The organism is Arenimonas soli (assembly GCF_014643775.1).
In the GTDB taxonomy this organism is placed as follows: Bacteria; Pseudomonadota; Gammaproteobacteria; order Xanthomonadales; family Xanthomonadaceae; genus Arenimonas; species Arenimonas soli.
In genome coordinates this window covers 226,039-281,337 of sequence record NZ_BMKC01000002.1, presented here as the reverse complement: position 1 = coordinate 281,337, position 55,299 = coordinate 226,039, and the positions used below count along the sequence as shown (strand labels likewise).

Sequence of the window (55,299 nt, the reverse complement as noted above, 5' to 3'; positions counted from 1 at the left end):
CGTCCGGGCCGGTGCCGCTCAAGCGCGCCGGGGTGCGGGTCGGCCTGCACGCCAAGTCCATCGTCGTGGACGACCGCATCGGCGTGGTCGGCAGCCACAATTTCGACCCGCGTTCGGACAATCTCAACACCGAGTCCATGGTGGTGGTGCACGACCGCCAGTTCGCCGCGGCGCTGCGCGCCAGCATCGAACGCGACATGGTCCCGGCGAACGCCTGGACCATCGCCCGCCAGGAAAAGCCGCCCGTCTTCTCGGGCCTGAACTACAGCCTGGGCAAACTTTCGGAAAAGCTGCCGATCTTCGACATCTGGCCCTTTCCCTACGCCAGCAGCTTCGAGCTGCGCGAGGGCTGCAACCCGCTGCCGCCGGGCGATCCCCGGTTTTACGCGTGTTACGAGGACGTCGGCGCCTTCCCGGAGGTCGACCTGCCCCTGAAAACGGTCTACACGCGCATCATGACGGCCTTTGGCGCCGGGCTGGTCCCCATCCTCTAGCCCGTCCGCCGGCCTGGCCGGATTCGCCGGGCACCGCGTTCGATTGACGCTGCCTGCAGCCCGGCCTAGGCTGCGCGTTCCTGTAAACGTCTGCCGGAATCGCCCGCATGCCCCTTTCGATCAGCTTCGAACTCTCCGACCGCGACCTCGCCCACTTCACGAAGGCCATGGAATCGGCGCGCGCTTCGGCCGGCAACAAGTCCGCCGACGAAATCATCAACGCCGCGGCCGGGCTGCTCAAGGGCGCCGACATCGGCGACCTGCCGGACTTCATCAACGAGCGCCTGGACCGCCTGGACGCGATGATCGCCATGCTGCGCGACGACGGCTGGCACCTGCCGGAAGAAGACAAGCAGCGCGTGCTGTCGGCCCTGGTCTATTTCGCCGACCCGGCCGACGTCATCCCGGACAACGTGCCGGTGCTGGGCTACTTCGACGACGCCATCGCCATCGAAATGTGCGTCAAGGACCTCAAGCACGAGCTCGCCGCCTACGACGAATTCTGCGAATTCCGCCAGGGCGAGGCCGAGCGCCGCGGCCTGGACCCGGCCAAGGCCGGCCGCGCCGACTGGCTCGAAGCCCGCCGCGACGAACTCGTGGACCGCATGCACCGCCGCCGCAACCGCGAGCTGGGCGGCGGTTACGGCGACAGCTCGGGTTACGCGCGCCGCGGCTACACCTCGGCCTACCGCCCGGGCATGCTGCGCGTCCGCTGATCCGCGCGTGCACGACCCGTTCCGCCAGCGGCCCGGCGTCGATGCCCTCAACGCCCTGTTGCCCGGCACCGCGCCGGGCAACCTGGGCATCGTGCTGACCGAGCACGGCCCCGACTTCCTGCGCGCCACCATGCCGGTGGACGAGCGCACCAAACAGCCCTTCGGCCTGCTGCACGGCGGCGCCTCGGTGCTGCTGGCCGAAACCCTGGCCAGCCTGGGCGGCTACCTGTGCCTGGCGCCCGACGCGGGCCAGCAGCTGGCGGGCCTGGAAATCAACGCCAACCACCTCAAGGCCGTCACCGAGGGCGAGGTGACCGGCACCGCGCGCCCGATCCACCTGGGCCGCGCCACCCAGGTCTGGGAAATCCGCATCGAAGACGCCAAGGGCCGGCTGGTCTGCATTTCCCGCATGACCGGCGCCGTCATCGGTCGCTGAACGCCGCGTACCCCGGCGTCGGGTGTGGCCGGGCCTGTGTTGCGGCACAATGCCGGCAATGTCCGCAATCACTGAAGCGACCCGCCCGTCGCGCGACTGGCGCCGGCCGCTGCGCTACCTCTGGCGAATCCCGTTCCTGCTGCTGCACCTGCTGGTGGGGCTGCCGATAACGCTGCTGCTGATCAATCCGGTCAGCGCGCGCATCGACGTGCGCGGCGAACGCCTCGACCACCTGGCCGTGCGCCTGTGGTCGGGCCTGCTGATGCGGGTCTTCGGCTTCCGCCTGCGCCGCTACGGCACGCCGCTGCCGGGCGCGGTGATGTTCGTGGCCAACCACGTCAGCTGGATGGACATCGAACTGATGCACAGCCAGCGCATGATGGGTTTCGTGGCCAAGGCCGAGATCGCGCGCTGGCCGCTGGTGGGCTGGCTGGCCAGCCGCGGCGGCACCATCTACCACCACCGCGGCAGCAACGATTCCCTGCACGGCGTGATGCACCAGATGGTGCAGCGGCTGGAACAGGGCCTGTCGGTGGGCGTGTTCCCCGAAGGCCGCACCACGCGCGGCGACGCCATCGCGACCTTCCACGCGCGCATCTTCCAGCCGGCGGTGCTGGCCGGCGTGCCGGCGCAGCCGGTGGCGCTCAAGTACGGCCTGCGCGGCAGCGCCCAGACCATCGTCGCCTTCGGCGAGCGCGAGAACTTCTTCCAGAACTTCGTGCGCCTGCTTGGCGAGCCGGGTCGGGTCGCGGAAGTGCACTTCCTCGAGCCGGTGGCCGCCAGCGAAGACGGCCGGCGGCGCATGGCCGACACCTGCCGCGAGCGCATCATCGCGGCCATGGCGGGCTGAGGCGCATGACCCGGTCGGTTGGCTACCGCCCGCCGCGCTGGCTGCGCAACCCGCACCTGCAGTCGCTGCTGGGCTCGACCACCCTGCGCCGCGCCGCCGGCGAACGCGCCATGCGCCGGCTGGGCGCGGTCACCACCGAACACCTGGTCGAAGTCGAAGACGGGGTTCGCCTGCAGGGGTTCCACAGCGCCCTGCCGGGCCGCGACCCGCGCGGCCTGGTGCTGCTGCTGCACGGCTGGGAAGGCAGCGCCGACTCGAGCTACATGCGCCACACCGCCGCGACCATGCTGGCGCGCGGTTTCGACGTGTTCCGGCTCAACTTCCGCGACCACGGCGACACCCACCACCTCAATCCCGACCTGTTCCATTCCTGCCGCCTGGCCGAAGTGGTGCAGGCGGCGGCCGAGGTGTCCCGGCGTTTCCCGTCCCGGCCGCTGCTGGCGGCGGGCTATTCGCTGGGCGGCAACTTCGCGCTGCGCCTGGCGCTGGCGGCCCCGGGCGCCGGCGTGCCGCTGGTGCACGCCGCGGCCGTGTGCCCGGCCATCGACCCGGCGGCGGTGCTGCGCACGCTCGAAGGCGGGCCGCGCTTCTACCACTGGTACTTCATGAAGAAGTGGCGGCGGTCGCTGCAGCGCAAGCGCCAGCTTTTCCCGGAACTGCACGACTTCGGCGACGACGTGCTGGCCATGGACATGCGCGCGCTGACCGGCTGGATGGTCAAGCGCCACACCACCTTGGCCGGCATCGACGACTATTTCGAAGGGTATTCAGTGTCCGGCGGGCGCCTGGCCGCCCTGCAGGTGCCGGTCAGCGTGCTGGCCGCGGCCGACGACCCGGTCATTCCCGTGGACGGTTTCCCCGGCCTGCAGCTGCCGGCCCATTCGCGGCTGGAAATCGCCGATTTCGGCGGCCACTGCGGCTTCCTCGAGGGCCTGCACCTGGGCGGCTATGGCGAACGCTGGGTGGCCGACCGGCTGGAAGCCGCGGCCCGGGAGGCCGGGGCGGCTACAATGGTCGTTTCCGCGCCTGCCTGAAGACTCCCACATGATCGTCGACATCATCGAAGCCATGCGCCGCGGCGACATCGCCGCCGCGCTGGCCGCCGCCCGCGACACCCTCGCCGCCGAGCCCGACAACGCCTCCGCCCACCACCTGCTGGGCGTGTGCCTGCAGCAGAAGGGCGACCCGGCCGGCGCCCGCCAGGCCTTCGAGCGTGCGCTGGAACTGGGCCCCGACATCGCCGCCCACCACTTCAGCCTGGCCACCCAGAAGCTGGCCGAAGGCGACGCCGCCGGCGCCATCCGCGGCCTCAAGGAAGCCCTGGTGCTGGACCCGAACCAGCTGGGCGCCTACGTGCTGCTGGCCCACCTGGCCCTGGGCCGGGGCGACCAGGCCGAGGCCGAGCGCAACCTGCGCCTGGCCCAGCGCGTGAACGCCGAACACCCGCAGGTGCGCGTCATCGAAGGGTATGTCGCCCAGGCCCAGGGTGACGGCGACAAGGCGCTGAAGTGTTTCACCGCCGCCGCCGAAGCCGACCCCAACCTCGCCGCCGCCCAGCTGGCCCTGGGCCAGGCCTACCTGTCGCGCGGCATGTGGCCCTTCGCCGAACAGGCGCTGGCCAACGCCCTGCGCCTGGACAACTCGCGTGCCCCGACCACGCTGCGCGCGCTGGTCGAAGCCCGCCGCCGCCAGGGCAAGGCCGAAGAAACCCTGGCCACCCTGGACGAGCTGATCGCCGTGGCGCCGGCCGACCCGATGGCCCGCGTTCTGCGCTCGGAGCTGCTGATCGAATACGGCCGCGAAGCCGATGCCGTGGCCGACCTGTGCGCCGTGCTCGACGCCCACCCGACCCAGGCCCCGGTGCTGGGCCAGGCCGTGGCGCTGCTGGTGCGCAGCGGCCGCCCGGACGAAGCCAAGGTCCGCGCCGAAGCCGCGCTGGAAAAGGCCCCCGACCAGGACGAGCTGTGGAAGGTGCGCCTGAACGTGGCCGGCATGCTGGGCGAAGAAGCCAAGCCGGTGCTCGACCGCTGGCACACGGCGATGCCGCAGTCGGCGGCCTGCCTGGAAATGCTGTGCGGTTACCACGACGCCCAGGGCCAGCACGAACAGGCCGGTCAGTACGCCGACCAGGCGCTGGCCATCAATCCCGATCTCTACGCCGCCAACCTGTACAAGCTGCGCGCCGAATTCCGCGACGACCCGGCGCTGTCGCTGACCCGGGCCGAGCGCCTGCTGCCGCAGGCCAAGGACGGCCCGGCCCGGCGAAGCCTGCTGGGCTGGCGCGGCCTGTCGCTTGATGCGTTGGGCCGCCATGCCGACGCCGCCGAAGTTTGGCGGGAAATGGTGCGCCACCCGTTGCCCGGCCAGGTCCTGCCGCCGCCGGCGGTGCCGGCCGATGAAGCGCCCGCGGGCAAGATCGACGGCCTGCTGCTGTGGTCGCCGCCGGGCGTGCGCGCCGAATTCGTGCTGCGCCAGGCCAAGGCCCAGCTGGGCCCGAAGCTGCGCCTGGACCGCATCGGCAGCGAAGCCGACGGCGACGGCTACGGCCTGCGCCGCCGCGCTCCGGGCCACCCGGAAGCGGGCACCGCCGCGCGCTGGGAAAGTTCGCTGCGCGCGGCGGGCCTGGACCCGGCCGAGTCCCGCGACTGGCTGCCGCACGTGGACGCATACACCTTCGCCACCCTCGGCGGGGCCAAGGTGCTGGTGCTGCTGACCGACCCGCGTGATGCGCTGCTGAACTGGATGCTGCACGGCAGCCTGCAGAACTATCACTTCCTGCCGGAAATCGGCCGCTCGGCGCAGTGGCTGGCGGCGGTGCTCGAGGCCGTGGCCGACGAGGCCGAAGTTTCCGGCCGCGTCGACCTGGTGCGCCTGGACGTGGATGCGGGCGAAGCCGCCCAGCGCATCGAACAGGCCCTGGGCCTGGAAAGCCCGCTGCCGGGCGTGTTCGGCCCCGGCCAGCGCCTGCCCGCGGGCCATTGGCGCCACTACCGCGAAAGCCTGGCCGAAGAGTTCGCCCTGCTCGCGCCGGTGGCCGCGCGCCTGGGCTACCCGGCGGAATAAACCCTTGCCGCGGGCGCTCAGCCGCCCGCCGGCAGGCCCAGCAGCAGCGCCCCGCCCAGGCCGATGCGATACCAGGCAAAGGGCGTGAAGCGGTGGTTGGCGATATAGGCCAGCAGCCAGCGCACGGCGGCGAAGCCGGTGATCGTTGCGGCGACGAAGGCCACGGCCAGGCTGGCCCAGTCCTCGTCGCCGGCCTCGCCTTCGAGCACCGTTTCCATCAGCGCATAGCCGCTGGCCGCGAACATGGTGGGAATGCCCACCAGGAATACGAATTCCGCCGCCGCCGGCTTGCGGTTCAGGCCCAGCAGCATGGCCATGAAGATCGCCGCCGCCGAGCGCGAGGTGCCGGGGAAGACGCCGGCCAGCACCTGGGCCAGGCCCACGGCCACAACGATCGCCCAGGTCACCTGGCTGCTGGGCGGGCCGCGTTCACCCAGGCGTTCGGCCACCAGCATCCAGACGCCGCCGATCACCAGCGCCCAGGCCACGGGCGTCACCGTTTCCGGCAGCTCCCAGCCCAGCAGCCGCACGGGCAGGCCGACCGCGGCCGTCACCGCAAACGCGGCCAGGATCTTGAGCAGGTAGTCGCGTTCCTCCGGCTGCCGCCAGCCGGTGGCCAGGGCCAGCAGGCGTTCGCGGTAGACCAGGGTGATCGCCAGGATCGCGCCGGCCTGGATGCTGATGTTGAACAGGTCCGAACGCGCGCCCAGCCAGTGCTGGGCGATGAGCAGGTGGCCGGTGCTGGAAATCGGCAGGAATTCGGTCAGGCCCTCGATGATGCCTAGCAGCAGGGCGGTCAGCAGGTCGGTCACGGCGGTCCGGATGGTCTTGGAAGCGCCCAAGCATACCCGGCACGCCGCGCCAGCCTGTAGGCGCGCCTGAAAGCGTTCCCGCAGGGACCGAATGCACGCATTCGGGGAAATGGCCCGTCATTCCGCACCATGAAGGTGCTCGACCCTCTTGCTGTTGCGACCCCCGGCCAACAGAATCAATGGCTTGGCGCGCACGCAGGCTTGGCACGCCGCTTGCAACTTCCTGGACGGACCCAAACCCGCCAGGAAACCTTTCCATGCCCTACAGCCACATCGAAAAGCTCATCAAGGACCACGACATCGAATTCGTGGACCTGCGTTTCACCGACGTGCGCGGCGTGCAGCACCACGTCACCTACCCGGTTTCGATCGTCGAGCCGGCGCTGTTCGAGGACGGCAAGATGTTCGACGGCAGCTCGATCTCGGGCTGGAAGGGCATCAACGAGTCGGACATGGTGCTGCTGCCGGATCCGGAAACCGCGCTGGTCGATCCCTTCACCGCCGACCCGACCATCATCCTGGTCTGCGACGTGCTCGACCCGGCCACCATGCAGGGTTATTCGCGCTGCCCGCGCGGCGTCGCCAAGCGCGCCGAGGCCTACCTCAAGGCCAGCGGCGTCGCCGACCAGGCCTTCTTCGGCCCCGAGCCCGAGTTCTTCATCTTCGATTCGGTGCGCTGGGCCAATGAAATGGGCAACACCTTCTTCGAGATCGAATCCGAGGAAGCCCACTGGAACAGCAAGAAGAAGTACGAAGGCGGCAACACCGGCTACCGTCCGGGCCTGAAGGGCGGCTACTTCCCGGTCGCGCCCACCGACACCCTGCACGACATCCGCGCCGAGATGTGCAAGGTGCTCACCGAAGCCGGCATCGAAGTCGAAGTGCACCACCACGAAGTGGCCAACGCCGGCCAGTGCGAGATCGGCACGAAGTTCAATTCGCTGGTGAAGAAGGCCGACGAACTGCTGACGATGAAGTACATCATCAAGAACGTCGCCCACCGCAACGGCAAGACCGCCACCTTCATGCCCAAGCCGCTGGTCGGCGACAACGGCAGCGGCATGCACGTGCACCAGTCGCTGGCCAAGGGCGGCAACAACCTGTTCACCGGCGACGGCTACGGCGGCCTTAGCCAGATGGCGCTGTGGTACATCGGCGGCGTGTTCAAGCACGCCCGCGCCATCAACGCCTTCACCAACTCGGGCACCAACAGCTACAAGCGCCTGGTGCCGGGTTTCGAAGCGCCGGTGATGCTGGCCTATTCGGCCCGCAACCGCTCGGCCTCGTGCCGGATCCCGTACGTGTCGAACCCGAAGGCGCGCCGCATCGAAATGCGCTTCCCGGACCCGATCCAGTCGGGCTACCTCACCTTCACCGCGCTGATGATGGCCGGCCTGGACGGCATCAAGAACAAGATCGACCCGGGCGCGCCCAGCGACAAGGACCTGTACGACCTGCCGCCGGAAGAAGAGAAGAACATCCCGACCGTCTGCCACAGCCTCGACCAGGCGCTGGAAGCCCTGGACAAGGACCGCGAGTTCCTCAAGGCCGGCGGCGTGATGACCGACGACTTCATCGACGGCTACATCGCCCTGAAAATGCAGGAAGTGACCAAGTTCCGCGCGGCCACGCACCCGCTGGAATACCAGATGTACTACGGCGTCTGAGTCTTCGGACAAGACGCGTTGCGAACGACGGCCCGGGGAAACCCGGGCCGTTTGTTTTGCAGCCAGCCTGGCGGCGACAGCGACAGCGACGGCGTCTGTGCCTGGGCGCCATGCCCGGCTACCATCGGGAAAACCCCCGGCGAAGATTCCCCATGATGAAGTGGCTCAAGAACTCCCTGCTCGTTGGCCTGGTCCTGGCCATCGGCTATCTGGTTGCCGTGCAGGTGCTGCGCTGGATCGCCTTCGGCGAGGAGGAGCGCGAAGCGCTGGCGCTGATGGAAGTCGAGGTCCCCGCGCCGGCGGGGACCAGTGGCTTCAAGTACCTGGCCTTCAGCGGCCGGGACATCCCCGCCGCGGAACTCGACCAGGCGCTGGCCCGCGACCTGGCGGCCTACCGCGACTGGCACGCCGGTTGGGGCGCGCGCCTGCTCGACGACGGCATCCAGGCCAGCGTGGCCGATCCCGAGTACTTCGATTCGCCGGTGGCCGCGACCTATCCCGAGCGCCCGAAGGTCGACGCGCCCGCCGTGGCCTGCGGCCTGCGCGAAACCGACTGCCTGGGCAAGCTGCGCGGGCACGAGGACGACATCCGCGCCTGGCTGCAGGCCGAGGCCGCGCGCCTGGCCCTGGCCGAGCAGGCCCTGCGGTCGGACCACCTCGACAATCCCTACCCGCCGGCCATGGATTCGCCGATCGCCGCGTTCCAGATGCTTCGTTTGCCGGTCAACGACATCGCGCTGCAGGCGCTGGACGGCGACGTGGCCGGGGCGACCGTGCGCGCCTGCGACCTGCTGGCCGCCGAGCGGCGCTTCCTGCGCCAGGACGGCCAGCTGATCGACAAGATGGTGCACGGCTCGCTGGTCGACGGCGCCGCCGGCTTGTTGCTGGGCCTGCGCCGCCTGGCACCGGAGGCACCCCTGCCCGAAAACTGCGCGGCAGCGACGGGCCCGGTGGCCGCGGAGGATTTCCTGGCCTGCGGTGCGTTCCGGAAGGAGTACGCCACGGTCGCCAGCCTCTCGACCGCCATGCACGAGGCCACCAGCGACAGCTGGAACCCCCTGCACTGGCTGTCGCGCTGGGCGCTCAGCGACGACCGCCTGATGCGCGCCTGGTCCGCCAGGCACTTCGCGCCGATGTGCCGGCCCGAAGGTATCGCGGGCATCCTCGAAGGCCGGGTGCCGGACGCGCCCGGGTTCGCCTACGACCCGTTGTCGGTCGATTTCTGGGCCGCCCCGATCAGCCACATCTTGTCGGCCATCGCCGCGCCGGCCTACGGCCAGTACCAGGACCGCCTGCTCGACCAGGCCGCCAGCCTGCGCCTGCACCTGGCCGCGATCGCCGCGGTGGGCGGGGAAATGCCGGCCGCGCAGGTGCCCATGGCCGCGGCGTCGCCCGGCTATGACATCACCGTCCAGGACGGTCACTGGGTGCTGCCGCTGCGCCGGGCAAATGCCCAGGCCGCGCCAGAGCTGAGGATCGCGATCCCCGCCGCGCAGGAATAGCGCGATGCGCATGCGAAACGGAATCCGGAAGTGAAGGAGAACGCCGTGGCCCGCTGGACCAAGTATCTGTTCGTGGCCGTGCTCCTGCTGGTCGTCGGCTACGTGCTGACGGTGCAGGTGTTGCGCTGGGTCGCCTACGGCGAAGATGAGCAGGACGCTGTCGCCCTGATGCGCCAGGTGCCATCGCCGCCTACTGGAGAGAGTGGCTTCAAGTACCTCGCCTACGCTGGCAAGGACGCGCCGGACGAGGCGCTCGGCGCAGCGCTGGACGCCGATGTGGCGGCCTTCGCGGAGTACCATGAGCGCTACGCCGAACGCCTTGTCGACGGCAGCGGTATAGCGATGGAGCCACCGGCCACGCCGGGCGCCGACAGTCTGCCCAGCCTCGCCCCCGTGCCGACGCCCGAATTCGCCTGCGACTTCAGCCAGGAAGACTGTGTCACTGCGCTGCGCGGTCACGAAAACGCCGCCCGCGCCTGGTTGGACGCGGCCGCGCCGCGCACCCGTCGTGTCGAACAGGCGCTGGCCTCGAATCACCTGGCAAACCCCTACGCCTTGAATGCCGCCATGCCGTTCCCGGGCTACCAGCAACTGAGCCTCCCGCTCAACGAAATCGCGTTGCAGGCGCTGGAAGGTGACGTGCCCAATGCCCGGCCTCGCGCTTGCTTCCTGCTGGCCAATGCGCGAAGGCACCTTCGGAACGACGGCTTCCTGATCGACAAACTGGTGTTCGCTTCGCTCGCCCAAGGCGCATCAGACTTGCTGCTTCGCGTGCACAGTCTCGATCCCTCGGCACCTCTACCCGATGAATGCGGCGCGGCTATTGCGCCGGTGGACATCAACGATTTCCAGGTCTGCAATGCCTTGCGCAGCGAGTTCGCAATGATGTCCGAATTCTCCCGGCAGATGGACGAGGCCAATGACGGTTGGCGCACGCCCACGCGATGGGTGTTCACCAGCCACAGGCTGCAGGACGGGTGGACGGCCACCCACCTGGCGCCTTTCTGCACTACGGAGGGCCAGGCCGCCATTGCCCGGGGTGAAGTCCCCGCTTTCCGGGCAGGTGACTACGACTCCATCGATTCCTGGGCTGCGCCGCTCAGCTACAGCATCGCGTCCATGGGCTACCCGGCCTACGGCGACTACCAGCAGCGACTGCTCGACCACTTCCATGCGCTGCGGGGCAATCTGGAGGCTATCGCCCGGATCGAAGCGCCTGCACCGGGGCCGAAAGCCGCCGACTAATCCCGCCCTCCGGGCCGCTTGCAGCGGGACAGTCGACTGTGCATACTGTGCATAACACAGCAGCACAGTTAGTCCCCGCCCATGGAACTTTTCCTGTCGGCCAGCGACCCCCGGCCGATGTACCAGCAGATCGTCGACCAGGTCACCGCCAAGGTGATGGCCGGCGACTGGGCGCCCGGCCAGGCCCTGCCGTCCATCCGTGAGCTGGCGGCGGCCAGCCACGTCAGCGTCATCACGGTGCGCCGCGCCTACGAAGAGCTCGAACGCGCCGGCGTCATCGCCACCCGGCAGGGCAAGGGCTCGGTGGTGGCCGAACGCGCCGACCTGCCGACCGTGCTGATGCACGACGAGCTGCAGCGCCAGCTCGAGGCGTTGCTGGCCATCGCTGCGCGGCTGGGTCTTTCCCGCGCCGACCTGCACCGCTTCCTCGACGTGGCCGCCGATGCGGCCGACGCCCGCCCAAACACCCCGAAAGGAACCACGCCATGACCGCGGCTTTCTCCGTGACCGGCATCGCCAAGCGCTATCCGGATTTCGCGCTGCAGGACATCACCCTGCAGCTGCCCGAAGGCCAGGTCATGGGCCTGGTCGGCGTCAACGGCGCCGGCAAGACGACCCTGCTGCGCCTGTTGACCGGCCTGGCCGCGCCAGACGCCGGCCAGGTGCAGGTGCTGGGCCATCAGCTGCCCGACGCGCAGGTCGCCGCCAAGCGCGACATCGGCTTCGCCTCCGAAGACATGCGCCTGTACCGCGGCCAGAGCCTGCGCTGGCACATGGACCTCATCCGCAACATCTACCCCGCCTGGGACGAGGCCTATGCCGGTGAACTGGTGAAGCGCTTCGACCTGCGTCCGGACCAGGCCGTGGGTGGCTACTCGCACGGCCAGCGGGTGAAAGCCCTGCTGCTGCTGTGCCTGGCCCGCCGCCCGCGCCTGCTGCTGCTCGACGAACCCACCACGGGGCTGGATCCGGTCGCGCGCATCGAAGTGCTGGAAGCCCTGGCCGACGTGCTGCGCGACGAACGTCGCAGCGTGCTGTTTTCTTCGCACAACACCCATGACGTCGAACAGCTGGCCGACACCATCACCTTCCTGCACCAGGGCCGGCTGGTTGCGTCGGCGGACAAACACAGCTTCCTGGAAAGCTGGCGCCGCATCGTCTGCCAGGGCGTGCTGCCGGCGGACATCGACGACTGGCCGGAAATCGCCAGTGCGCGCGCCAACGGCAGCCTGGTCGAGATCAAGGCGCGCGCCTGGCGCGACGACCTGCCGGCGCGCCTGGCCGGGCTGGGCCTGCAGGTGCAGCGCAACGATCCGATGAGCCTGGAAGACATCTTCGTAACCGCCGTGCGTTCGGGAGCCGTGGCATGAACCTCAATATCCCCGTCATCCGCCTGCTGGTGGCCAAGGACTGGCAGCTATTCCAGAAGCAGCTGGCGATCTACGTGCTGGCCGGCGTCGTCGCCCTGTGTTTCCTGGGGCTGGCCAAACCCTGGGCCTTCTACGTCGGCTCGCTGATGCTGATCATCGTGATGGTGTCGGTCGCGTGCTTTTCCATCTCGACCTCGCTGATGGTCGAGCGCAAGGAGAAGACCCTGGCCTTCGTGATGAGCCTGCCGGTGTCGCCGCTGGACTTCACCGCAGCCAAGCTGGCCGGGAACATCATCACCTTCGGCGTGCCGTTCGCGCTGATGGTGTTGGGCACCCTGGCGGTGGTGCTGTTCACCCAGCTGCCGGATGGCCTGTTCGTGTATTCGCTGCTGGTCTTCGCCTACATCCTGTTCGCCTTCAGCATTTCGCTGGCCGTGGCCATGTCGGTGGAGTCGGAAGGCTGGGGCACCTTCGCCATGATCGGCACGATGGTGCTGATCAATCCCTATCTGATGGCGCTGTCGATGGTGCCCGCGATCAAGGACCGGATCGGCGAGGACGCCCTGGTGTGGACGACGCCGGCCTTGGCGATCCTGGCGGCGCTGGTGCTGCTGTCGCTGGCCGTGGTCGCGGCCACGGCCTGGGTGCACGCCCGCAAGCCGGCGTTCTACTGACCCCATGCACGCCGGCGCGTCGCAGGACCGGTTGCACTACATGGACCACCTGCGGGCGCTGGCGATGCTGGCCGGCGTGTTCTTCCACGCGGCCCTGGCCTACAGCCCGCTGATGCACGGCTTCTGGCCCCTGGCCGACCGGCAGTCGTCGCCGTGGATGGATGGACTGGCCTGGGGCCTGCACCTGGTGCGCATGCCGCTGTTCTTCCTGGTGGCGGGCTTCTTCGCCGCCTGGGTGCTGCAGCGCCGTGGCGGCGCGGCGCTGCTGCGGCAGCGGCTTCGCCGCATCCTGTTGCCGTTCCTGGTCGCGTGGCCGCTGGTGATGTGGTCCCTGTCGGCCAGCACCGACTGGGCGCTGGCGAACGTGCAGCATCCCTCGCCCCTGCTGGAAATGGTGCGTGCCTGGATGCTGCAGCCCGACCGGCCCCGGCTGCCACCGGGCACGGCGCACCTGTGGTTCCTGGTCTACCTGCTGCTGTTCGCCGTGCTGCACTGGGTGGCGCGCACGCTGGAACTGGGTCGCGTGGGTCGATGGTTGCTGGACCGGCATCCCGCCTGGGCCTTGCTGGGCTTGCCGCTGGTGATCGTGCCGGCCCTGGCTTCGGTCAGCGCACCGCATCCGGCGCCGGAGGGCCTGCTGCCGCAATTCTGGGCGCTGGTGTTTTACGGGACGTTCTTCGCGCTGGGCACGCAGGTGCACGAACGCCCGGACTGGCTGGCACGCGTGCGGCCGTTCGCGCCCTGGCTGCTCGCGGGCTGCGTGCTGCTGTATTCGGTGTTCCTCTGGCAGCTGCGGGTTGAACTGCCGGGCGCCACGTCGCCGACCGCGTCGTGGCCGGTCGCCCTGGTCGAGGCGCTGCTCAGCGTCTGGCTGACCGTGCTTTGCCTGGTGGCCGGCCGGCGCCTGCTGGACCGGCCAAACGTGGCGATGCGCTACCTCGCCGGGGCCGCGTACTGGACCTACCTGCTGCACCTGCCGCTGCTGTTCGCCATCCAGTACCTGCTGATGGACCTACCGCTGGCCTGGCCGCTGAAGTTCGCCCTTGCCAGCGCCGGCACGCTGGCCGCCTGCCTGCTCAGCTACCAGCTGCTGGTGCGGCATACGCCGCTGCGCCGCTTCGTGGGCTGAGCCCGCACCCGAACCCAAGGAGAAGCCATCGTGAAGCGCCTGACCTGGATCGTATGGCCACTGTCCCTGGCCCTGGCCGTGATCGTGACCTGGTTCGCCAGCCTTTATGTCTTCGAGCGGCCACGCCTGGGCCCGCAGGTGCAGCAGCGCAGCCTGGCGTCGCAGGTGCTGGCCGAGTCGCGCGACTACCTGGTGCACCTGCCGGAGGGGTATGAAACGCAGCCGGGCAAACACTACCCGGTGGTCTACGTGCTCGACGGCTCGTCCCAGGACCTGCACACGGCCGCCTCGGCCGCCCTGATGGCGCGCATCGGTGTAGTGCCCGAACTGATCGTGGTCGGCATTCCCAACGTCGGCGGACCGGGCCGACAGCGGGACTACACGCCACCGGGCATGCGCCAGGACACCGACCCGGACGATCTTCGCGAGGGCGGCGGTGACGTGTTCCTGGACTTCATCGAACGCGAACTGGTCCCGGCCGTCGACGGCGAGTTCCGGACCACCGGCCACCGCACGCTGGCCGGCAATTCGCGCGGCGGCCTGCTGGTGGTGCACGCCCTGGTCTCGCGACCCCGGCTCTTCGGCGCCTTCCATGCCCACAGCCCGGCCCTGTGGCGCGACGACTCGGCGATGGTGGCGCGGCTGGAGGATTTCCTGAAGGCGAACCCGACGCTCGAGTCGACGCTGTTCCTGAGCCTGGGCGAGCACGAAAACAACAAGATGAAGGCCGCCTACCAGGCCGCGGTGCAGGCCCTTGAGCGCAGCGCTCCGGTCGGCCTGCGCTGGCGCGCCCACCAGACCGCGGGCGCCCACCACGGCAACAACGCCGAACGCGCGACCCCGCTGGCACTGCAGTTCTCGCACGCACCTTAGGGCCGCCCTGAACTATCCTGCGGCCATGGCCGACCCGAATCCCGCGCCTCCTTCCCTCGACGAGCTGGCCACGCCCCTGGCCTGGCTCGATGCCGACGGCCGTCTTGCCGGCTGCACGCCCGCGTTCGCCAGCTGGCTGGGCGTCAGCGCGCGCCGACTGCACGGCCTGTCCCTGGCCGAACTCGACGCCGAAGGCGGCCGCCTGGCCGAGCTGCTGCCGCGCCTGCCCGACACCGGCGGTGCCCTGCGGGTACGCCGCGCCCGCCTGGCCAGCCCGGGCGGCAGCGAACGTTTCGCCGACCTGTGGCTGGCGCGCGGCGAAGACGGCGGCCTGTGGCTCGAAGCCCACCCGGCCGACGAATTCCCCGGCGAAGACCCCGCCACCGCGCTGCCCGCCGCGCTGTCGGCGGCGCTCAAGGGCCTGGCCCACGAAATCCGCAACCCGCTGGCCGGCATGAAGGGCGCCGCCCAACTGCTGGCGCGCCGCGTCGAGGGCGACGAATCCACCGAACTCGTGCAGCTGATCAGCGCCGAGGTCGACCGCCTCGCCGCCCTGGTCGATCGCCTGATGAATCCGGCGCCACCGCGCGACTTCGAACCCACCAACATCCACGCCGTGCTCGAGCGCGTGCGCCAGCTGGCCGAAGTCGAAGCCGGCTGGGCCGTGAGACTGGTGCGCGACTTCGACCCGTCGCTGCCCGAATTCCCCGGCGACGCCGACCGCCTGGTGCAGGCGCTGTGGAACCTGGTGCGCAACGCGCTTGAATCCGGCGCCTCCAACGTGCACCTGCGTACCCGCGCCGAACACCACGTGCTTATCGGCGACACCGGCCACCGCCTGGCCCTGCGCGTGGAAATCGCCGACGACGGCCGCGGCGTGCCCGAGGACCTGGCCGAACGCATCTTCCTGCCGCTCGTCAGCGGCCGCGCCGAAGGCACGGGCCTGGGCCTGCCGCTGGCGCAGCAGGTCGCCCGTGAGCACGGCGGGTCGCTGGGCTATCGCTCGCGACCGGGGCATACGGTGTTCACCTTGTTGTTGCCGGCGCCGGCGCCGGCCGGAGATGAGACATGACCTGGTTCAAGGCGGCCTGTGTCCTGGTTCTCGGCGCGCTTGCGGCGTGCTCGTCACCCCTGCCAAGCCGCTCCGACTGCATTGTCCTGGCGACAGCCCGTCCCTCAATCCTTGACGAGGCCAGCTCACTGACCGGCGTCCTGGGGATCGCACAGGAAGCCGGACTACCCTTGGCGGGATACACGGTCAGGGAAGAAGGCCTCTACCTGCAGTTCTCCAGCAGGTGTGAAGCGAAGGCAGCGATGGCCCGCGAGCTTCTGGCCGAACTGCAAAGGCAGCGACCGCAGATCGAAATCCAGTTCAGCGTCAGCGAGCAGGAAGTGCTGCCTTCCGTCGATACGATCGACGTGAGGGGCGCGAGCTGGCGCGATCCGGGGAATCAACAGTGACGGCAGGCCTTCGCAAGAAGCGAAAATTCAAGTCGCCCCGGGCACTCGTGTTTCTGCTGCTGGTCTCGGGAGTGGTGGGCGGTTGCGGCGCGCTGCGAAGCTCGGCTGACGATGGCGCCAAGCCCGGCTACGAATGCATCGACGGTACTTCACCCCTGGCAGGTGCCAGGGTCGTGGTTGAAGGTACCTACTTCACGGACCGGCAAACCTACACGTTTATCGAGCAGGATTGCGGGGACGGTCGGAAGGTCGGAGTCGGATTCCCTGTCCTCGACAAGTTGAACGCGGATGTCTTCTCTGGGATGCGGGAGCGCGTCAGGGCACATTGCGAGGGCAAGGTGCTTTGTCCCGTACAGGCCAGGATCAGGATCGCCGGCGTGCTGGAGCCCGGTGGGGCCTACCCAGTGATGCTTCGACCGGAGCAGGTTCTGTCATTCGACATCATTGAGTAGGTTCATTCTTCCGAAGGTTCAATCTGGTACTGCTCCGAAGACAAGGAGCTGACCAAGGAACGGCTGAACCAGTTGGCCGAATCGATGGACGCAACGATCACGTCCCCGATGGGAGCGCCACGCGATACAGCGGAAACTTACTATTTCCACGACAAGCGTGACGGCGAAATGGCGTTGAACATGTTCATCCGCCAGGACAGCCTGGTCTATCACTACTACCGTCGTACGAACGAAGAACCGGAAGACGTGGAACGAAGAGTGGCGGAGCTCAAGAAACTGTTCGCAGGCCACGCAGATGGTTGCGAGATACGATGACGCCGGGACTCCCGCCGGTTCCGCTATGTCTACGACGGCCTGGGCGGCAAGATGATCTACACCCACGACCTCAAGACCAGCGCCCGCGCCGACCACATCTACCTGGCCGGCAGCCTGGTTGCCAACCACAAGGTGCCGTTCGGCAGCAGTCCCACCATCACGGTGACCTACGAGCACACCGGCGCGCTGGGCTCACCAGTGGCGTTCACCAACCAAAGCGGCACCGTGGTGCGCCGCGAACGCACGAACGCTGCGGGCATCGTGGAAAATTGAGGTGCGGTTGCACAGTGGAACCAAAAGGACTCTCCGACCATGAATAACTCGGTAAGAATTCCGCTTACTTTGGCGGGACTATTGTTGCTGGGAGCCTGGAGCGCGAGCCCAGTCCGAGGGGTCGTTCTTCCCGTTCTGAATCTACCGGCGGAAGCAAACCTCCAATACAAGAGTATGAAAGTACACGCGATCGGCCTTGCTACATCAGCAAACATGCTGAATCGGACCTTCACGACCGAAGACCTGATCGATTCCTCTGAGTTCGTCATCCATAGCGAGGATGACTACTACATTCGTAGCTTTGTAGCCAAGCTTGAGGCGTCGCCAATGGTGGAGCCCTGCGTGTTGGATGAAGCAAAGAAGTGGGTGGTTGAGCTTCGTACAAGGGAGCGCAAGCTGACATACATCAGCGATGGAAAGCATGTCTCCACTCCAAGCGGTGCGTGTCGCGAAGCGCCTGGAAAAGGCAGTCTTGACGTGCTTGATTACCTCTGAGATGAGTTGATTGGGGCTCCCAGCTTTTTGTGGACAGGTTGATGTCACGCGCGATGGATATGAACCGCCCTGGGTTTCTCAGACGGATCAAGCCCGTGGGCCCGACGACCGGCTTCTTGGACGGACTCCGCCCTGGCATGTAGACTCCGATTGCACCAACAAGGTGCAACTCGAGCCCCCAGCCCATGCCCGCCCACCTCTGGGTTATCGACGACGACCGCACGGTCCGCTTCGTGCTGGTGCAGGCGCTGCGCGACGCGGGGCACAAGGTCGCCGCCTTCGAGGACGCGCGTGAGGCCCTAGCGGCGCTGGCCGACGGCGAGCTGCCGGACCTGGTGTTCACCGACGTGCGCATGCCGGGGCTCGACGGGCTGTCCTTCCTGGACCAATTGAAGGCGCGGCATCCCGACCTGCCCGTGGTGGTGATGTCGGCTTACACGGATGTCGCCAGCACCGCGGGTGCCTTCCGCGGCGGCGCCCACGAGTTCCTCTCCAAGCCTTTCGATCTGGACGAAGCCGTCGCGCTGATCGAGCGCGCGTTGCCGCCGGTCAATGCCGCACCCGCGGCCGACGAACCTGCGTCCACCGGCGACGAACTGATTGGCGACACCCCGGCCATGCGCGAACTCTTCCGCGCCATCGGCCGGCTGGCGCAGGCGCCGCTGTCGGTGCTCATCACCGGCGAAACCGGCACCGGCAAGGAGCTGGTGGCGCGCGCGCTGCACCGCGAATCACCGCGGGCACGCGGCCCCTACCTGGCGCTCAACACCGCCGCCATTCCCGCAGAACTGCTGGAAAGCGAACTGTTCGGCCACGAGGCCGGCGCCTTCACCGGCGCCAACAAGCGCCATGTCGGCCGCTTTGAACAGGCGCATGGCGGCACGCTGTTCCTGGACGAAATCGGCGACATGCCGGCCAACCTGCAGACCCGCCTGCTGCGCGTGCTGGCCGAAGGCGAGTTCTACCGGGTCGGCGGGCGCGAGCTGATCAAGGTGGACGTGCGCGTCATCGCCGCCACCCACCAGGACCTGGAAGCGAAGGTGCGCGACGGCGGCTTCCGTGCCGACCTGCTGCACCGGCTCGACGTCGTTCGCCTGCGCCTGCCGCCGCTGCGCGAACGCAAGGCCGACGTGCCGGCGCTGGCCGGGCGTTTCCTCGCCCAGGCCGGCGACGAACTCGACGCGCCGGCCAAGCGCTTCGACGCCGCCGCGCTCGAGCGCCTGCTCAAGCACGACTGGCCCGGCAACGTGCGCGAGCTGGAAAACCTGTGCTGGCGCCTGGCCGTGCTCGCGCCCGGCGACACCATTACCCCACGCGACCTGGCCAAGGCACTGGCCCGCGACGAGGCGCCGGGCCCGCCGGCCTGGCAGCAGGCCCTGGCCTCGGAAGTGCGCACGCGCCTGGACCGCGGCGAAACCGGCCTGCACGCTCCGCTGCGCGACGCCTTCGACCAGGCCCTGCTGGAAACCGCGCTCGAGCACACCGGAGGCCACCGCCAGAACGCCGCCGAAGTGCTGGGCCTGGGCCGCAACACCGTCACCCGCAAGCTGGGCGCGCGCCCGCGCCGGGGCAAGTCCAAACGCTCGCCTTGACCAAACCTTAAGCCGCCACCCTTCACCCTGCGTGTTCAGTACGTACGACAAGGAGTTCCCATGAAGTCGATGACCACCGTGCTTGCCGCCGCCCTGGCCCTTGGCCTGGCGGGCTGCGCCGGCGAATCCGAACCCGACGTCCCGACGCCCGCGCCGGCCGCCGCGCCGGACGCGCTGGCACCCAACGACGATGCCTCGGCCGCGGCCGGCGGCATCGCCCTGGCCGCGCAGGCCCGCGTCGTGCTGGCGCCGGTGCAGGACAGCGGCGTCACCGGCGAACTCACCTTCGACCCCGACGGCGATGCCCTGCGCCTGCACGGCGAAGTGCGCGGCCTGGCCCCCGGCAGCGTGCACGGTTTCCACGTGCATGAAACCGGCGACTGCAGCGCACCCGACGCCACCAGCGCCGGCGGCCACTTCAACCCGGACCAGATGCAGCACGGCGACCGCCAGACGCCTGGCCCGCACCACGCCGGCGACATGCCGAACCTGACCGCCGGCGCCGACGGCGTTGGCCAGGTCGATGTGCGCCTGGCCGGCCTGCAGATCGACGGCGAGGCCAGCCACGACGTGGTCGGGCGCGCGGTCATCGTGCACGCCCAGGCCGACGACTACGCCACCCAGCCCACCGGCAACGCGGGCGCGCGCATCGCCTGCGGCGTGGTCGAACTGGTGCAGCCGGCGCCCGACTACCAGGGCCCGGCTTCGTGACCGACGGGGCCTGGAAGATCCGCGCGGCGGGCGACGGCGATGTCGCCCGCCTGCGCGACTGGGCCGTGGCCATGGCCCTGGAAACCGAACACAAGGCGCTCGATCCAGAAACCGTCGAAGCCGGCATCCGCGCCGTGCTCGCCGAATCGCGCCGCGGCGCCTACTTCGTCGCCGAACACGGCGGCGAACCGGCCGGCACCCTGATGCTCACCTACGAGTGGAGCGACTGGCGCAACGGCGACTGGTGGTGGATCCAGAGCGTTTACGTGGACCCCGCCTTCCGCCGTCGCGGCTGCTACGCCGCGCTATACAGGCATGTGCTGGAACGTGCGAAGGCCACGCCGGAAGTTTGCGGCCTGCGCCTGTACGTCGAGCGCGACAACGCCATTGCGCAGAAGACCTACGAAGGCCTGGGCATGGTGGATGCGGGCTACCGCATGTACGAGGCGCCGACGCGCTGAGCGTGCGCTAGAGCTTCTCGCGCCAGGCCTGGAACATCAGCACGCCCCACAGGTGGGTGTGCCACTTGCGCTCGCCGTCCAGGAAGGCCTTCCAGATGCGACGGATCGGCGCGGGGTCGAAGTGGCCTTCTTCGCGCAGACGGTTTTCGTCGAGCTGGGCCTCGGCCCACTCGCGCAGCGGCCCGCGCAGCCAGTCGCCCACCGGTGCGCCGAAGCCGGTCTTGGGGTGCTGCACCAGCGGATTGGGCAGGTAGCGCTGCAGCAGCTGCTTGGGCAGCCACTTGAGTTGGCCGTGCCGCGACTTCATCGACATCGGCAGCGTCCAGGCGAAGCTGGCGACCCGCCAATCCAGCAGCGGCGCGCGTGCTTCCAGTGAGGCCGCCATGCTGGCGCGGTCCACCTTGGCCAGGATGTCCTCGGGCAGGTAGCAGGCCATGTCCATCGCCATCAGCGCGTCGCCGGGCGTGCCGACGCCGGGCAGGGCGTCCGGTTCATCGTAGGCGGTCTTTAGCCGCCGCGCGCCGATGACCACGGCCTCGGGCAGACGCCAGCGCGAAATGCGATGCCGGGCCAGGCCCTGCAGGTCGCCGGCGCGCAGTTCGGCGCGCAGCGCGGCCAGGCCGCCAAGGCGCGCGCTTTCGCCGGGCTCGCTGACGCGGTTGGCCAGCATCGCCCGCGGCAGCTTGCCCAGCCAGCCGTTGTTGCGCAGCGTGCGGGCGTAGCGCGAGTAGCCGAAGAACAGCTCGTCGCCGCCGTCGCCCGACAGCGCCACCGTCACGTGCTTGCGCGTCAGCGCGCACAGCAGGGCGGTCGGCACCTGCGACGAATCGGCGAAGGGTTCGTCGAAGATGACCGGCAGCGAGGGCACCAGGTCGAGCGCCGCCTGGCCGTCGACGCGCAGTTCGGTGTGGTCGGTGCCCAGGTGCGCCGCCACCCGCGCCGCGTGCGCGCTTTCGTCGTGGCGCAGGCTGTCGAAGCCGATGGAAAAGCTGCGCACGGGCACCGCCGACTGCGCCTGCATCATGGCCGTCACCAGCGACGAATCGGTGCCGCCGGACAGGAAGGCGCCCAGCGGCACGTCGGCTTCCATGCGCATCGCGGTGGCTTCGCGCAGCAGGACGTCCAGCGTGTCCAGGGCTTCCTGGTCGCCGCCGGCGAACCCGTGGTTGATGGCTTCTCGCTGGGCGGCCAGCGCGTCCCACCAGCGCTTCGGGGATCTGACCGGGTCCAGGGCCGATGCGCCCGCCTGCAGCGCCGCCATGTCCAGGCTCAGCAGCGTGCCGGCCGGCAGCTTGTGCACGCCGCGCAGGATGGACCAGGGCGCCGGGATGTAGTCCAGGCGCAGCAGCAGGGCCAGCGCGTCCGGATCGACCTTGGCCTCCAGCGCCGGGTGCGCGCGCAGCGCCCGCAGTTCGCTGCCGAACACCAGCGCGCCGTCGCTGGCGAAGCCGTAATACAGCGGCTTCTTGCCCATGCGGTCGCGGGCCAGCCACAGGCGGCGCTGCTTGCGGTCCCAGGCGGCCAACGCCAGCATGCCGTTGCTTCGCTGCAGCGCCTGTTCGACGCCCCATTCGCCGATCGCGGCCAGCAGCACTTCGGTGTCGGAGTGGCCGCGGAACGCATGGCCCAGCGTGGCGAGTTCGGCGCGCAGCGCGCCGTGGTTGTAGATCTCGCCGTTGAAGATGAGCGCCCAGCGGCCGTCGCGCGACAACATCGGCTGGTGGCCTTCCGGGCTCAGGTCCAGGATAGAAAGCCGGCGGTGCGACAGCACCAGGCCGGCGGCCGGGTCGGCCCAGGTGCCGGCGTCATCCGGGCCACGGTGGGCGATGGCCTCGCCCTGGCGGGCGCCGAGGGCGTGCAGCGACGCATCGTCGCGCGTACCCGGGAACCACGTGCCGGCGATGCCGCACATGGCTCAGCGGTTCCCGCGCGGGGGTTCGACCACCGGCTGCTTGTTCTGCATCATCCACAGCATGATGGTTTTCTGGCGCACGTAGTTGGCGCGCACGTAGGCGTACACCAGGCCGTGCCAGCCATCCAGGAAACCCGCGCGAATCACATAGCCGCGCCAGAACCGCCAGGCCGGCGACAGCACCAGGCCCACCAGGCTGGCGCGCCGGCCGCGCTTGAAGTCGTGTTCGGCCATCATCCGGGCGTAGCGCTGGGTCTTGGCCAGCTGCTGTTCGAGCGACCGGTACGGGAAATGCAGCAGGTCGCCGGTGAGCGTGCGCACCGGCCCGTCCACGCTGGCGGCTTCATGCACCTCGCGATTGCCGCGCCAGCCGCCGCGGCGGCGGTCGAACAGGCGCAGCACGCGGTCGGGATAGGCATTGCCGTGGCGCAGGAAGCGGCCGAAGTAGTTCGACAGCCGTGCGAAGCGATAGCCCGCGGCCTGGTCGAAGCCCAGCGCCTGTTCGGCCTGGATGCTGGCGCGCAGGGTGTCGTCCACGCGTTCGTCGGCGTCCAGGCAAAGCACCCAGTCGAACGCCGCCTGTTCGATAGCGAACTGCTTCTGGCTGCGGAAACCCTCGAACGGCCGCTCGAACACGCGGGCGCCGGCCTGGCGCGCGATGGCGACGGTCGCGTCGGTCGAACCCGAGTCCACCACCACGATCTCGTCGCAGAAAACCAGCGACGCCAGGCAGTCGGCCAGCCGATCGGCTTCGTTGAAGGTGATAATGCAGGCCGACAGGCGAGGCGACTTGGCCGGGGGTGCGTTGATGGCGGAATACCTTTTGTTCGCGACCGAGCGCTACGCGTTGCCCATTCTGGGGCCGCTCGCGGAAACCCTGCAAGCCGCGGGCCACGGCGTACACACGCTGTTCATCCGCGGCGCCGCGGGGGCCACGCTGCCGGCGCCGGCGCGGCCGGTGGGCGTGCGTGAAGCGGTGGCGCTGCGGCCACGGGCGGTCTTCAGTGCGGCCAACGACGTGCCGGGTTTCATCGCCGGCGCCAAGGTGCAGCTCTTCCACGGTTTCAACGTCGAGAAGCGCAGCGACACCCGCGGCCACTTCCGCGTGCGCGGGCAGTTCGACCTCTATTGCACGCAGGGCCCGGCGACCACCGGCCCCTTCCAGGCCCTGGCCGCCCGGGCGGGGCACTTCGCGGTGGTCGAAACCGGCTGGCCCAAGCTCGACCCGCTGTTCCGTGCCGCCGATCCGCTGGCCGACGCCTTGCGCGCGGGTGCGGGTGGCCGGCCGGTGGTGCTGTTCGCTTCGACCTTCACCGAACGCCTGAGCGCGGCGCCACGTCTGTTCGAGGCCATCGCCGGGCAAGTCGCCCTCGGCGACCGCTTCTGGCTGCTGACCCTGCATCCCAAGTGCCCGGCGGACCTGTTCGACCGTTACCGCGCGCTGGCCGGCACCAACGCGGCCTTCGTCGAAACCGAGCAGCTGGTCAGCGCCCAGCGCGCCGCCGACGTGCTGCTGGCCGACACCACGTCGGTGGTTTCCGAGTTCGTGGTGCAGCGCAAGCCGGTGGTCACCTTCCGCAACCGCGCGCCGAAGCCGCACATGATCGACTTCGACGACCCGGCGGCCCTGGAACAGAACCTGGCGCATGCGTTCGCGCCGGACGAAGCGCTGCGCGAGGCCATCGCCGCCTACGCCGACGCCATCCATCCCTGGCGCGACGGCCTTTCCAGCCAGCGGGTGCTTGAAGCCACCGAAGCGCTGCTGCGCGGCGAGCTGGGTCGCCTGCGACGCAAGCCCCTGGCCGGGTGGTGGCGCAGCCTGAAGCTGCGCCGGGAGTTGGGTTACTGGGGGCGCTGATGCGCGCGCCGGCGGCCTACTCCGCCAGCACCTGGCGCGGGTCGCGGCCGGCCGGGCAGTGGTCGTAGGTGACCGGGATGCCGTGGGCCTCGAGCAGGCCGGCGAACTGGCGCTGGCGCATCTGGAAGTGCTCGAAGGCGCGGCCCAGTCGGGCGGCGTCGGTGTCGGCGGGCGCGAACCCACCTTCGGCCCAGGCATCCATGTCCAGCATCGCCATGCGCACGCCGCCGTTGGCGTAGCGCGCCAGCGGTTCGGGCGGCGCGTCGAGCCACTGTTCACCGTCCGGGGCCAGCAGCGCGGCTTCCACCAGCGGCCACAGGGCGGCGATGCCGGCGTGTTCGAACTGCAGGGCCATCATCGCGGCCAGGTCGTTGATGGTCAGCAGGCGCGCATGTTCCACCGCCGCGCCGAACGCCTCCTGGGCAAACAGCGCGGTGTCGGCCGAGGCCATGCCGGTGTCCAGCAGCACCTGTTCGAGCTGGTCGCCGACCGGCGCCACGGCCGACACCTCGCCACGCAGGACCAACGGCAGCAGCTTGAGCGGGCCGCCGGCGAACTCGGGCGCCGGGGCCAGCCCGGCCGGCAGGCCTTCCTGGCCGGCGCCGAAGCCAATGATGCGGCCGCCGCCGGCTCCCGGTGCGCGGGCAGCGAGGCGGCCCAGTTCGGCGTGCACGGGGTAACCGGGGCGCAGCAGTTCGGCCGGATCGAACAGCCCGGCCACCATCGCCAGGTCCAGCACGGCGGCGTCGGGCACCAGCCGGGCGAGGTCGCGCGCGACCAGGCCGGTGAGTTCGCCGGCCGCGTCCACGGCCAGCGCGAGGCGGCCGGGTTCGGCGCCTGGCGAAAGTTCCAGGGCAAGGGCCGCCAGGACGCTCAGTTCGGGCTTGGACATACGGGTGCGTGCGGTGTCGGGGTATGATCGCCATCATACCTATCGACACACGGACGGCCGGTTCCGAACCCGCCGCAGGCATGGATTTCCAAGACTACAAATCCTTCTGGAACGACAAGGCCAGCACGCCGCGCGGTGCGCTGGTGGCGGTCGACGGCAGCCACGACGAGCGCACGGTCCGGCTTACCGGCGCCTTTTCCGCCGCCCAGGCGCGCGCCGCGCTGGACCTGCAGTCGGGCGACCGCGTGTTCGAACTGGGCTGCGGCGTCGGCCGCATAGGCCGCGAACTGGCCGGCGACGTGGCGCACTGGCATGGCCTGGACATCAGCGAAAACATGCTGGGCGTCGCCCGCGAACGCCTGGCCGGCGTCGGCGACTGCGACTGCGCCTTCAGCGCACTGCAGCGTCCGCGCCTGGACGCGCTGGCCGATGCCTCGATGGACAAGGGCTACTGCGTGGCCGTGTTCATCCACATGGACAAGGAAGATTTCGTGCTTTACCTGCGCGACGTCGCCCGCGTGCTGCGTCCCGGTGGCCTGTTCTATTTCGACCACTGGAACCTGGCGCACCCGGTCGGCTGGCGGCGCTTTGCGCTGGAGTTCGAGCAGGCCGCGCACCTGCCGCCCGGCCAGCGCAAGGACGTGGCGCGCAACCAGTTCGTGGTGCCGCAGGAAGTGGAAGCCTACGTGCGCGGCGTCGGCCTGGAGCCGGTGCTGGTGCTCGACGACTCGCCCTGCGTGCAGGTCGTGGCGCGCAAGCCCGACGGCGACCCGGTCGCCAGCGCGCGCGAAGCCGAACGCCTGCGCAACGCCGTTGCGCGCATCACCTACGGCCAGCAGTGGACCACCTATTTCGACGCCATCGTCGCCGACGAGGCCGAGGCCCGCGGGCCGCATCGGCTGGTGGCCCTGCTGTCGCAGCGTCCCGCCGACGACGGCGTGGCCAACATGTTCCGCGCCTGGATCCATGGCGCCTGGCAAACGCGTCCCGACTGGGGTCCGGTGCCGGCCGGCCTGGAGCCCAGCGCGTGACCCCCCGAACAAGTTCCAGCAAGGAGTGAACCGCATGTCGCCTTCCCGCCGTGTCGCCATCCTGGGCGGTGTCCGCATCCCCTTCGTCCGCAACAACACCGCCTACCACGATGTCGGCAACCTGGGCATGTCGATCAAGGCGCTGGGCGCGCTGGTGGAAAAATTCGGCCTGCACGGCGAACAGCTGGGCGAGGTGGCCATGGGCGCGGTGCTCAAGCACAGCAGCGACTGGAACATCGGCCGCGAGGCCGCGCTCAGTTCCGGCCTGTCGCCGGCGACGCCGGGCATCACCCTGCAGCGCGCCTGCGGCACCTCGCTCGACACGGTCATCACGGTGGGCAACAAGATCGCGCTGGGCCAGATCGAAGCCGGCATCGGCGGCGGCTCCGACACCACGTCCGACGTGCCGATCGCGGTGAACAAGCGCCTGCGCCGCCGCCTGCTGGACGCCAACATGGCGCGCAGCTTCGGCGCCCGGCTCAAGGCCTTCAAGGGTTTCCGCTTCAAGGAACTCACCCCGGAATTCCCGGGCGTCGGCGAGCCGCGCACGGGCAAGTCCATGGGCGAACACTGCGAGATGATGGCCAAGGAATGGGGCATCACCCGCGAAGCCCAGGACCAGCTGGCCTACGAATCGCACACCAAGGCCGCGATGGCCTACGAGCGCGGCTTCTTCAAGGACCTGGTGGTGCCCTTCCGCGGCGTCGAGCGCGACAACATCCTGCGCCCCGACACCACGGTCGAAAAACTGGCCACGCTCAAGCCCGCCTTCGACAAGACCTCGGGCAAGGGCACGCTGACCGCCGGCAATTCAACGCCGTTGACCGACGGCGCCTCCGCGGCGCTGCTGGCCAGCGAAGAATGGGCCGCGGCGCATGGGCTGGAAGTGCAGGCCTACCTGGTGGACGCGCAGGTGGCCGCGGTGGATTTCGTGCACGGCGAAGGCCTGCTGATGGCGCCGTGCTGGGCCGTGGCGCAGCTGCTAAAGCGCAACAACCTGTCGCTGCAGGACTTCGATTTCTACGAAATCCACGAAGCCTTCGCCGCCCAGGTGCTGTGCACGCTCAAGGCCTGGGAAGACCCAACCTTCTGCAAGGAAAAGCTGGGCCTGGACGCGCCGCTGGGCAGCATCGACCGCGAAAAACTCAACGTCGTCGGCAGCTCGCTGGCCGTGGGCCACCCCTTCGCCGCCACCGGTGCGCGCATCGTCGCCACCGCGGCCAAGCTGCTCAAGGAAAAGGGCAAGGGCCGCGCGCTGATCTCGGTGTGCACCGCCGGCGGCATGGGCGTCGCCGCCATCGTCGAACGCTAAGGCGGCAGCAGCGGGATGCCGTGGGCGTTGCGCACTTCGGCCACGGCCGAATCGGCGATCTGCTCGCGCAGGCTGCGGCCGCCCAGGGCCAGTGGCGGTTCTTCACGGCCAATGCGCAGCGCATTGGCGTAGGCGATCTGCGCACGCCCGGCGTCACCCTGGGCGGTGAAGACGTGGCCCAGGCTTTCCCAGGCATCGGCGCCCGCGCCCTGTGCGAGCGCGCGGTGCAGGTAGTCCTCGGCCTTGCCCCACAGTTCCTGTGCGCGGCACAGGCTGCCCAGCGCGGTCAGCAGGCCGGGGCTGGACGGGTGCGTGGCCAGCCAGGCTTCGGCGCGCGCCAGGCGTTTGCCTTCGCGGCCCGGCGGCAGCCGGCCGAACAGCGCGGCCAGTGATTCGTCCCAGTTGGCTTCCAGTGCGTCGGCCACGGCGTGTGCACCAGCGTCTTCCATGCCCAGGGCGGCGGCGCGCTGGGCGAAGGCGCTGGCCACCGGCGAGGCCAGGCGCAGCCGCTGCGGCAGGGCGTGCCAGCGCTGCTGCAGTTCGTCGGCCTGCGGGGCCTGGTCGAGCAGCGCGGCGGTGACGCGAACCTCCAGTGCGGCCAGGGCGTCGGCGTCGGCGACCTGGTCGCGGCGCAGCGTATTGAGCATGGCCTGCGCGTCCAGGGCGCGGCCGGTGGCGACCTGGGCCTCGGCGCGCAGCCAGGCGCCGCGCGGCGGCAGCGGTCCCGGCAGCGCGGCAAGCACTTCCAGGCAGTCATCGGGCTTGCCCTGGGCCAGCAGGCGGTCGGCCTGGTCCAGCGCGGCGGCACCGGGGTCGTGGGCCAGCAGCGCGGCGTGGTGCCGGGCGGCGGCTTCCGCATCGCCGCGGGCGTCGGCGGCGCGGCGCGCGCCCAGCAAGGCCGGCGTGCGCAGCGCGGGCTCGTTGGCGGCCTTGGCCAGCAGCTGTTCGGCACGCTGCCAGCGGCCCTGGTGCAGGGCTTCAAGCCCGTTGACCAGGCGGCCGCGCGCAAGCTGGTGCGCATGCCGGCGCCAGGCCTTGAACGGCAGCCGCAGCAGCCACCACAGCGCCCACAGAGCGAACCACAGCAGGCCCCAGGCCAGCACGAAGTAGGCCAGCGTGGTCGTGTAGGTCAGGCCGCGGTAGCGCACCACCACGTCGCCCAGGTCCTGCGAGAACCAGTGCCAGGCCAGGGCGCCCAGCACCGCCAGCGCCAGCCACCACAGCAGGCTGCGGTAGAGATTCACGGGGTGGCGTCCCGGCCGCGGCGCAGGTCGCGCAGCTGCTGCAGGGCGATACCGGCGTCGGGCAGCGCCGGCGACAGCGGGCGATCGGCCAGGGCGCGCAGGCGTTCACGGCGCTCGCGAAGCGTGGCGTCGTTGGCGTACAGGCGCTGCAGCCACTGGTCGACGCGAACGAGGCTGGCGCGGAAGGCGGCCTCGTCGCGGCGTTCCAGCGCCGTGCGCGCCAGGGCCAGTTCAAGCGCCAGGGTTGCTTCGCCGGTGGCACGGTCGGCGGGGGAAATCAGGTCCTGGCTGCTGCTCGGCCGCACCTGCACCAGGGCGTCGAGGATGCGCTGCCAGCGGGAATCGCCGTCGGCGGCGGCCGGTGGCGCACCGGGTGCGCGGCTCGACAGGCGCGGCAGCGTGGCCTCCAGCGCGTCGAGTTCGCCGGCCGCTTCGTCGCGCGGATCCACGGGCAGTGCCCGCAGCGCCGAAATTTCCTGGGCCAGGGTCTGGCGCAGGCTGATGAACTGCGGGTCGGTCATGGCCGCCAGCGCCTGCTGCGCGAGCACCAGCGAACGGACGGCGCCGTCGGTGTCGCCGGCCACGGCCAGGCGGGCCTGGGCCAGGCCCAGCAGCAGCTCGACTTCGTCCAGGCGCAGGGCTTCGGCGCCTTCGGCGGCCTGCGAACGGACTTCGCGCAGGTTGTCCTCCAGGATGGCCGCACGCTGGCCCAGGCCAAGCACTTCCTCGCGCAGCAGGCCGGTGCGGGCCTGGGTGTCGCCCAGGCGCTGTTCGATGGTCTGCTGGTTGCGGCGCAGCGAGGCCGTGGCCTGTTCGGTTTCCAACAGGCGCGCGTCCAGGGCCTCGGGGCTCAGGTCGGGTCCGGCCTCGGCGGCCGGCGGCTGCTGCGTCCACCACCACCAGCCGCCGACCGTGACCCCGGCAAGCAGGGCCAGGGCCAGCAGCCAGGCCAGCGGGGCGCTGCCACGGCGGGGGCGGGAATCGGGAAGGTCGTCGTGCTCGGTGTCCACGGGGGCATCAACTCGGGAATCGACGCCATGCTACCGGAAGCGACCCTGGGCAACATCGGCGGCCAGGGCCTCGACCATGGTCGCCGGGGCGGCGCCGGTCGCCAGCACGATCGCCTGGAATCCCAGGCCGGCCAGGTGCGCGGCAAGGCGCGGGCTGCTGGCGACCACGGGCCGGGCCTGCAGCCGCGTGCGGCCGCCTTCGTCCAGGCGTCGCCACAGGCCGTCGAAGCCCTCCTGGCTGCTGACCAGCAGGGCGCTGGGTGCCGGCAGTTTGCGCAGCGTGCGCAGCCGCCCGGCGCTGGGATGCAGGGCCTCGCGCCGGTAGACGTTGGCGCGGTGCACCTGGGCGCCCCGCTGGGCCAGAGTTTCGGCGATCAGGCCGCGGCCACCGGGCGCGGTGACCAGGCCCACCGCGTCCAGCGGCGCCTGCAGTTCGGGCAGGGCCAGCAGGGCCTCGGAGTCGGTGCCGGTGTCGGGCACGCGCACCTGTTCGATGCCCGCCCGGTGCAGGGCCTTGGCGCTGGCTTCGCCCAGGGCCAGCCAGCGCTGGCCCGGTGCCGCCGCCAGCGGCAGCTGCCGGCGCGCGAACTGGACCGCGGCGGGACTGGTGACGATGACCAGCGGGCAGGCCAGCGCCGCCTGCAGGGCCGGGCCGGCCGACTGCGGCCGCAGCGCCAGGGTCGAAATGGAAAGCGTGCGCGCGCCAAGCGCCGTGGCCGCGTGCCGTACCGGCGCGTGGCTGCCCGAGGGCCGCAGCGAGATGACGTACCATCCCGCCAGCGTTGGCGCGGACCCAGCCTTGTCCATGGCGCCAGCTTCGCACAGCCCCCGGGGAAACGGCACCGCATGTCCGAGCTAGACGAACTCAATGCCCATTACGACGCCATGCCGCCTGTGCGTGCCATGCAGGTGCGGGCCGTGCACTACGACGGGCGGGTACTGCGGCTGCAGGCGCCGCTGTCGCACAACGTCAATGACAAGGCCTGCGCCTTCGGCGGCAGCCTGGTCAGCCTGATGACCCTGGCCGGCTGGGGCCTGATGACCCTGAAGCTGCGCGAGGCCGGCATCCGCGCCGAGGTCTACGTTGCCGACAGCCAGGTGCGCTACCTGGCGCCGCTGTATGCCGACCTCGAGGCCAGCGCCCGCCTGGCCGACGATGTCGACTGGCCGTCGGTGCTGCAGGCCTGGCAGTCGCGCGGCCGCACCCGTGCCGGCATCACGGCTTCGGTGGCCGGTCCCGACGGGACCGTGGTGGCCGACCTGCAGGGGCGCTTCGCCGCGCTTCGGCCGGCCTGAGACGCCGGGCCCGGGGTGTGCATAATGGCCCCATGAAAACGACCCTTCGTTCCCTGCAGTCCGGCCTGGCCGTGGTGATGGTGCTCGTGATGGCGGTGGTGCTGGCGGCTTGCGCCACCCCCGGCCAGCGCAGCCCGCGCGACCAGCTGCTCTACGACTACGTCAGCGCCGTGCGCTGGAGCGACTTCGACGCCGCGGCCAAGTTCCTCGACCCCGAACTGCTGGCCCGGCAGCCGATGACCGACCTCGAACTCGAGCGCTACAAGCAGTTCCAGGTCTCGGGCTACGAAGTGAAGTCGGCCAGCGAGCCGGCGGAAGGCGCATACGCCCAGGTCGTGGAGATCCGCGTGGTCAACCGCCACACCCAGGTCGAAAAGGTCATCACCGACCGCCAGCAATGGCGCTGGGACGCCGAAGCCAAGCGCTGGTGGCTGGTCAGCGGCCTTCCCGACCTCGACGCCGCCCGCTGACCGGTTTGGCCCGGCGCCCCGCGGGCCGCATAATGCCGGCCCCCACGTTGCCCTGAAGCGCCGTCCATGGATCGCCTGATCGATTTTTTCCAAGCCAACCTGCTGCTGTCCCTGGCCCTGCTGGGCCTGACGCTGGCGCTGGTGTTCACCGAAGTCGCCCGCCTCTTCCGCGGCTTCAAGGGCATCAGCCCCTCGCAGCTGACCCACCTGATCAACCATGAAGACGCACTGGTGCTGGATATCCGCGGCCAGGGCGACTTCGAGAAGGGCCACATCATCGGCTCCCGGCACCTGCTGCCCAGCCAGGTCGACCCCGAAGGCAAGCTTCTGGCCAAGGCCAAGGAAAAGCCCGTGGTCGTTGTCTGCGCCGCCGGCATGACCGCCACCGGCGTGGCTTCGCGCCTGGTGAAGGCCGGCTTCAAGCAGGTCAGCGTGCTCGACGGCGGCATCGGCGCCTGGCAGCAGGCCAGCCTGCCGCTGGCCAAGGGCAAGGCCTGACACACCCTTTCCCGCGGTTTCGCCCGGCCCCGGCCGGCATGCGATAATCCCGGGTCTTTCATCGTCTTACTTCCCGGAGTTCCACCATGGCCGAGCAGAACAACGGCACCGCCGCCGCCGCCCCCACGAACGACCAGCAGGCGCAGTTCACCATCCAGAAGATCTACGTCAAGGACGTCTCCTTCGAGGTCCCGAACTCGCCGCAGATCTTCAACGAGCCCGGCCAGCCGCAGCTCGAGCTCAACCTCAACCAGAAGGTCGGCCGCGTCGCCGACGGCCTGTTCGAAGTCGTGCTGCACGTCACCCTGACCTGCAAGCTGGCCGACAAGACCGTGTACCTGGCCGAAGTGCAGCAGGCCGGCCTGTTCGCCCTGGCCAACTTCGACGAACGCACCCTGGACATGATGCTCGGCACCTACTGCCCGAACGTGCTGTTCCCGTACGTGCGCCAGACCCTGGGCGAGCTGGTGTCCAACGGTGGATTCCCGCCGTTCTACCTGCAGCCGATCAACTTCGAGGCGCTGTATGCCGAAGGCCTGCGTCGCCGCGCCGAACAGGCCCAGGGCGGCCAGGCCCCCGAGGCCGGCAACGCCTGAAGCCGGGCGCGCCGATGAACTCGGCCAAGCCGACGTTCGCCGTGCTCGGGAGTGGTTCCTGGGGCACGGCGCTCGCTTCGCTGATCGCCCGCAACGGGCATCCGACCACGATCTGGGGGCGCGACGCCGCCCAGGTCGAGGCCATCACGCGCACGCATGAAAACCCCCGCTACCTGCCGGGCATTTCCCTGCCGGACTCGCTGCAGGCCAGCACCGATATCGCCGCCACCGTCGCCGGCGCCGACTTCGTGCTGGTGGTGACGCCCAGCCACGCTTTCACACAAACCCTGCGCGCGCTGGCGCCGCACCGGCGCAGGCACGCCGGCGTGGCCTGGGCCACCAAGGGCTTCGAGCCCGGTTCCGGGCGGTTCCTGCATGAAGTCGCCGGCGAGGCGCTGGGTCCCGGCGTGCCGCTGGCCGTGGTCACCGGCCCGTCCTTCGCCAAGGAAGTGGCGCAGGGCCTGCCGACCGCGGTGACCGTGCATTCGGACGACGAATCCTTCGCCCAGGACGTGGCCGAATCCCTGCATGGCGCCGCCTTCCGCGCCTACACCGGCAACGACATGCTTGGCGCCGAGCTCGGCGGCGCGATGAAAAACGTACTGGCGGTCGCCACCGGCGTCGCCGACGGCATGTCGCTGGGGCTCAATGCCCGGGCCGGCCTGATCACCCGCGGCCTGAACGAAATGCTGCGCCTGAACGTCGCCATCGGCGGCAAGGCCGAAACCCTGATGGGGCTGGCGGGCCTGGGCGACCTGGTGCTCACCTGTACCGGCGATCTCTCGCGCAACCGTCGCCTGGGCCTGGCCCTGGGCCGCGGCCAGTCGATCGCCGACGCGGTGGCCGCCATCGGCCAGGTGGTCGAGTCGGTCCAGACCGCCGACGAAGTCATGCGCCTGGCCGAACGCCACGGCGTCGAACTGCCGATCTCCGCGCTGGTGCGCGAAGTGCTTCATGGCCACATGACCCCGGTCGAAGGCCTGAAGATGCTGCTGGCCCGCGAACAGAAGCCGGAGTTTCCCGAAGGCCTGTTCTAGGCCCCCGGAAAACCCCGGCCGCGGGGTCGTGCTTCGTGCTTAGAAGCTGGCGCGCACGCCCAGCTGGTAGGTTTCAGCATCGTCGCCGAAGGTGACGTCGCCGGTGATGCCCCAGGTCGGGGTCAGCTTCACCAGGCCACCCACCGTGCCGCTGAAGTCACCGTCGATGTTGTCGCCGTCGACGTAGTTCGCCTTCACCAGGCCTTCGACGCGGTCGGTGAGGCCACTGCGCAGGCCCACCGAGGTGCGGTAGCCATCGCTGTCAACGGCGCCGCCGGGCACCTGGACTTCGACATCGCGGTAGGCGGCTTCGGCGAACAGGTCGGTGCGGTCACTCAGCGGATGGGCGTAGCCCAGGCCCAGTTCGCGGCCATCGAGCACCAGCGGCGAATCCTCCACGTCCAGGCGGGTGACGCCCGCCAGGCCATAGACGTTGGACTCGCCGAACTCGAACGAGCCGCGCACCGCGTGGCCTTCGGCATTGCCGTCGGCATTGACGTAGCTGCCTTCGACCCAGGTGTTGCTGGGTGCTTCCTGCGCCTGCGCGGCGAACGGCAGGACGGCGGCGAGGGAGAGGGCAATCGCGAGGTTCGAACGTTTCATGGGGGATTCCTTTCTTCTTTGGGGGGACGCCCGACGTTTCCCGGGCAGGCACGAGTATTGGTGTCGCGCCCGAACACGCGGTTAACGACGGCGCGAAACTGAAGGAACCCGGGGCTGAACGCATTCAGCTATCACGACGGGCAATGAACGCGGCCAGCAAAAAGGCCCGGCTTTCGCCGGGCCTTGTGCAAGAGGATTCGCGCGCGGAGGCGCCCTTGCAGGGAACTGCGCGTCAGAAGCTGGCGCGCACGCCGACCAGGTAGGTCTCGCCGCCGTCGCCGGCTTCGATCTCGCCGACCATGCCCCAGGTCTTGGTGAACTTGTACTGGGCGCCGACGGTGGCGGTGAAGTCGCCGTCGAAGTCATCGCCGTCGGTGTAGTTGGCCTTGATCACGCCCTCGAAGTTGTCCGAGAACGAACCCCGCAGGCCGACCGAGGCGCGGTAGCCGTCGACGTCGCCGAAGCCATCGACGTCGGAGTTGAGGTAGGAGAACTCGGCCAGCAGGTCGGTGTTGTCCGACAGGCCGTGGGCGTAACCCAGGCCGATGTCGAAGGAATCGACGTCAATATTGGTGTTGTCGATTTCGACGACGTTGAAGCCGCCGAAGCCGTAGAAATTCGATTCACCGAACTCGAGCGAGCCACGCAGGCCGAAGCCGTCGGCATCGCCGTCGACGTTGATGTAGTCGGCTTCGATCCAGGTGTAGCTGAGCTTGTCGTCGGCCTGGGCGGACAGCGGCAGAAGGGCGGCAAGGGCCAGGGCAATCAGGGAGCGCTTCATCGTTTTGGGTTCCGTTTTTTGTGGGGCCCCGTCTGGCGGGGTGAGCGGAGTATCCATTCGGCACCACAACGGAAGATTAACGAAACGCGGTTTTTCGCCTGCCCCTGTCGTCAGTCATGGGTGCCGGCGCCGTCGTACCCGAGCTGGCGCCAGGCTTCGAAGACCGCCACGGCGACCGCGTTCGACAGGTTCAGGCTGCGCTGCCCGGCGCGCATCGGCAGGGTCAGCCTTTGGTCGTCGGGAATGGCGGCAAGCACGTCCGCCGGCAGCCCGCGTGTTTCCGGTCCGAACAGCAGTGCGTCGCCGGCCCGGTAGTGCACCCGGTCGAACCGTTGAGAGGCGCGCGCACTGAAAGCGAACACCCGCGCCGGGCCCAGCGCGCGCAGGCAGTCCTCCAGCGAGGCGTGCTTCTGCACGCGCGCCCACTCGTGGTAGTCGAGCCCGGCGCGGCGCAGCCTGGCGTCGTCGAGCGCGAAACCCAGGGGTTCGACCAGGTGCAGGTGGGCGCCGGTGTTGGCGCACATCCGGATCACGTTGCCGGTGTTGGGCGGGATCTCGGGCTGGTAGAGGATGACGTGCAGCATCGCGGCATTATCGCCGCGCCCGGGCCGGGCCGGGGTCCAGGATCAGGACGCGCAGTTGAGGCGGCGGGTCAGCAGGCCCAGGTCGCCGGGCATGCGCGCCAGGTCCAGCGGGCCGGCCTTGTGCCGGGCGGGGTCGCAGCCAAGACCGGCGGCCACCGCGTTTTCCACCACGTCGCCGAGGCTGGGCGGCGGCAGGTGCACGGCCAGCAGGCCGACGGCGACCAGGGGCAGGGCGAACAGGCTGCGGCGAAGTTGGCGGTCGTAGGTCATGGGAAGCTCCCAGGGCGGTCTTGCCAGGAAAGCAGCAGGAACCGTGCCAAGCCCGTCTTCGCTTTAAAATCAATGCATTGCAGTGCCAGGACGGTGTCCGCGCTCAGCCGCGGACACGGCAGGCGGACAGCGGTTCGGACGCCAGCGCCTGCCAGCGGGCCTCGTTGGCCGGCTGCGCCGGGCGCGGGAAGTCGATGCGCGTCTGGAGCTGCTCGTCGCCCTGGTCGTCGCGCAGGTTGCTCAGGCCTTCGAACCACAGCAGGCGCCGGCTTTCACGGCCGTAGGCCACGTCGATGTGCGGCGCCAGCAGGCCCAGCAGCCCGCCCAGGCGCAGGCGGAAGATTTCGGCGCCTTCGCCCGCGACCTCGCTGCTGCCACGCCGGCGCACGGTGAAACCATAGCTGTCGAGCCGCGAGGGCACCGCGAATTCAAGCGGCACCGCGTCACCGGCCAGCAGCGGCTGCCAGTGCTGTCGGATGAACTCGTCGAAGCCCGCGTCGGCGACCAGGCCGGCGCCGGCGTCGAGCGTCGCGCTGCGTTCGGCGTCGCCGGCCGAGGCCTGCACCCACAGCTGCGTGTCGGCGCCGCCGCGGCGCAGGCCTTCGCGATAGCCCAGACGCACGTCCTCGAAATGGAAGGCCGGCGCAAGCGCCGATGCGGCGTAGTCCACGCGCTTGCGGGCGAAGGCCGTGCCGTCGGCGCAGCGGTACACCACCAGCCGCTGGCGCAGCTGCTGGTCCTGGTGCCTGAGCAGGTGGTCTTCGGTGTAGAGCAGGTCGCCGGTGTCCGGGTCGCGCGCCGAGGCTTCCTGGAAACCCAGCGCCGCCAGCGCCGGCAGCGGTGCCAGCGCCAGGCAGGCAAGCAGCACGTGGCGCAGGCTCACCATGGCAGCGGCGCGCCGCTGCGGTCGACGAACTCGCCGGCGCCCAGGTCCGGGCGGCGGTCGAGCATGTCCAGCAGCTCGTGCACCGATTCCCGGGCGGTCACCGGCGCCTTTTCGCCGCCCATTTCCGTGCGCACCCAACCGGGGCTTGCCGCCAGCACGCCGATGCCCAGGGGCTTGAGCGCGTGCGCCATCTGCACCGTGGCCATGTTCAGCGCCGCCTTGCTGATGGCGTAGCTGGGCGTGCCGAAGGACGTCGCCAGCGCGATGGCCCCCAACCGCGAGGAGATGTTGAACACCCGTGGCCGCGTGCCCCGGGCCAGCAGCGGCGCCAGCGCCTGGGCCAGCATCAGCGGCGCGACGGTGTTCACGCGCAGGGTCTGTTCCAGCACCGCGGCTTCGATCTGGCCGAAGCGTTCGCCCGGGGGCAGAACGCCGGCGTTGTTCACCAGCAGGTCGACGGCCTCGTGGCCGGCCGCGACTTCTGCCACGAAAGCCGCGCGCGACCGCTCGTCGGCCACGTCCAGCGGCACCACGTGCACGTGGCCGGGATAGGCGGCGGCCAGCTCGGTGAGGGCGTCGGCGTGGCCGGGCTGGCGGCAGCCGGCCACCACGCGGTCGCCGCGCGCCAGCAGCTGGCGCGTGAATTCCAGGCCCAGCCCCCGGTTGGCCCCGGTGACGATCACGGTTCGTGTGGTTTTCACATCCATGCCTCCGACTATGGCCTCCGGCCTAGTGTATGGCCCGTCAAGGCAGGCTAGGATTCAGGGCTTCGCGACGTCCCGGACCGATTCCACAGGAACCCACGCATGACCCAGACCCGTCAACCGCGCCTGCGTGCGCTCGTGCTCGCCCTTGGCTTCGCCGTGGCCGCCCTCTCGCCGGCGTACGCCAGCGAACAGGCCGCCGCGGCGGAAAGCGCCGTGAAGGCCGACATCCCCTTCGAGCAGTTCACCCTGCCCAACGGCCTGCGCGTGGTGGTGCATACCGACCGCAAGGCGCCGGTGGTGGCGGTGAACATCTGGTACCACGTGGGCTCCAAGAACGAGCTGCCGGGCCGCACCGGCTTCGCGCACCTGTTCGAACACCTGATGTTCCAGTCCAGCGAAAACCACGAGGGTGAGTTCTTCACGCCCTTCGAGCTGGTCGGCGCGACCAACCAGAACGGCACCACCAACTCCGACCGCACCAACTATTTCCAGAACGTGCCGACCACGGCCCTGGACATGGCGCTGTGGATGGAATCGGACCGCATGGGGCATTTCCTGGGCGCGGTCAGCCAGGACGTGCTGGACGAACAGCGCGGCGTGGTCCAGAACGAAAAACGCCAGGGCGAAAACCAGCCCTACGGCCAGGTCTTCGAGCGCCTGCTCAAGGCCAGCTATCCCGAGGGCCACCCCTACCGCTGGCCGGTGATCGGTTCGATGTCCGACCTCAACGCCGCCTCGCTCGAGGACGTGCGGCGCTTCTTCAAGTCCTGGTATGGCCCCAACAACGCCGTGCTGGTGCTGGCCGGCGACATCGACGTGGAAACGGCGAAGGAAAAGGCCACCAAATACTTCGGCGGCATCCCGGCCGGCCCGACCCTGGCCCAGCCGGCGGTGGACCCGGCGCCCCGCACCACGTCCACGCGCGATGAATTCACCGACCGCGTGCCGCAGGCACGCGTGTACCGCACCTGGAACATCGCCGAATTCGGCAACGCCGACGTCGAACGCCTGCAGCTGCTTTCACAGGTGCTGGGTGGCTCGCGCGCCTCGCGCCTGGACAAGCGCCTGGTGCACGGCGACAAGATCGCCGACCGCGTTTCGACCTCCGCCTGGGGCTCGCAGCTGGGCGGCATGTTCTACATCCAGGCCGACGTGAAGCCGGGCGTTGACCCGGCGGTCGTCGAAAAGGCCATCGAAGAGGAGGTCACCCGCCTGCTCGCCGAAGGCCCGACCGCCAGCGAGCTCGAACAGGCCCGTACCATCTTCAAGGCCGGCTTCATCCGCGGCATCGAGCGCATCGGCGGCTTCGGCGGCAAGGCCGATGCCCTGGCCGAGTGCACCGTCTACATGCAGGACCCCGGCTGTTTCCGCGAAGGCATGGCCACCATCGAATCCGCCACCGTCGCCGACATCCAGGCCGCCGGCCAGCGTTGGCTGGCCAAGGGCGACCACACCATGGTGGTGACGCCGGGCGACCGCGTGGCCACGGTCGAGCAAGAAAGCGACTCGCACCCGGACATGGCCGAGGTGCCGCCGGCGGACCCGAAATACCGCACCGTAGAAACCAAGGTCGACCGTAGCCAGGGCCCGCCGGTCACCGCCGAATTCCCGGACCTGATGTTCCCCGAACTGCAGCGCTCGACGCTGTCCAACGGCGTCACCGTCGTACTGGCCGAACGCCCGGGCCTGCCGATCGTGCAGATGAGCCTGCAGCTGCCCGGCGGCTACGTCGCCGACGCCGGCCGCAAGCTCGGCACCGCCAGCTTCACCATGGGCATGCTCGACGAAGGTGCCGGCAAGTACGACGCCCTGGGTTTCAGCAATGAGGCCGAGCGCCTGGGCGCCAACCTCGGCGCCAGCGCCGCGCTCGACGGCGGCAGCGCCTACCTGTCGGCGCTTAAGGAAAATCTCGACGCATCGGTGAAGCTGTTCGCCACCATGCTGCGCACGCCGCGCTTCGAGCACAACGAGATCGAACGCGTGCGCCAGGGCTGGATTTCCACCATCAAGCAGGAAAAGGCCCGGCCGAACTCGTCCGCCCTGCGCCTGCTGCCGCCGCTGCTGTACGGAGAAGGCCATCCCTACGCCATCCCGTTCTCGGGCACCGGCGAAGAGGCGTCCATCGCCTCGCTGACCCGCGACGACCTGCTGGCCTACCACCGCGATTTTGTGCGCCCCGAGGGCGCCACGCTGATCGTGGTCGGCGACACCACCATGGCGGAAATCGTGCCGGTGCTCGAAAAGCACCTGGGCGGCTGGCGTGGCCAGGGCACGGTCCCGGCGCTGCCGGAAATCGGCGGCGTGGACCTGCCGGCCAAGCCGCGCGTGTTCCTGGTCGACCAGCCGGGTGCCATCCAGGCCAACATATTCGTGGGCCAGCTGGCACCGTCGACGATGGACCCGAAGGCGACCGAGTTCGAGATCGCCAACTCGGTGCTGGGCGGCGAGTTCAGCTCGCGGCTCAACATGAACCTGCGCGAGGACAAGCACTGGGCCTACGGCAGCTACAGCTTCGTGCAGGCGGCCAAGGGCCAGCGCCCGTGGCTGGCCTACGCGGCGGTGCAGATCGACAAGACCGCCGAGTCGATGGCCGAACTGCAGCGCGAGATCAGCCAGTACGCCACCGGCGAGGCGCCGGCCAGCCCGGAGGAAGTGGCCAAGATCCAGGCCAGCGAAATCCGCAGCCTGCCGGGGTCGTATGAAACCGCCAGCGCCGTGCTCGGCGCCATCGCGGGCATCGTGCGCTACCAGCGCCCGGACGATTACGTGGTGCAGCGCCAGGCGAAGATCGAAGCGCTGACCCCCGAGGTCGTCAACGCCGCCGCGGGCACCATCCAGCCCTCCGCCCTGACCTGGGTGGTCGTGGGCGACCTGTCCAAGATCGAGGAAGGCATCCGCGGCCTCGACCTGGGCCAGGTGCAGGTGATCGACGCCGACGGCAAGCCCGTCGGCGAATAAGCGGCGCGATACATTGCCGGTTCAGCACGGGCGGGGCGACAATCCCGCCCGTGTCATTTCCGACATTCCGTGTTCCACCAAGGGAGTACCGCCGCATGCGCCATCTCGTGATCAGTGCCGTCCTCGTCGCCGCCCTCGGTGGCTGCACCTGGGTGAAGATGGCGCCGGGAGGTGCCGCGGTGAAGGTGGCCGCCGCCGGACAGGACCTGTCGGCGTGCGAGAAGCGCGGCGAGGTATCGGTGTCCGTGCGTGACCGGCTGGGCCCCTACGAGCGCAACAACATCAAGGTGCGCGACGAACTCGAGACGCTGGCCCGCAACGAAGCCCCGGGCCTTTCGGCCGACACCGTGCAGCCCAAGGGCGAACCCGACGACGGCGAGCAGCGCTTCCTGGCCTACCGCTGCCGCGGCGCGATGCCGGCCGCCGGCGCCCCGTCGGGCCCCGCGGCCACGGACGACCGGGCCGAGACCTATCCCATCGAAGACTGAGACGGGCGTCCCGCCTTCACGTCCGGCAGCGGCTTTAAGTTGAGCGGTCGGGGCGAAACGGGTAACTTTGACGGGTTTCCCTAACGCTGGGCATGCCCGCTTATGCTGTTCAAGAACGTCTCCATCGCCGGCCTGGCGCACATCGATGCCCCGCATCGCCTGAGCTCGGCCGACATCAATGCCCAGCTGCAGCCCACCATGGACCGCCTGGGCATCAAGACCGACGTCCTGCAGGACATCGCCGGCATCTTTGCCCGTCGCCTCTGGGACGACGAGGTCCAGGCCTCCGACGCCGCGACGCTGGCCGCCGAAAAGGCGCTGGCCGACGCCGGCATCGACCGCGCCCGGGTGGGCCTGCTGGTCAACACGTCGGTCAGCCGCGACTACCTCGAGCCGTCCACGGCCTCGATCGTGTCGGGCAACCTGGGCCTGGGCGAAAACTGCCAGAACTTCGACGTCGCCAACGCCTGCCTGGCCTTCATCAATGGCATGGACATCGCCAGCCGCATGATCGAACGCGGCGAGATCGACTACGCCCTGGTCGTCGACGGCGAAACCGCCAACCTGGCCTACAAGAAGACGCTCGAACGCCTCAGCGGCCCGGACGTCACCGAGGAACAGTTCCGCAACGAACTGGCCACCCTTACCCTGGGCTGCGGCGCCGCCGCGATGGTGCTTTCGCGCAGCGAGCTCACCCCCGACGCGCCGAGGTACAAGGGCGGCGTCACCAAGGCCGCCACGCAGTGGAACACCCTGTGCCGCGGCAACCTCGACCGCATGGTCACCGACACCCGCATGCTGCTCATCGAAGGCCTGAAGCTGGCCACCGCCACCTTCGGCGCCGCCCGCCAGGCGTTGGGCTGGGTGGTCGAGGAGCTCGACGAGTTCGTCATCCACCAGGTGTCGCAGGTGCACACCCAGGCCTTCATCAAGGCTTTCGGCATCGACCCCAAGAAGGTGCTCACCATCTTCGCCGAGCACGGCAACATCGGCCCGGCCTCGGTGCCGATCGTGCTTAGCAAGCTCAAGGAAATGGGCCGCCTCAAGAAGGGCGACCGCGTTGCCCTGCTGGGCATCGGCTCGGGCCTGAACTGCTCGATGGCCGAAGTCGAGTGGTAAGCCACCCTTAGCAGGTAAGCGAAAAGGCCCACTTCGTGTGGGCCTTTTTCTTATCGGGCCGGGAAGCCTTCCGATATCGCCAGCCGGCGGCTATGTTGGGCTTCGCCCCCTCATGGAATCCGCTCCCCCATGCGCAACCGCCCGCTGACCACCTCCATCCGTATTGCCCTGGCCTGCGCCCTGGCCAGCGGCGCCGCCTACGCGCAGGATCCGGCCGACGTCGCGGCGGTGACGGCTTCACGCCTGGCGCAGGCCCCGGATGCCCTGCCCCTGGTGGTGATCGACCGCGCGCAGATCGATGCGTCGGGCCATGTCCTGCTTGCCGACGTGCTGCGCGACCTGCCGCAGGCGTCGTTCGGCAACTTCCGTCCGCAGTCGGGTTCGAGTGCGCAGGCCCTGGCCAATATCGACCTTCGCGGGCTTGGCGCCGGGCGAACGCTGGTCCTGGTGGACGGCCGACGGATGGCAGCCAGCCCGGTATCGGCGTCTTACGGCGCGGACCTCAACGTCATTCCGCTGGCCCTGGTCGAGCGCATCGAGGTGTATGCGGGCGGGGCGTCCGCCATCCATGGACAGGATGCCGTGGGCGGCGTCGTGAACCTGGTGACCCGGCGCCACTTCGACGGCGTCCAGCTCCGCGTGGGGCATGCCTCCAGCGAAGTCAGGGGCGGCGACCTGGACGACATGTCCATGGTGTTCGGCGTCGGTTCCGAACGCACGCGCTTGGTCGGTGGCGCCGCCAAGGCGCGCCGGGGCATGCTCTTCACCCGCGACCAGATCGGCGGGGAAGCCCGCGGCGTCGGCCTGTTCGGCAACAATTACTACAACTGGGACACCCAGGCGTTCGAGGCCGTGCCGGGCTTCTCCTGCGACCAGGGCGCCTTCTACCTGCTTTCCACGGGCGTGTGTTCGTTCGACTTCAACGACGTCGCCGCCAACGAAGCCAAGGTCGCCAACACCTCGGTATTCCTGCGCGGCGAGCACCAGATCAACGACCGTTGGCAGGTCCACGCCAGCGCCAGCGTGACGCTTGTCAGTTCGTTTGGTCGCTACGCGCCCACCCCGGGCGAGGTGGTGGTCGACGACGGCACGCCGAACGACATCAACGGTGGCGTCGCCTGCGGCGCGCCCGGCTGCGCGCCCGGCACCACCGATGGCCTGCCGACCTACTACCACCATCGCTTCGCCGCGGCCGGGAATCGCGACAACTTCACCGACACCACCAATGCCGACTACCTGGTGGGCTTCCAGGGCCAGCTGACCGACACCATCGGCCTGGACTTCGGCCTGCGCCGCACCGACTACAAGTACGTCGAACTGGGGCGAGGTTATGTCGTCTCCGACCTGGCCAACCAGCTGGCGAACGATGGTCGTTACGACCTGTCCGACCCCTTCGGCGCCTCGCCGGACGTCCTTTCCTCGCTGCAGGCCACCATCAGCCGTGAGGCCAGCATGCGGGAGGACACGGTCTTCGCCACGCTGAATGCATCGTTGTTCGGAATGGCCGGCGGCACCTCGCAAGCGGTGATCGGCGCGGAGCGGGTCACGACCCGCTTTCGCGACAAATACGACAGCCTGTCCGAAGCCGGGCGTGTCCTGGGAACCGCAGGCAATTCAGCGGGCGGCGACCGCGACTACACCGCGGTGTTCGCCGAGTGGCGCCTGCCGTTCACGCCCCGTCTGGACCTGACGCTGGCCGCCCGCTACGACGACTTCGACCGCCTGGACGGGCAGTTCTCACCCCAGGCCAACCTGCGCTGGCAGCCGCTGGACGTACTGACGCTGCGGGCACAGTGGGGACAGGCTTTCCGGACGCCGGGCCTGGACATCACGACCCAGCTGCCCTCCCCGTCCAACGAATTCATCAACGATCCGCAGACTTGCAGCGTGCTCGGGCAGCCCTCTTTCTGCCAGGTGCAGGTACCGGTGGTGGCGATCGGCAATCCCCTGCTGGCCTCGGAACAATCCGAACACCTGGGCGCCGGCGTCGTGTACCAGCCGCTGGACGCCCTGCGCTTTTCGCTCGATTACACGCGCACCCGGGTGGAGGACAGCATTGACCGATACCGGGCGCAGGACCTGGTCAATTCCGAGCTCAATCCGTCGATCTTCGGTCCGCTTCCCGATGGCCTGGGCGTATTCCGCGCGGCCGACGGAAGCGTGCGCGAGGTCGTGGTCGGTTTCGGCAACGGTGGCGCGGTGGAGGTGGACGCGCTGGACCTGGTGGTCGCGACGGAGCTGAGCCTGGGCCGCTACGGCGAGCTGGGCAGCGAGCTGGCGGTGTCGCGGCTGCTGCGTTACGAGATCCTGAGCGCTGGCGGCGCCGGCTCCCGGTTCGAGGGCCGCTTCGGTTACCCCGAAACGCGTGCGCGGCTGGCGACGACCTGGTCGCTGGGCGACCTGAGCATCGGCTGGCGGGCCCATGGCATCCAGGGCCAGTCCAGCGGCAGTGCCAACAATACGGTCGGCAGTTACGTCACCCACGACGTGAACCTGGCCTGGCAGACGCCGTGGCGGGCGACCCTGTCGGCGGGCGTAAACAACATCGGCGACCGCTACCCGTCGCTGCGGACCTTCTCCGGGCGGCCGTTCAACTTCAACTTGTACGAGTCGTACGGGCGCACGCCCTACCTGCGTTACACGCAGACGTTCTGAGGGCGTGGCGGCGGGTTCCGGGCGGATGCGGGCAGGACCGCCCGACGGCGGGCCTGCCTGTATCCGGCCTCAGGCCGCCTGCTTGCGTGCGGCCTGGGGGACGGCCGCCAATTCCCCGAACAGGTCCTTCGGGTCGCGCAGTGAAGGAATCAGACCGGCCTCCTGGCCCAGGCCCAGTTCCAGGGCGCAGTCGCGCACCAGGCGCAGCGCCGAATAATCTTCCAGCGCGAAGCCAACCGAATCGAACAGGGTCACTTCGGCGTCGTGGCGGCGGCCTGAGGCCTGCATGGCCAGCACGCGCCACAGTTCGGTGACCGGGAAGTCGGCCGGCATCTGCTGCACTTCGCCTTCGATGCGCGACTGCGGCTCGAACTCGACGAACACCGAGGCATTGGCCACCACGCCGGTGGCCAGTCATGCCCGGCTCGATCATCTCCGGCGTCAGGATGTCGGCATTGGCCTTGTCGGCGGTGACGGTGGTGACGATGTCGGCGCCACGCACGGCCTGGGCCACGCTGTCGCTGCGCAGCACGCGCAGGCCCGGCGCGGCCGCGGCCAGGTTGCGCACCAGCTTGTCGGTCGCCGCCGGGTCGACGTCGAATACGCGCACTTCTTCGATGCCCAGCAGGTGGTGGAAGGCCAGGGCCTGGAACTCGCTCTGGGCGCCATTGCCGATGAGCGCCATCGCCTTCGAATCCTTGCGTGCCAGCAGCCTGGCCGCCATCACCGAGGTGGCGGCGGTGCGCAGCGCGGTGGTCAAGGTCAGTTCGCTGATCAGCGTCGGCATGCCGGTGTCGACGTCGGCCAGCACGCCGAAGGCGACCACGGTGGACAGGCCCAGCTTGGTGTTGCCCGGGTGGCCGTTGACGTACTTGAAGCTGTACTCCTTCGCGTCGGCCACCGGCATCAGCTCGATCACGCCGCCTTCGGAGTGGGCGGCCGAACGCGGGCTCTTGTCGAACTCGGGCCAGCGCCGGAAGTCGGCCTCCAGGTAATCCACCAGGCGGCCAAGCAGGGCCGGCAGGCCGTGGGTGGCGACGATGTGGGTCAGGTCCTGGGTGGTGATCTGGGTCATGGCCATGGGTGGTCTCCGCGAGCTTTGGATGGGATAAGCCCATTGTCCGGACCCCGGCGGTAGCGCGAAACGGCAGATATGTCACGTTTTAGCCAGAAAGCTGCTAAAACGGCAACACCAACTGACGGAATGACAGCATGGACGATCTCGACCATCGCCTCATCGCCCTCCTGCGCCGAAATGCCCGTACGCCGGTCGCCGACCTGGCCAAGGCCCTGGGCGTTGCCCGCGGCACCGTCACCAATCGCATGGCACGGTTGGAGCGCGATGGCGTTATCACCGGCTACACCCTGCGCCTGCGCCCGGACGCCGCGCCCGACGAAATCTGCGCCTGGACCTCGCTGGCCGTCGAAGGCAACCAGCACCGCGTCATCCGCGCCCTTCTCGGCGAACCCGGCGTGGCCACGCTGCACGACACCAACGGCCGCTGGGACCTGCTGGCCGAGCTGCGCGTCGGCAGCCTGGCGGAGCTATCGACCGTGCTCGAACGCATCCGCGGTATCGAGGGCATCAGCGCCAGCGAGACCAGCGTGCATCTGCAGACGCTGCGGGGCTGACCCGCAGCGCCGGCTACTGCGCGGCGCGGTCCACCCGGTAGTCGATGGGCTTGTAGCGGAAGTTGTTCGACTGCCCGGCCGAACAGGCCGTCATGCCGACGACGAGCGGCATCAGCGCACGCAGGCGGATGTGGTCCCCGGGCTTGCTCAGCGGCGGCTTCACCGACACCGCGCCGGTGTCCGGGTCGAAGGCCACGTGCATGAAGACGTTGAAGGCGATCGGGATGCGGTCGACGCCGATGCCGTGCGGCGACAGCGCCGCAGCCAGGTTGCCTTCGCAGCCGGGGCGGTTGTCGGTTTCGCCGTAGATGAGCCGGAACGTGTCCTTCGAACACGGCGTCAGCGTGAAGTCGTGGCGGCCGCAGCTGTCTTCGATGATTTCGAACATCGGCCGGCTGCGGTTCGAATACAGCAGGTCGCCCGTGCTCAGCCACAGCCTGGCGGCGTAGTCGATCGAGCGACCGGACGAGAGGTATTCGTCCAGGTCGTCGGCGTTGAAGGCCACCAGGTCGCTGACCTGCTGGCCTTCCGGATCCACGATCACCAGTTCGTCGCCGGCGGCCAGGGTCTCGGCGCGGGCCGAGCAGGGCGGGATGCGGTGCAGTGTTTTCATCGGGGCTTGCTCACGTGGAAGGGGCAGCGCCAGTGCGCTTCGACCTTGCGGCCGCTGTACTGGCGCGTTTCCGGCGCGGTGCCGAAATCGGCCAGGTTCGGGTTGATCGAACCCTGCAGCGCCATGTCGCGCTCGCGGGTGGCCGCCTGCATCTTGGCGTATCGGCCGTCCTCGCGCAGCCGGTCGAACTGGCGATGTGAATTGAACACCAGCGCCGGCATCGGCGTGCGTCGCGCCAGGCGCGAGGCGCCCGGGTGCAGGCCGATGACGAAAAACGGATGGCCGCCAAGGCTCAGGCTGAACTGCGGGCTGTCCGGGTCGCGCGAAACATCCTTCGCCCAGCGCGCACCGCGGCGAACGTCCAGCAGGTGCAGGCGCTGCAGCTGCGACCACAGCAGGGCTTCGAAGCGCCGTTCGTCGGTGTCGTGCGGGCCCGCGAAAACCGCCGCGAGCGAGTGCACCCGATTGTCTTCGGGATCGTCGTGGTCGCGTTTGCGCGCGAACCGTACGATCCTGTCCAGCAGCGGGCCATCGTTCGCACGCGAACCCAACGGGCCGAAGGCGGTTGCGTCCAGCCCGTCGCGGGCCAGCGCCGCTTTCGCGCCGACGCAGGGAAACCCGGCGTCTTCGACATGGTAGCGAAACGCCGAAACCAGCGTTCGTTGGGCTTCATCGATCGGTGAAACCCGGGAGTGTCCGGAGAACGTACGCATGGCGGCGGGGCTCGCAGTCGGGCTTGGCCATCACCCTAACGAGCTGCCCGTGTCCCGGAATTAAACCTGCAGAACGCAGGCGACCCATTGCAAACTGCATTCGCCGCCCCAAACCGACGGGAGATGACTCCACTTTCGATTCTCGACCTCGCACCCGTCACCGTGGGCGGCACGCCCGCGCAGACTTTCGCCAACGCGCTGGACCTGGCGCGTGCCGGCGAACGGCTGGGCTACCGGCGCTACTGGCTGGCCGAACACCACAACATGCCGGGCATCGCCAGCGCGGCGACGGCGGTGCTGATCGGCCACGTCGCCGCGGGCACGACCAGCATTCGCGTCGGCGCCGGCGGCATCATGCTGCCCAACCATTCGCCGCTGCAGGCCGCCGAGGCCTTCGGCACGCTGGGCACGCTGTTCCCGGGCCGCATCGATCTTGGCCTGGGCCGCGCGCCGGGCACCGACCAGGCGGCGGCGCAGGCGCTGCGGCGCTACTACGACAATGCCGAGGAGTTCCCGCGCGACGTCGTCGAGTTGCTGGGCTACTTCGAGCCCGCGCAGCCGGGCCAGGCGGTGCAGGCCGTGCCCGGTGCGGGCGTGGCCATCGAAGCCTGGATATTGGGTTCCAGCCTGTTCGGCGCGCGGCTGGCGGCGGCGCTGGGTTTGCCCTATGCCTTTGCTTCACATTTCGCGCCCGATGCGCTGGACCAGGCGCTGGCGGTTTACCACCGCGAGTTCCGGCCTTCGCCGCGGCTGGAGAAGCCGCACGTCATGCTGGCGCTCAACGTCGTCGCGGCCGATACCGACGACGAGGCGGCGCGGCTGTTCACCACGCAGCAGCAGGCTTTCGTGAACCTGCGTCGCGGTCGCCCCGGCCTGGTGCCGCCGCCGCTGGAAAGCGCCGCCGCCATCGACGACTACTGCAGCCCCGCCGAAAGACACATGATCGACGCCACCCTGGCCTGCCGGGCCGTCGGTTCGCCGGCCACGGTGCGCGCGAAGATGCAGGACTTCGTGCAACGCCACCGCCCGGACGAGCTCATACTCACGGCCAATATCCATGACCATGCCGCCCGCGTACGCTCCTTCGAACTGACCATGGACGCCTGGCAATCATGAGCTCGCCGAAGCTGTTCGAACCCCTGGCCCTGGGTTCGCTGGCGCTGGCCAACCGCATCGTCATCGCGCCGATGTGCCAGTACTCGGCCGAGGATGGCTGCATGACCGACTGGCACCTGATCCACCTGGGCCAGCTGGCGCTTTCGGGTGCGGGCCTGCTGACCATCGAAGCCACGGCCGTGCTGCCGGAGGGGCGCATCTCCTACGCCGACGTCGGGCTGTGGGACGACGCCACGGAAGCCGCGATGGCGAAGGTGCTGCAGGGCGTACGTCGCTGGTCGTCGATGCCCATCGCCATCCAGCTTGCGCATGCCGGGCGCAAGGCATCCACCGACCTGCCCTGGCACGGCGGCGGTCAGATCCCGCCTGGCCACGCCCACGGCTGGCAGACGGTCGCGCCCTCGGCGCTGCCGTTCCACGCCACCGATCACGCGCCCAGCGCGATGACCCACCAGGACATGCGCGAGGTGTGCGAGGCCTTCGCGGCCGCCGCCGGCCGTTCGGCGCGCCTGGGCATCGACGCCATCCAGATCCACGCCGCCCACGGCTACCTGCTGCACCAGTTCCTGTCGCCGCTGTCGAACCAGCGCGACGACGACTACGGCGGCTCGCTGGAAAACCGCCTGCGATTCCCGCTGGAGGTGTTCGAGGCGGTGCGTGCGGCCTTCCCGGCCGACCGTCCGGTCAGCGTTCGGGTCTCCGGCACCGACTGGGTGCCGGGCGGCTGGGACGTCGACGACACCGTGGTGTTCTCCAAGGCGCTGGAGAAGCGAGGCTGCAGCGTGATCCATGTGTCCAGCGGCGGCCTGCATCCTTCGCAGCAGATTCCGGTCGGCCCCGGCTACCAGGTGCCCCTGGCGCGCGCGGTGAAACAGGCGGTTGGCATCCCGGTCGTGGCCGTGGGCCTGATCACCGATTACGACCACGCCGAAGCCATCGTCGCCACCGGTGACGCCGACCTGGTCGCCATTGCCCGCGGCGCGCTTTACGACCCGCGCTGGCCCTGGCATGCCGCCGCGCACCTGGGCGCCACCGTCATCGCACCGCCGCAGTACCTGCGCTCGCAGCCGCGGCAGTTCAAGGACCTTCTGGTCGGCGGTTAGGGCGCGTGCACCACGTCGCTTTCGATGCAGCCATCGAGCAGCGACACCGTCCGGTCGCATTGCTCCGAAAGTCGCGGGTCGTGGGTCACCAGCAACACCGCGCAGCCGAACTCGCGGTTGAACTTGCGGAACAGTCCGAACACCTCGGCGGCCGATTTGCTGTCGAGGTTGCCCGTCGGTTCGTCGGCCAGCAGCAGGGCCGGCCGCGTGACCAGCGCGCGGGCCACGGCGACACGCTGCTGCTGGCCGCCGGAAAGCTGGTCGGGGCGGCGGTCTTCCAGGCCGGCTAGGCCCACTTCGGCCAGCAGCCCGCGCCCGCGTTCAAGCTGCTCGGGCGTGGGTTTGCCCGTGGCGACGATCAGCGGCATCAGCACGTTTTCCAGCGCCGTGAAGGCCTGGATGAGGTGATGGAACTGGAATACGAAGCCGATCGCGTTGCGGCGCAGCGCCGTGCGCCCGTCGTCGTCCATGTGCCGGGTCGGCTTGCCCAGCAGGAACAGTTCGCCGTCGGTCGGCCGGTCCAGCAGGCCGACCAGGTTGAGCAGGGTGCTCTTGCCCGACCCCGAGGCGCCCACCAGCGCGGCGAAGTCGTGGCGCTGCAGGCGCAGGTCGAGCCCGTGCAGCACCTCCACCTCGGTCGGCTTGCCGACGTTGTAGCTCTTGCGGATGCCCTGCAGCCGCAGCACTTCCTGGCCGGCGTCATGCTCAGACATGGCGGATCGCCTCCACCGGGTCCAGGCGCGCGGCGCGCCGGGCCGGAATGGCCGCCGACACCACGCCGGTGACCGTCGCCAGCAGCGCCGCGAACACCGGCAGCCAAGGGTCCACGGGTATGAAGAACAACTTCGGTCCAAAAGTATTGAAGGCGCCGACCAGGCCATAACCCGCCAGGCCGCCGACCACCGAGCCGGCCAGGCCGAACAGCCCGCCCTGCACCAGGAACACGCGCAGCATCTGCGCCCGGGTGGTGCCCATCGCGCGAAGGATGCCGATCTCGCGCGTGCGCTGCACCACGCTCACCGACAGCACGCTGGCGATGCCCAGGGCGACGCTGAGCGCCACGAACACGCTGATCATCTGGGTGGAAAGGCTTTGCGAGCGCAGTGCGTTCATCAGCTGGGCATTGGTTTCCATCCAGCTTTCGGCCTTGACGCCGGTGAGGCGGGCGATGCGGCCGGCCACGGCTTCGGCGGCGAAGATGTCGTCCACCGTCACGTCGATCACCGTCGCGGCGCCGGGCAGGTCCAGCAGCGATTGCGCCTGCTTCATGTCCAGGTACACGTAGCGCGAATCGAGCTCGCGCACGCCCAGTTCGAAGATGCCGGCGACGTTGACCACGGTTTCCCGGCCCTGGCCGCCGTCCAGGCGCAGCTTGTCGCCCACGCCCAGGCCCAGGTCGGCCGCCAGCTGGCTGCCGATGACGGTGTCGCCGGCGCCGATGCGGAAGCGGCCGGCGACGATGTCGTCCTGCACCGGGATGATGCGCTGGTAGCGCGGCGCATCGATGCCCACCAGCGCGACCGATTCGATGGCCTCGCCGCGGCGTGCGAAGGCCGGGCCCGAGATCACCGGGGACGCAGCGGTTACCTGGTCAAGCGCGTCCAGCACGGCCAGCACCTGCTGCCAGTTGTTGATCGAGCGCAGGCGCTGGGCGCGGCGTGTTTCCAGCAACAGCTGGGTGGTGCCTTCGGGCGGCGGCAGCACGCGGTTCTTTTCTTCGGTGGGCACGATGCGGATGTGCGCCTGCGTGCCCAGGGTGCGTTCGATGATGTTGTCCTGCAGGCCGGTGATCAGCGCGGTCAGGAACACGATGACCGCCACGCCCACGGCGATGCCGACCAGGATGAGCGTGCTTTGCGACTTGCCCTCGCGCAGGAAGCGGGTGGCGATGGTCCATTCGGCCCACATCGGCGTCAGTCGAACCTGGCCGGGAGTTCTTTGCGGGTGGCCGGGTCGTTGGCGTCAGCCGGGATGCCCGCATCGCGAGCGCGCACGCGGCTGCCATCCGCGATGTCGGCGCCGCCGTCGGCCAGCACCCGGTCGCCGTCCTGCAGGCCGGTGGTGATCTCGGTCAGCGCCAGGCCGCGCAGGCCCAGCCCGACGGTTTGCCGGCTGGCGCGGCCGTCGGCGACACGCCAGACCTGCGCGGTATCGCCATCGATTTCGGCGAGTGCGTCGTTGGGAACCACCAGCGCATGGTCGCGGCGGCCGGTTTCCACGTTCACCGAAACCGTCATGTCCTGGCGCAGGAAGTCGGGCACCGGCGACACGGCCAGGCGGATGTCCACCGAGCCGCGCTGGGCGTCCACGCTGGGCGCGATGAAACTGACGGTCGCCGGAAAGGGGCGCGCGGGGAAGGCGTCGGCCACGCACATCGCCGGCTGGCCCAGGGCCAGGACCTCGAGGTTCTTTTCGTCCAGTGGCACCAGCAGTTCGGTGTCGCCGGCGCGGGCGATTTCGAACAGCACGCGACCCGGCTGCACCAGGTCGCCGGGTTCGACGTTGCGGGTGAGCACGGTGCCGGCGACTTCGGCGCGGATGGTGGTCTTTTCCAGCAAGGCCTGCGCGGTGGCCTGGCGGGCAAGCGCGGCGGTCTCGGCGGGGCCGCCGGCGGCCAGGTCCTGCAGGGCCAGCCGGGCCTGCTCGGCGGCGGTGCGGGCGACGGTTTCAGCCTGCAGCGCTTGTTCCAGCGCTTCGCGGGCGATCAGCTGGCGGGCGAACAGGTCGCGGCGGCGGGTGGCTTCCCGGCTGGCCTGCTGCAGCCGGGCCTCGGCCTCGCGCACGGCCGCTTGGGCCCGCGGGCGCGTGGAGCGGCGCAGCTGGTCCAGGGCGGCGGCGGCTTCGGCGGCCTGGGCTTCCAGGTCGTCGGCGCGAAGCACGGCCAGCACGTCGCCGGGCCGCACGGCATCGCCTTCCTGCACGCGCCGATCCAGCACCACGCCGGTGACCGGGCTGCCGACCTGGGCGCGGGACACGGCCACCACGCGGCCGGTGGCGACCACGGTCTGCACCAGGGGCCGCGCGGTCACCTCGTAGGCTTCGAACCCGGGCCCGCGCAGCTTGCCCAGCAGCAGCCAGCCCAGGGCCGCGACAACCAGCACCAGCGCGGCGGCAAGGCGAAGTCGGCGGCTCATCATCGGGCTCCGGGGCACGGGGATCAGCGGCCAAGATACGCAATCGGCCGTGAAGGCGTCAGCCAGGAGCCCGGGTTTGGTGGCCGTCCGGCGGGCTCGCGTAGAATCCCGCCCCATGGAAAACCAGACCCCCAGCGCCGAACAGGCGCGACTGTTGGCCAAGGGCCCGTTCCCGGACTATCCCTTTGTGCCCAAGTCCTTCGTGCATCCCAATGGCCTGACCCAGAGTTACCTCGACGAGGGCCAGGGCGAGGTGGTGGTGATGCTGCACGGCAACCCGTCGTGGTCCTACTACTGGCGCAAGCTGGTGCTGGGCCTGCGCGACGGCTACCGCTGCATCGTGCCCGACCACATGGGCATGGGCCTGTCCGACAAACCCGGCGACGCGGGCTACACCTACACGCTGCGCAGCCGCATCCAGGACCTGGACCGCCTGCTCGAACACGCCGGGGTCACCGGCGACGTCACCCTGGCCGTGCACGACTGGGGCGGCATGATCGGTTTCGGCTGGGCGCTCAAGCACAGCCAGCGCATCAAGCGGCTGGTGATCCTCAATACCGCGGCGTTCCCGCTGCCGGCGGCCAAGCCCTTGCCCTGGCAGCTCAACCTGGGCCGCAACTGGCGCCTGGGCGAATGGCTGATCCGCGGCGCCAATGCCTTCGCCGGCGGGGCCGCGAGCCACGGCGTGGAAAAGCCGCTGGCCCCGGACGTCAAGCGCGCACTGCTGGCACCCTACGACAACTGGCAGTCGCGCATTTCAACGGTGCGCTTCGTGCAGGACATCCCGCTGCAGCCCGGGGACCGCGCCTGGGACCTGGTCGAAGACGCCGGCAAGCGCCTGCCGACCTACGCCGACCGCCCGGCCTTCATCGGCTGGGGCCTGCGCGACTTCGTCTTCGACCATCACTTCCTGAAGGGCTTCACCCGGGCCCTGCCCAAGGCCGAGGTGCACGCGTTCGAAGACGCCGGCCACTACGTGCTCGAGGACAAGGCCGAGCAACTCGTCCCCGCCATCCGCCAGTTCCTCGACCGCACCTGAAATGGGGTCAGAGAACATTAACGATTGAAACGGGGAATTGAAGCGCTAATGGTCTCCGACCCCATTTCCTGCAATATCGCCGGGGCGTTGCCGCGGTTGGCGGCCGAAGCGCCGGATCGGGTGGCGATGCGCTGCCCGGGGCGGCGCGGGTCGGATGGGTTCGCGCGTTACGACGTCGTCCTGACCTACGGCGAACTCGACCGGCGCTCCGACGCCATCGCCGCCGGCCTGGCCGGGCAGGGCATCGTGCGCGGCAGCCGGGTGGTGGTGATGGTGCGGCCTTCGCCCGAGTTCTTCCTGCTGATGTTCGCGCTGTTCAAGGCCGGCGCCGTGCCGGTGCTGGTGGACCCCGGCATCGACAGGCGCGCGCTGCGCCAGTGCCTGGGCGAAGCCGAGCCGGAGGCCTTCATCGGCATCCCGCTGGCGGTGCTGGCGCGAAAGCTGCTGCGCTGGGCGCCGGGTGCGCGCACCGTGGTGACGGTCGGGCGGCGCTGGTTCTGGGGCGGGCCGACGCTTGCCGTGATCGAAGCCGCCGGCGCCGGCGCCGGTCCCCAGCTCGCCGACACCGCGCCCGACGACGTCGCCGCCATCCTGTTCACCTCCGGCTCGACCGGCGTGCCCAAGGGCGTGGTGTACCGGCACCGCCACTTCGTCGCCCAGGTCGAGCTGCTGCGCGACGCCTTCGGCATCACGCCCGGCGGCGTCGACCTGCCGACTTTTCCGCCCTTCGCGCTGTTCGACCCGGCGCTGGGCCTGGCCTCGGTCATCCCGGACATGGACCCGACCCAGCCGGCCAAGGCCGACCCGCGCAAGCTGCACGCGGCGATCGAAAAGTTCGGCATCGACCAGCTGTTCGGCTCGCCGGCGCTGATGCGCGTGCTGGCCGACCACGGCCAGCCGCTGCCAACCCTGCGCCGTGTCACCTCCGCCGGCGCGCCGGTACCGGCCGACGTGGTCGCGAAGATGCGCGAGCTGCTGCCTGCCGAGGCCGGCTTCTGGACGCCCTACGGCGCCACCGAATGCCTGCCCGTCGCGGTGATCGAAGGCCGCGAGCTGCAGGCCACGCGCGAAGCCACCGAGCAGGGCGCCGGCACCTGCGTCGGCCTGCCGGTGCCGCCAAATGAAGTGCGCATCATCGCCATCACCGACGA

Annotated in this window: 58 protein-coding genes and 1 pseudogene (2 of these 59 cut by a window edge); 40 read left to right on the top strand and 19 right to left on the bottom strand. The window is 69.6% G+C overall.

Annotated features, from left to right (window positions below; all coding sequences use genetic code 11):
• From IEX13_RS09445 to IEX13_RS09420, 6 genes are all read left to right on the top strand, one after another.
• Positions 1-494, top strand: partial view of a phospholipase D-like domain-containing protein gene (locus IEX13_RS09445; RefSeq protein ID WP_188663504.1) — the 3' end only. Its footprint begins 1,348 nt before the window's first position; the window shows 494 of its 1,842 coding nt (coding positions 1,349-1,842); its start codon lies off the left edge, out of view; the stop codon is at positions 492-494.
• 107 nt (positions 495-601) lie between these two features.
• Entirely contained in the window at positions 602-1,210 is a 609-nt protein-coding gene (locus IEX13_RS09440) for a YkvA family protein (protein ID WP_188663503.1), read from the top strand.
• Positions 1,211-1,217: 7 nt separating this feature from the next.
• Positions 1,218-1,646, top strand: a complete 429-nt coding sequence (locus tag IEX13_RS09435; protein ID WP_188663502.1) for a hotdog fold thioesterase — start codon at positions 1,218-1,220, stop codon at positions 1,644-1,646.
• A gap of 58 nt (positions 1,647-1,704) precedes the next feature.
• Entirely contained in the window at positions 1,705-2,496 is a 792-nt protein-coding gene (locus IEX13_RS09430) for a lysophospholipid acyltransferase family protein (protein ID WP_188663501.1), read from the top strand.
• A 5-nt stretch (positions 2,497-2,501) separates the two neighbouring features.
• On the top strand, positions 2,502-3,530 hold the full coding sequence (locus tag IEX13_RS09425) for a YheT family hydrolase (RefSeq protein ID WP_188663500.1): 1,029 nt from the start codon (positions 2,502-2,504) through the stop codon (positions 3,528-3,530).
• 10 nt (positions 3,531-3,540) lie between these two features.
• Complete coding sequence (locus tag IEX13_RS09420; protein WP_188663499.1) at positions 3,541-5,559, top strand: tetratricopeptide repeat protein; 2,019 nt, start codon at positions 3,541-3,543, stop codon at positions 5,557-5,559.
• A 17-nt stretch (positions 5,560-5,576) separates the two neighbouring features.
• On the opposite strand, the gene IEX13_RS09415 is transcribed toward IEX13_RS09420, so the two are convergent.
• The gene (locus tag IEX13_RS09415) at positions 5,577-6,371 is read right to left on the bottom strand and encodes an undecaprenyl-diphosphate phosphatase (RefSeq protein WP_188663498.1); all 795 of its coding nucleotides are present in this window, start codon (positions 6,369-6,371) and stop codon (positions 5,577-5,579) included.
• Between the two features lie 257 nt (positions 6,372-6,628).
• On the opposite strand from IEX13_RS09415, the gene glnA reads away from it, so the two are divergent.
• The 17 genes from glnA to IEX13_RS09330 all read left to right on the top strand — a co-directional run bounded on the left by glnA (position 6,629) and on the right by IEX13_RS09330 (position 20,591).
• Positions 6,629-8,038, top strand: coding sequence for a type I glutamate--ammonia ligase (glnA, locus tag IEX13_RS09410; RefSeq protein WP_188663497.1), 1,410 nt, complete (start codon positions 6,629-6,631; stop codon positions 8,036-8,038).
• A gap of 155 nt (positions 8,039-8,193) precedes the next feature.
• Positions 8,194-9,540 carry a hypothetical protein gene (locus IEX13_RS09405; protein ID WP_188663496.1) on the top strand — a complete coding sequence of 449 codons (1,347 nt, stop codon included), beginning with the start codon at positions 8,194-8,196 and terminating at the stop codon, positions 9,538-9,540.
• 45 nt (positions 9,541-9,585) lie between these two features.
• Positions 9,586-10,785, top strand: a complete 1,200-nt coding sequence (locus IEX13_RS09400) for a hypothetical protein (RefSeq protein ID WP_188663495.1) — start codon at positions 9,586-9,588, stop codon at positions 10,783-10,785.
• An 81-nt stretch (positions 10,786-10,866) separates the two neighbouring features.
• Positions 10,867-11,274: a GntR family transcriptional regulator gene (locus tag IEX13_RS09395; protein ID WP_188663494.1), complete on the top strand. Its 408-nt coding sequence runs from the start codon at positions 10,867-10,869 to the stop codon at positions 11,272-11,274.
• On the top strand, positions 11,271-12,155 hold the full coding sequence (locus IEX13_RS09390; RefSeq protein ID WP_188663493.1) for an ATP-binding cassette domain-containing protein: 885 nt from the start codon (positions 11,271-11,273) through the stop codon (positions 12,153-12,155). The genes IEX13_RS09395 and IEX13_RS09390 overlap by 4 nt, the downstream gene beginning before the upstream one ends.
• The gene (locus IEX13_RS09385) at positions 12,152-12,829 is read left to right on the top strand and encodes an ABC-2 transporter permease (protein ID WP_188663492.1); all 678 of its coding nucleotides are present in this window, start codon (positions 12,152-12,154) and stop codon (positions 12,827-12,829) included. Before IEX13_RS09390 ends, IEX13_RS09385 begins: the two co-directional genes overlap by 4 nt.
• Before the next feature lie 4 nt (positions 12,830-12,833).
• Positions 12,834-13,958: an acyltransferase family protein gene (locus IEX13_RS09380; RefSeq protein ID WP_188663491.1), complete on the top strand. Its 1,125-nt coding sequence runs from the start codon at positions 12,834-12,836 to the stop codon at positions 13,956-13,958.
• Between the two features lie 30 nt (positions 13,959-13,988).
• Positions 13,989-14,831: an alpha/beta hydrolase gene (locus tag IEX13_RS09375; protein ID WP_188663490.1), complete on the top strand. Its 843-nt coding sequence runs from the start codon at positions 13,989-13,991 to the stop codon at positions 14,829-14,831.
• Positions 14,832-14,856: 25 nt separating this feature from the next.
• Positions 14,857-15,903 (top strand): two-component system sensor histidine kinase NtrB, encoded by a 1,047-nt coding sequence (locus IEX13_RS09370; protein ID WP_188663489.1) that lies wholly within the window; start codon positions 14,857-14,859, stop codon positions 15,901-15,903.
• Positions 15,900-16,292: a hypothetical protein gene (locus tag IEX13_RS09365; RefSeq protein WP_188663488.1), complete on the top strand. Its 393-nt coding sequence runs from the start codon at positions 15,900-15,902 to the stop codon at positions 16,290-16,292. Before IEX13_RS09370 ends, IEX13_RS09365 begins: the two co-directional genes overlap by 4 nt.
• Positions 16,289-16,744: a hypothetical protein gene (locus IEX13_RS09360; protein WP_188663487.1), complete on the top strand. Its 456-nt coding sequence runs from the start codon at positions 16,289-16,291 to the stop codon at positions 16,742-16,744. Before IEX13_RS09365 ends, IEX13_RS09360 begins: the two co-directional genes overlap by 4 nt.
• 84 nt (positions 16,745-16,828) lie before the next feature.
• Positions 16,829-17,059: a hypothetical protein gene (locus tag IEX13_RS09355; RefSeq protein ID WP_188663486.1), complete on the top strand. Its 231-nt coding sequence runs from the start codon at positions 16,829-16,831 to the stop codon at positions 17,057-17,059.
• Positions 17,060-17,110: 51 nt separating this feature from the next.
• On the top strand, positions 17,111-17,332 hold the full coding sequence (locus IEX13_RS09350; RefSeq protein ID WP_188663484.1) for a hypothetical protein: 222 nt from the start codon (positions 17,111-17,113) through the stop codon (positions 17,330-17,332).
• A gap of 174 nt (positions 17,333-17,506) precedes the next feature.
• The gene (locus IEX13_RS09345) at positions 17,507-17,827 is read left to right on the top strand and encodes a hypothetical protein (RefSeq protein WP_188663482.1); all 321 of its coding nucleotides are present in this window, start codon (positions 17,507-17,509) and stop codon (positions 17,825-17,827) included.
• Between the two features lie 185 nt (positions 17,828-18,012).
• Positions 18,013-19,419, top strand: coding sequence for a nitrogen regulation protein NR(I) (gene ntrC, locus IEX13_RS09340; protein ID WP_188663480.1), 1,407 nt, complete (start codon positions 18,013-18,015; stop codon positions 19,417-19,419).
• A gap of 60 nt (positions 19,420-19,479) precedes the next feature.
• Positions 19,480-20,130: a superoxide dismutase family protein gene (locus IEX13_RS09335; RefSeq protein ID WP_188663478.1), complete on the top strand. Its 651-nt coding sequence runs from the start codon at positions 19,480-19,482 to the stop codon at positions 20,128-20,130.
• Positions 20,127-20,591: a GNAT family N-acetyltransferase gene (locus IEX13_RS09330; protein WP_188663476.1), complete on the top strand. Its 465-nt coding sequence runs from the start codon at positions 20,127-20,129 to the stop codon at positions 20,589-20,591. Before IEX13_RS09335 ends, IEX13_RS09330 begins: the two co-directional genes overlap by 4 nt.
• Positions 20,592-20,598: 7 nt before the next feature.
• Here the strand turns inward: IEX13_RS09330 and asnB are convergent, their stop codons facing one another.
• Complete coding sequence (gene asnB / locus IEX13_RS09325) at positions 20,599-22,503, bottom strand: asparagine synthase (glutamine-hydrolyzing) (RefSeq protein WP_188663474.1); 1,905 nt, start codon at positions 22,501-22,503, stop codon at positions 20,599-20,601.
• A 3-nt stretch (positions 22,504-22,506) separates the two neighbouring features.
• A complete protein-coding gene (locus IEX13_RS09320) occupies positions 22,507-23,313 on the bottom strand; it encodes a glycosyltransferase family 2 protein (RefSeq protein WP_188663991.1) in 807 nt (268 codons plus the stop codon).
• On the opposite strand from IEX13_RS09320, the gene IEX13_RS09315 reads away from it, so the two are divergent.
• Positions 23,309-24,361: a CDP-glycerol glycerophosphotransferase family protein gene (locus IEX13_RS09315; protein ID WP_188663993.1), complete on the top strand. Its 1,053-nt coding sequence runs from the start codon at positions 23,309-23,311 to the stop codon at positions 24,359-24,361. The two genes, IEX13_RS09320 and IEX13_RS09315, sit on opposite strands and share 5 nt — an antisense overlap.
• A gap of 16 nt (positions 24,362-24,377) precedes the next feature.
• Here the strand turns inward: IEX13_RS09315 and IEX13_RS09310 are convergent, their stop codons facing one another.
• Positions 24,378-25,253: a hypothetical protein gene (locus IEX13_RS09310; protein ID WP_188663472.1), complete on the bottom strand. Its 876-nt coding sequence runs from the start codon at positions 25,251-25,253 to the stop codon at positions 24,378-24,380.
• An 80-nt stretch (positions 25,254-25,333) separates the two neighbouring features.
• Between IEX13_RS09310 and IEX13_RS09305 the strand changes: the two genes are divergently transcribed.
• Both IEX13_RS09305 and IEX13_RS09300 read left to right on the top strand, forming a co-directional pair.
• The gene (locus tag IEX13_RS09305) at positions 25,334-26,284 is read left to right on the top strand and encodes a class I SAM-dependent methyltransferase (RefSeq protein ID WP_188663470.1); all 951 of its coding nucleotides are present in this window, start codon (positions 25,334-25,336) and stop codon (positions 26,282-26,284) included.
• Positions 26,285-26,318: 34 nt separating this feature from the next.
• On the top strand, positions 26,319-27,596 hold the full coding sequence (locus tag IEX13_RS09300) for an acetyl-CoA C-acetyltransferase (protein ID WP_188663469.1): 1,278 nt from the start codon (positions 26,319-26,321) through the stop codon (positions 27,594-27,596).
• On the opposite strand, the gene IEX13_RS09295 is transcribed toward IEX13_RS09300, so the two are convergent.
• From IEX13_RS09295 to IEX13_RS09285, 3 genes are read right to left on the bottom strand one after another with little or no spacing between them, the layout of a single operon-like run.
• Positions 27,593-28,840 (bottom strand): heme biosynthesis protein HemY, encoded by a 1,248-nt coding sequence (locus IEX13_RS09295; protein ID WP_188663467.1) that lies wholly within the window; start codon positions 28,838-28,840, stop codon positions 27,593-27,595. The two genes, IEX13_RS09300 and IEX13_RS09295, sit on opposite strands and share 4 nt — an antisense overlap.
• Positions 28,837-29,850: a uroporphyrinogen-III C-methyltransferase gene (locus IEX13_RS09290; protein ID WP_188663465.1), complete on the bottom strand. Its 1,014-nt coding sequence runs from the start codon at positions 29,848-29,850 to the stop codon at positions 28,837-28,839. Before IEX13_RS09290 ends, IEX13_RS09295 begins: the two co-directional genes overlap by 4 nt.
• Positions 29,851-29,880: 30 nt before the next feature.
• Positions 29,881-30,657 (bottom strand): uroporphyrinogen-III synthase, encoded by a 777-nt coding sequence (locus tag IEX13_RS09285; protein ID WP_188663463.1) that lies wholly within the window; start codon positions 30,655-30,657, stop codon positions 29,881-29,883.
• 39 nt (positions 30,658-30,696) lie between these two features.
• On the opposite strand from IEX13_RS09285, the gene IEX13_RS09280 reads away from it, so the two are divergent.
• From IEX13_RS09280 to IEX13_RS09260, 5 genes are all read left to right on the top strand, one after another.
• The gene (locus IEX13_RS09280) at positions 30,697-31,146 is read left to right on the top strand and encodes a YiiD C-terminal domain-containing protein (RefSeq protein ID WP_188663461.1); all 450 of its coding nucleotides are present in this window, start codon (positions 30,697-30,699) and stop codon (positions 31,144-31,146) included.
• A 32-nt stretch (positions 31,147-31,178) separates the two neighbouring features.
• Complete coding sequence (locus IEX13_RS09275) at positions 31,179-31,616, top strand: hypothetical protein (RefSeq protein ID WP_188663459.1); 438 nt, start codon at positions 31,179-31,181, stop codon at positions 31,614-31,616.
• Positions 31,617-31,682: 66 nt separating this feature from the next.
• Positions 31,683-32,114 carry a rhodanese-like domain-containing protein gene (locus IEX13_RS09270; protein ID WP_188663457.1) on the top strand — a complete coding sequence of 144 codons (432 nt, stop codon included), beginning with the start codon at positions 31,683-31,685 and terminating at the stop codon, positions 32,112-32,114.
• Positions 32,115-32,200: 86 nt separating this feature from the next.
• Entirely contained in the window at positions 32,201-32,710 is a 510-nt protein-coding gene (gene secB, locus IEX13_RS09265; RefSeq protein ID WP_188663455.1) for a protein-export chaperone SecB, read from the top strand.
• A 14-nt stretch (positions 32,711-32,724) separates the two neighbouring features.
• A complete protein-coding gene (locus tag IEX13_RS09260; RefSeq protein ID WP_188663453.1) occupies positions 32,725-33,747 on the top strand; it encodes an NAD(P)H-dependent glycerol-3-phosphate dehydrogenase in 1,023 nt (340 codons plus the stop codon).
• A 39-nt stretch (positions 33,748-33,786) separates the two neighbouring features.
• On the opposite strand, the gene IEX13_RS09255 is transcribed toward IEX13_RS09260, so the two are convergent.
• From IEX13_RS09255 to IEX13_RS09230, 6 genes are all read right to left on the bottom strand, one after another.
• Positions 33,787-34,350, bottom strand: coding sequence for a hypothetical protein (locus IEX13_RS09255; protein WP_188663452.1), 564 nt, complete (start codon positions 34,348-34,350; stop codon positions 33,787-33,789).
• Between the two features lie 232 nt (positions 34,351-34,582).
• Positions 34,583-35,131, bottom strand: coding sequence for an outer membrane beta-barrel protein (locus tag IEX13_RS09250; RefSeq protein ID WP_188663450.1), 549 nt, complete (start codon positions 35,129-35,131; stop codon positions 34,583-34,585).
• A 110-nt stretch (positions 35,132-35,241) separates the two neighbouring features.
• Positions 35,242-35,715 carry a tRNA (cytidine(34)-2'-O)-methyltransferase gene (locus IEX13_RS09245; protein ID WP_188663448.1) on the bottom strand — a complete coding sequence of 158 codons (474 nt, stop codon included), beginning with the start codon at positions 35,713-35,715 and terminating at the stop codon, positions 35,242-35,244.
• A 42-nt stretch (positions 35,716-35,757) separates the two neighbouring features.
• A complete protein-coding gene (locus IEX13_RS09240) occupies positions 35,758-35,985 on the bottom strand; it encodes a hypothetical protein (protein WP_188663446.1) in 228 nt (75 codons plus the stop codon).
• 103 nt (positions 35,986-36,088) lie between these two features.
• Entirely contained in the window at positions 36,089-36,868 is a 780-nt protein-coding gene (locus IEX13_RS09235) for a hypothetical protein (RefSeq protein WP_188663445.1), read from the bottom strand.
• Positions 36,865-37,572, bottom strand: coding sequence for an SDR family oxidoreductase (locus IEX13_RS09230; RefSeq protein WP_229668509.1), 708 nt, complete (start codon positions 37,570-37,572; stop codon positions 36,865-36,867). Before IEX13_RS09230 ends, IEX13_RS09235 begins: the two co-directional genes overlap by 4 nt.
• Positions 37,573-37,677: 105 nt before the next feature.
• Here IEX13_RS09230 and IEX13_RS09225 point away from each other — a divergent pair, with 105 nt between their 5' ends.
• The 4 genes from IEX13_RS09225 (at position 37,678) to IEX13_RS09210 (ending at position 44,798) form a co-directional block, all read left to right on the top strand.
• Complete coding sequence (locus tag IEX13_RS09225; protein ID WP_188663443.1) at positions 37,678-40,536, top strand: M16 family metallopeptidase; 2,859 nt, start codon at positions 37,678-37,680, stop codon at positions 40,534-40,536.
• Between the two features lie 95 nt (positions 40,537-40,631).
• Positions 40,632-41,024 carry a DUF4156 domain-containing protein gene (locus IEX13_RS09220; RefSeq protein WP_188663442.1) on the top strand — a complete coding sequence of 131 codons (393 nt, stop codon included), beginning with the start codon at positions 40,632-40,634 and terminating at the stop codon, positions 41,022-41,024.
• A 102-nt stretch (positions 41,025-41,126) separates the two neighbouring features.
• Entirely contained in the window at positions 41,127-42,143 is a 1,017-nt protein-coding gene (locus tag IEX13_RS09215; protein WP_188663441.1) for a 3-oxoacyl-ACP synthase III, read from the top strand.
• 129 nt (positions 42,144-42,272) lie between these two features.
• Positions 42,273-44,798 (top strand): TonB-dependent receptor domain-containing protein, encoded by a 2,526-nt coding sequence (locus IEX13_RS09210; RefSeq protein WP_188663440.1) that lies wholly within the window; start codon positions 42,273-42,275, stop codon positions 44,796-44,798.
• 69 nt (positions 44,799-44,867) lie between these two features.
• On the opposite strand, the pseudogene IEX13_RS09205 reads toward IEX13_RS09210, so the two are convergent.
• Positions 44,868-45,873: pseudogene (locus tag IEX13_RS09205) on the bottom strand (ornithine cyclodeaminase).
• Between the two features lie 137 nt (positions 45,874-46,010).
• Between IEX13_RS09205 and IEX13_RS09200 the strand changes: the two are divergent.
• The gene (locus tag IEX13_RS09200; protein ID WP_188663438.1) at positions 46,011-46,430 is read left to right on the top strand and encodes an Lrp/AsnC family transcriptional regulator; all 420 of its coding nucleotides are present in this window, start codon (positions 46,011-46,013) and stop codon (positions 46,428-46,430) included.
• Between the two features lie 13 nt (positions 46,431-46,443).
• Here IEX13_RS09200 and IEX13_RS09195 read toward each other — a convergent pair whose 3' ends face one another.
• Positions 46,444-47,043, bottom strand: a complete 600-nt coding sequence (locus tag IEX13_RS09195) for a DUF1989 domain-containing protein (protein ID WP_188663436.1) — start codon at positions 47,041-47,043, stop codon at positions 46,444-46,446.
• Positions 47,040-47,756 carry a guanitoxin biosynthesis heme-dependent pre-guanitoxin N-hydroxylase GntA gene (gene gntA, locus IEX13_RS09190; RefSeq protein WP_188663435.1) on the bottom strand — a complete coding sequence of 239 codons (717 nt, stop codon included), beginning with the start codon at positions 47,754-47,756 and terminating at the stop codon, positions 47,040-47,042. The genes IEX13_RS09195 and gntA overlap by 4 nt, the downstream gene beginning before the upstream one ends.
• A gap of 123 nt (positions 47,757-47,879) precedes the next feature.
• Between gntA and IEX13_RS09185 the strand changes: the two genes are divergently transcribed.
• Positions 47,880-48,872, top strand: coding sequence for an LLM class flavin-dependent oxidoreductase (locus tag IEX13_RS09185; RefSeq protein ID WP_188663434.1), 993 nt, complete (start codon positions 47,880-47,882; stop codon positions 48,870-48,872).
• Positions 48,869-49,975, top strand: coding sequence for an NADH:flavin oxidoreductase/NADH oxidase (locus tag IEX13_RS09180; RefSeq protein WP_188663433.1), 1,107 nt, complete (start codon positions 48,869-48,871; stop codon positions 49,973-49,975). Before IEX13_RS09185 ends, IEX13_RS09180 begins: the two co-directional genes overlap by 4 nt.
• On the opposite strand, the gene IEX13_RS09175 is transcribed toward IEX13_RS09180, so the two are convergent.
• Genes IEX13_RS09175 through IEX13_RS09165 form a run of 3 tightly spaced genes read right to left on the bottom strand, consistent with a single transcriptional unit; the run spans position 49,972 to position 53,109 of the window.
• Positions 49,972-50,688 (bottom strand): ABC transporter ATP-binding protein, encoded by a 717-nt coding sequence (locus IEX13_RS09175; RefSeq protein WP_188663432.1) that lies wholly within the window; start codon positions 50,686-50,688, stop codon positions 49,972-49,974. The two genes, IEX13_RS09180 and IEX13_RS09175, sit on opposite strands and share 4 nt — an antisense overlap.
• Entirely contained in the window at positions 50,681-51,883 is a 1,203-nt protein-coding gene (locus tag IEX13_RS09170; RefSeq protein WP_188663431.1) for an ABC transporter permease, read from the bottom strand. Before IEX13_RS09170 ends, IEX13_RS09175 begins: the two co-directional genes overlap by 8 nt.
• 5 nt (positions 51,884-51,888) lie before the next feature.
• Positions 51,889-53,109 carry an efflux RND transporter periplasmic adaptor subunit gene (locus tag IEX13_RS09165; protein WP_229668508.1) on the bottom strand — a complete coding sequence of 407 codons (1,221 nt, stop codon included), beginning with the start codon at positions 53,107-53,109 and terminating at the stop codon, positions 51,889-51,891.
• Between the two features lie 115 nt (positions 53,110-53,224).
• On the opposite strand from IEX13_RS09165, the gene IEX13_RS09160 reads away from it, so the two are divergent.
• Together IEX13_RS09160 and oleC are read left to right on the top strand one after the other, a co-directional pair.
• Positions 53,225-54,148, top strand: a complete 924-nt coding sequence (locus tag IEX13_RS09160) for an alpha/beta fold hydrolase (RefSeq protein ID WP_188663429.1) — start codon at positions 53,225-53,227, stop codon at positions 54,146-54,148.
• Between the two features lie 48 nt (positions 54,149-54,196).
• Positions 54,197-55,299 carry the 5' portion of an olefin beta-lactone synthetase gene (gene oleC / locus IEX13_RS09155; RefSeq protein ID WP_188663428.1) on the top strand. It continues 568 nt past the right edge of the window, so 1,103 of the gene's 1,671 nt are visible here — the first part of the coding sequence; its start codon is at positions 54,197-54,199; the stop codon falls past the right edge of the window.

Coding starts and splice junctions, on each gene's coding strand:
- IEX13_RS09395 (WP_188663494.1), top strand. CDS start 10,867: ATGGAACTTTTCCTGTCGGCCAGCGACCCCCGGCCGATGTACCAGCAG.
- IEX13_RS09440 (WP_188663503.1), top strand. CDS start 602: ATGCCCCTTTCGATCAGCTTCGAACTCTCCGACCGCGACCTCGCCCAC.
- IEX13_RS09380 (WP_188663491.1), top strand. CDS start 12,834: ATGCACGCCGGCGCGTCGCAGGACCGGTTGCACTACATGGACCACCTG.
- gntA (WP_188663435.1), bottom strand. CDS start 47,756: ATGCGTACGTTCTCCGGACACTCCCGGGTTTCACCGATCGATGAAGCC.
- IEX13_RS09195 (WP_188663436.1), bottom strand. CDS start 47,043: ATGAAAACACTGCACCGCATCCCGCCCTGCTCGGCCCGCGCCGAGACC.
- glnA (WP_188663497.1), top strand. CDS start 6,629: ATGCCCTACAGCCACATCGAAAAGCTCATCAAGGACCACGACATCGAA.
- IEX13_RS09420 (WP_188663499.1), top strand. CDS start 3,541: ATGATCGTCGACATCATCGAAGCCATGCGCCGCGGCGACATCGCCGCC.
- IEX13_RS09285 (WP_188663463.1), bottom strand. CDS start 30,657: ATGGACAAGGCTGGGTCCGCGCCAACGCTGGCGGGATGGTACGTCATC.
- IEX13_RS09175 (WP_188663432.1), bottom strand. CDS start 50,688: ATGTCTGAGCATGACGCCGGCCAGGAAGTGCTGCGGCTGCAGGGCATC.
- IEX13_RS09300 (WP_188663469.1), top strand. CDS start 26,319: ATGTCGCCTTCCCGCCGTGTCGCCATCCTGGGCGGTGTCCGCATCCCC.
- IEX13_RS09280 (WP_188663461.1), top strand. CDS start 30,697: ATGTCCGAGCTAGACGAACTCAATGCCCATTACGACGCCATGCCGCCT.
- IEX13_RS09180 (WP_188663433.1), top strand. CDS start 48,869: ATGAGCTCGCCGAAGCTGTTCGAACCCCTGGCCCTGGGTTCGCTGGCG.
- IEX13_RS09270 (WP_188663457.1), top strand. CDS start 31,683: ATGGATCGCCTGATCGATTTTTTCCAAGCCAACCTGCTGCTGTCCCTG.
- IEX13_RS09370 (WP_188663489.1), top strand. CDS start 14,857: ATGGCCGACCCGAATCCCGCGCCTCCTTCCCTCGACGAGCTGGCCACG.
- IEX13_RS09405 (WP_188663496.1), top strand. CDS start 8,194: ATGAAGTGGCTCAAGAACTCCCTGCTCGTTGGCCTGGTCCTGGCCATC.
- IEX13_RS09240 (WP_188663446.1), bottom strand. CDS start 35,985: ATGACCTACGACCGCCAACTTCGCCGCAGCCTGTTCGCCCTGCCCCTG.
- ntrC (WP_188663480.1), top strand. CDS start 18,013: ATGCCCGCCCACCTCTGGGTTATCGACGACGACCGCACGGTCCGCTTC.
- IEX13_RS09185 (WP_188663434.1), top strand. CDS start 47,880: ATGACTCCACTTTCGATTCTCGACCTCGCACCCGTCACCGTGGGCGGC.
- IEX13_RS09305 (WP_188663470.1), top strand. CDS start 25,334: ATGGATTTCCAAGACTACAAATCCTTCTGGAACGACAAGGCCAGCACG.
- IEX13_RS09430 (WP_188663501.1), top strand. CDS start 1,705: ATGTCCGCAATCACTGAAGCGACCCGCCCGTCGCGCGACTGGCGCCGG.
- IEX13_RS09275 (WP_188663459.1), top strand. CDS start 31,179: ATGAAAACGACCCTTCGTTCCCTGCAGTCCGGCCTGGCCGTGGTGATG.
- IEX13_RS09345 (WP_188663482.1), top strand. CDS start 17,507: ATGAAAGTACACGCGATCGGCCTTGCTACATCAGCAAACATGCTGAAT.
- IEX13_RS09365 (WP_188663488.1), top strand. CDS start 15,900: ATGACCTGGTTCAAGGCGGCCTGTGTCCTGGTTCTCGGCGCGCTTGCG.
- IEX13_RS09220 (WP_188663442.1), top strand. CDS start 40,632: ATGCGCCATCTCGTGATCAGTGCCGTCCTCGTCGCCGCCCTCGGTGGC.
- IEX13_RS09255 (WP_188663452.1), bottom strand. CDS start 34,350: ATGAAACGTTCGAACCTCGCGATTGCCCTCTCCCTCGCCGCCGTCCTG.
- IEX13_RS09310 (WP_188663472.1), bottom strand. CDS start 25,253: ATGTCCAAGCCCGAACTGAGCGTCCTGGCGGCCCTTGCCCTGGAACTT.
- IEX13_RS09245 (WP_188663448.1), bottom strand. CDS start 35,715: ATGCTGCACGTCATCCTCTACCAGCCCGAGATCCCGCCCAACACCGGC.
- IEX13_RS09250 (WP_188663450.1), bottom strand. CDS start 35,131: ATGAAGCGCTCCCTGATTGCCCTGGCCCTTGCCGCCCTTCTGCCGCTG.
- IEX13_RS09215 (WP_188663441.1), top strand. CDS start 41,127: ATGCTGTTCAAGAACGTCTCCATCGCCGGCCTGGCGCACATCGATGCC.
- IEX13_RS09260 (WP_188663453.1), top strand. CDS start 32,725: ATGAACTCGGCCAAGCCGACGTTCGCCGTGCTCGGGAGTGGTTCCTGG.
- IEX13_RS09200 (WP_188663438.1), top strand. CDS start 46,011: ATGGACGATCTCGACCATCGCCTCATCGCCCTCCTGCGCCGAAATGCC.
- IEX13_RS09355 (WP_188663486.1), top strand. CDS start 16,829: ATGGACGCAACGATCACGTCCCCGATGGGAGCGCCACGCGATACAGCG.
- IEX13_RS09165 (WP_229668508.1), bottom strand. CDS start 53,109: ATGAGCCGCCGACTTCGCCTTGCCGCCGCGCTGGTGCTGGTTGTCGCG.
- asnB (WP_188663474.1), bottom strand. CDS start 22,503: ATGTGCGGCATCGCCGGCACGTGGTTCCCGGGTACGCGCGACGATGCG.
- IEX13_RS09390 (WP_188663493.1), top strand. CDS start 11,271: ATGACCGCGGCTTTCTCCGTGACCGGCATCGCCAAGCGCTATCCGGAT.
- IEX13_RS09335 (WP_188663478.1), top strand. CDS start 19,480: ATGAAGTCGATGACCACCGTGCTTGCCGCCGCCCTGGCCCTTGGCCTG.
- IEX13_RS09160 (WP_188663429.1), top strand. CDS start 53,225: ATGGAAAACCAGACCCCCAGCGCCGAACAGGCGCGACTGTTGGCCAAG.
- secB (WP_188663455.1), top strand. CDS start 32,201: ATGGCCGAGCAGAACAACGGCACCGCCGCCGCCGCCCCCACGAACGAC.
- IEX13_RS09425 (WP_188663500.1), top strand. CDS start 2,502: ATGACCCGGTCGGTTGGCTACCGCCCGCCGCGCTGGCTGCGCAACCCG.
- IEX13_RS09385 (WP_188663492.1), top strand. CDS start 12,152: ATGAACCTCAATATCCCCGTCATCCGCCTGCTGGTGGCCAAGGACTGG.
- IEX13_RS09170 (WP_188663431.1), bottom strand. CDS start 51,883: ATGTGGGCCGAATGGACCATCGCCACCCGCTTCCTGCGCGAGGGCAAG.
- IEX13_RS09225 (WP_188663443.1), top strand. CDS start 37,678: ATGACCCAGACCCGTCAACCGCGCCTGCGTGCGCTCGTGCTCGCCCTT.
- IEX13_RS09350 (WP_188663484.1), top strand. CDS start 17,111: ATGATCTACACCCACGACCTCAAGACCAGCGCCCGCGCCGACCACATC.
- IEX13_RS09210 (WP_188663440.1), top strand. CDS start 42,273: ATGCGCAACCGCCCGCTGACCACCTCCATCCGTATTGCCCTGGCCTGC.